This window comes from Burkholderia sp. 22PA0106 (assembly GCF_047497155.1).
Lineage (GTDB): Bacteria > Pseudomonadota > Gammaproteobacteria > Burkholderiales > Burkholderiaceae > Burkholderia.
Genome location: NZ_CP163163.1, coordinates 3933696 through 3991366 on the forward strand (window position 1 = coordinate 3933696; position 57671 = coordinate 3991366).

General features: G+C 66.0%; 50 protein-coding genes and 1 pseudogene (2 of these 51 cut by a window edge). 40 read left to right on the top strand and 11 right to left on the bottom strand.

Features of this window, described 5'->3' with window-relative positions; all coding sequences use genetic code 11:
* The 5 genes from AB4850_RS32575 to AB4850_RS32595 form a co-directional block, all read left to right on the top strand.
* Nucleotides 1-419: the 3' end of a YbdK family carboxylate-amine ligase gene (locus tag AB4850_RS32575; protein WP_414443505.1), read on the top strand. The gene continues 697 nt to the left of window position 1, outside the view; only the last 419 of its 1116 coding nucleotides appear in the window; the start codon falls outside the window, past its left edge; its stop codon occupies nucleotides 417-419.
* A gap of 514 nt (nucleotides 420-933) precedes the next feature.
* Entirely contained in the window at nucleotides 934-1575 is a 642-nt protein-coding gene (locus tag AB4850_RS32580) for a MarR family winged helix-turn-helix transcriptional regulator (RefSeq protein WP_414445681.1), read from the top strand.
* A gap of 40 nt (nucleotides 1576-1615) precedes the next feature.
* The gene (locus tag AB4850_RS32585; protein WP_414443506.1) at nucleotides 1616-2326 is read left to right on the top strand and encodes a glutamine amidotransferase; all 711 of its coding nucleotides are present in this window, start codon (nucleotides 1616-1618) and stop codon (nucleotides 2324-2326) included.
* A gap of 192 nt (nucleotides 2327-2518) precedes the next feature.
* Nucleotides 2519-3631, top strand: a complete 1113-nt coding sequence (locus AB4850_RS32590) for an NADH:flavin oxidoreductase/NADH oxidase (RefSeq protein WP_414443507.1) — start codon at nucleotides 2519-2521, stop codon at nucleotides 3629-3631.
* A gap of 269 nt (nucleotides 3632-3900) precedes the next feature.
* Nucleotides 3901-4461: an SET domain-containing protein gene (locus AB4850_RS32595; RefSeq protein ID WP_414443508.1), complete on the top strand. Its 561-nt coding sequence runs from the start codon at nucleotides 3901-3903 to the stop codon at nucleotides 4459-4461.
* A gap of 81 nt (nucleotides 4462-4542) precedes the next feature.
* On the opposite strand, the gene AB4850_RS32600 is transcribed toward AB4850_RS32595, so the two are convergent.
* Together AB4850_RS32600 and AB4850_RS32605 are read right to left on the bottom strand one after the other, a co-directional pair.
* Nucleotides 4543-6108: a sensor histidine kinase gene (locus AB4850_RS32600; protein WP_414443509.1), complete on the bottom strand. Its 1566-nt coding sequence runs from the start codon at nucleotides 6106-6108 to the stop codon at nucleotides 4543-4545.
* Nucleotides 6109-6220: 112 nt separating this feature from the next.
* Nucleotides 6221-6913 (bottom strand): response regulator, encoded by a 693-nt coding sequence (locus AB4850_RS32605; protein WP_414443510.1) that lies wholly within the window; start codon nucleotides 6911-6913, stop codon nucleotides 6221-6223.
* A gap of 107 nt (nucleotides 6914-7020) precedes the next feature.
* Here AB4850_RS32605 and AB4850_RS32610 point away from each other — a divergent pair, with 107 nt between their 5' ends.
* Nucleotides 7021-7251: a DUF3717 domain-containing protein gene (locus tag AB4850_RS32610; RefSeq protein WP_414443511.1), complete on the top strand. Its 231-nt coding sequence runs from the start codon at nucleotides 7021-7023 to the stop codon at nucleotides 7249-7251.
* Between the two features lie 232 nt (nucleotides 7252-7483).
* Here AB4850_RS32610 and AB4850_RS32615 read toward each other — a convergent pair whose 3' ends face one another.
* A complete protein-coding gene (locus AB4850_RS32615) occupies nucleotides 7484-7849 on the bottom strand; it encodes a 4a-hydroxytetrahydrobiopterin dehydratase (RefSeq protein ID WP_414443512.1) in 366 nt (121 codons plus the stop codon).
* 37 nt (nucleotides 7850-7886) lie between these two features.
* Entirely contained in the window at nucleotides 7887-8798 is a 912-nt protein-coding gene (gene phhA, locus AB4850_RS32620) for a phenylalanine 4-monooxygenase (protein ID WP_414443513.1), read from the bottom strand.
* 139 nt (nucleotides 8799-8937) lie between these two features.
* Between phhA and AB4850_RS32625 the strand changes: the two genes are divergently transcribed.
* Complete coding sequence (locus AB4850_RS32625; RefSeq protein ID WP_414443514.1) at nucleotides 8938-9429, top strand: Lrp/AsnC family transcriptional regulator; 492 nt, start codon at nucleotides 8938-8940, stop codon at nucleotides 9427-9429.
* Nucleotides 9430-9512: 83 nt separating this feature from the next.
* Here the strand turns inward: AB4850_RS32625 and AB4850_RS32630 are convergent, their stop codons facing one another.
* Nucleotides 9513-10043, bottom strand: a complete 531-nt coding sequence (locus AB4850_RS32630; RefSeq protein WP_414443515.1) for a class IV adenylate cyclase — start codon at nucleotides 10041-10043, stop codon at nucleotides 9513-9515.
* A 228-nt stretch (nucleotides 10044-10271) separates the two neighbouring features.
* Complete coding sequence (locus AB4850_RS32635) at nucleotides 10272-11171, bottom strand: LysR family transcriptional regulator (RefSeq protein WP_414443516.1); 900 nt, start codon at nucleotides 11169-11171, stop codon at nucleotides 10272-10274.
* Nucleotides 11172-11306: 135 nt separating this feature from the next.
* On the opposite strand from AB4850_RS32635, the gene AB4850_RS32640 reads away from it, so the two are divergent.
* From AB4850_RS32640 to AB4850_RS32765, 26 genes and pseudogenes are all read left to right on the top strand, one after another.
* Nucleotides 11307-12998: a GMC family oxidoreductase gene (locus AB4850_RS32640; RefSeq protein WP_414443517.1), complete on the top strand. Its 1692-nt coding sequence runs from the start codon at nucleotides 11307-11309 to the stop codon at nucleotides 12996-12998.
* A 311-nt stretch (nucleotides 12999-13309) separates the two neighbouring features.
* Entirely contained in the window at nucleotides 13310-14089 is a 780-nt protein-coding gene (locus AB4850_RS32645) for an ABC transporter ATP-binding protein (protein WP_414443518.1), read from the top strand.
* A gap of 38 nt (nucleotides 14090-14127) precedes the next feature.
* Nucleotides 14128-14889, top strand: coding sequence for an ABC transporter ATP-binding protein (locus AB4850_RS32650; RefSeq protein ID WP_414445682.1), 762 nt, complete (start codon nucleotides 14128-14130; stop codon nucleotides 14887-14889).
* A gap of 86 nt (nucleotides 14890-14975) precedes the next feature.
* Nucleotides 14976-16178: an ABC transporter substrate-binding protein gene (locus tag AB4850_RS32655; protein ID WP_414443519.1), complete on the top strand. Its 1203-nt coding sequence runs from the start codon at nucleotides 14976-14978 to the stop codon at nucleotides 16176-16178.
* Nucleotides 16179-16278: 100 nt separating this feature from the next.
* Nucleotides 16279-17163: a branched-chain amino acid ABC transporter permease gene (locus tag AB4850_RS32660; RefSeq protein WP_414443520.1), complete on the top strand. Its 885-nt coding sequence runs from the start codon at nucleotides 16279-16281 to the stop codon at nucleotides 17161-17163.
* Nucleotides 17163-18137: a branched-chain amino acid ABC transporter permease gene (locus tag AB4850_RS32665; RefSeq protein ID WP_414443521.1), complete on the top strand. Its 975-nt coding sequence runs from the start codon at nucleotides 17163-17165 to the stop codon at nucleotides 18135-18137. The genes AB4850_RS32660 and AB4850_RS32665 overlap by 1 nt, the downstream gene beginning before the upstream one ends.
* Nucleotides 18138-19015: 878 nt before the next feature.
* Entirely contained in the window at nucleotides 19016-20173 is a 1158-nt protein-coding gene (locus AB4850_RS32670; RefSeq protein WP_414443522.1) for an ABC transporter substrate-binding protein, read from the top strand.
* Nucleotides 20174-20299: 126 nt separating this feature from the next.
* Nucleotides 20300-21355 carry a branched-chain amino acid ABC transporter permease gene (locus tag AB4850_RS32675; RefSeq protein WP_414443523.1) on the top strand — a complete coding sequence of 352 codons (1056 nt, stop codon included), beginning with the start codon at nucleotides 20300-20302 and terminating at the stop codon, nucleotides 21353-21355.
* Nucleotides 21356-21359: 4 nt separating this feature from the next.
* A complete protein-coding gene (locus AB4850_RS32680) occupies nucleotides 21360-23159 on the top strand; it encodes an ABC transporter permease subunit (protein WP_414443524.1) in 1800 nt (599 codons plus the stop codon).
* Nucleotides 23160-23172: 13 nt separating this feature from the next.
* Nucleotides 23173-23337: pseudogene (locus AB4850_RS32685) on the top strand (hypothetical protein); the annotation flags it as partial.
* Nucleotides 23334-24083, top strand: a complete 750-nt coding sequence (locus tag AB4850_RS32690; protein WP_414443525.1) for an ABC transporter ATP-binding protein — start codon at nucleotides 23334-23336, stop codon at nucleotides 24081-24083. The pseudogene AB4850_RS32685 and the gene AB4850_RS32690, both read left to right, overlap by 4 nt.
* Nucleotides 24084-24243: 160 nt before the next feature.
* Nucleotides 24244-26214 (top strand): tRNA uridine-5-carboxymethylaminomethyl(34) synthesis enzyme MnmG, encoded by a 1971-nt coding sequence (gene mnmG, locus AB4850_RS32695; protein WP_414443526.1) that lies wholly within the window; start codon nucleotides 24244-24246, stop codon nucleotides 26212-26214.
* Nucleotides 26211-26900 carry a 16S rRNA (guanine(527)-N(7))-methyltransferase RsmG gene (gene rsmG, locus AB4850_RS32700; protein ID WP_414443527.1) on the top strand — a complete coding sequence of 230 codons (690 nt, stop codon included), beginning with the start codon at nucleotides 26211-26213 and terminating at the stop codon, nucleotides 26898-26900. Before mnmG ends, rsmG begins: the two co-directional genes overlap by 4 nt.
* Nucleotides 26901-26956: 56 nt before the next feature.
* A complete protein-coding gene (locus tag AB4850_RS32705) occupies nucleotides 26957-27727 on the top strand; it encodes a ParA family protein (protein ID WP_414443528.1) in 771 nt (256 codons plus the stop codon).
* 38 nt (nucleotides 27728-27765) lie between these two features.
* Nucleotides 27766-28653 (top strand): ParB/RepB/Spo0J family partition protein, encoded by an 888-nt coding sequence (locus AB4850_RS32710; protein WP_414443529.1) that lies wholly within the window; start codon nucleotides 27766-27768, stop codon nucleotides 28651-28653.
* 7 nt (nucleotides 28654-28660) lie between these two features.
* The gene (locus AB4850_RS32715; RefSeq protein ID WP_414443530.1) at nucleotides 28661-29791 is read left to right on the top strand and encodes an SLC13 family permease; all 1131 of its coding nucleotides are present in this window, start codon (nucleotides 28661-28663) and stop codon (nucleotides 29789-29791) included.
* A gap of 254 nt (nucleotides 29792-30045) precedes the next feature.
* Nucleotides 30046-30573: an ATP synthase subunit I gene (locus tag AB4850_RS32720; RefSeq protein ID WP_414443531.1), complete on the top strand. Its 528-nt coding sequence runs from the start codon at nucleotides 30046-30048 to the stop codon at nucleotides 30571-30573.
* A 152-nt stretch (nucleotides 30574-30725) separates the two neighbouring features.
* Nucleotides 30726-31577 carry a F0F1 ATP synthase subunit A gene (gene atpB / locus AB4850_RS32725; protein WP_414443532.1) on the top strand — a complete coding sequence of 284 codons (852 nt, stop codon included), beginning with the start codon at nucleotides 30726-30728 and terminating at the stop codon, nucleotides 31575-31577.
* Nucleotides 31578-31653: 76 nt separating this feature from the next.
* Nucleotides 31654-31923 carry a F0F1 ATP synthase subunit C gene (gene atpE / locus AB4850_RS32730; protein WP_013696170.1) on the top strand — a complete coding sequence of 90 codons (270 nt, stop codon included), beginning with the start codon at nucleotides 31654-31656 and terminating at the stop codon, nucleotides 31921-31923.
* Between the two features lie 130 nt (nucleotides 31924-32053).
* A complete protein-coding gene (locus AB4850_RS32735; protein ID WP_414443533.1) occupies nucleotides 32054-32524 on the top strand; it encodes a F0F1 ATP synthase subunit B in 471 nt (156 codons plus the stop codon).
* Between the two features lie 2 nt (nucleotides 32525-32526).
* A complete protein-coding gene (locus tag AB4850_RS32740; protein ID WP_414443534.1) occupies nucleotides 32527-33066 on the top strand; it encodes a F0F1 ATP synthase subunit delta in 540 nt (179 codons plus the stop codon).
* 44 nt (nucleotides 33067-33110) lie between these two features.
* Nucleotides 33111-34652, top strand: coding sequence for a F0F1 ATP synthase subunit alpha (gene atpA / locus AB4850_RS32745; RefSeq protein ID WP_414443535.1), 1542 nt, complete (start codon nucleotides 33111-33113; stop codon nucleotides 34650-34652).
* A 72-nt stretch (nucleotides 34653-34724) separates the two neighbouring features.
* Nucleotides 34725-35603 (top strand): F0F1 ATP synthase subunit gamma, encoded by an 879-nt coding sequence (gene atpG / locus AB4850_RS32750; protein ID WP_414443536.1) that lies wholly within the window; start codon nucleotides 34725-34727, stop codon nucleotides 35601-35603.
* A 72-nt stretch (nucleotides 35604-35675) separates the two neighbouring features.
* On the top strand, nucleotides 35676-37070 hold the full coding sequence (gene atpD / locus AB4850_RS32755; RefSeq protein WP_414443537.1) for a F0F1 ATP synthase subunit beta: 1395 nt from the start codon (nucleotides 35676-35678) through the stop codon (nucleotides 37068-37070).
* Between the two features lie 107 nt (nucleotides 37071-37177).
* A complete protein-coding gene (locus AB4850_RS32760; RefSeq protein WP_206125680.1) occupies nucleotides 37178-37603 on the top strand; it encodes a F0F1 ATP synthase subunit epsilon in 426 nt (141 codons plus the stop codon).
* 163 nt (nucleotides 37604-37766) lie between these two features.
* Nucleotides 37767-39590, top strand: a complete 1824-nt coding sequence (locus AB4850_RS32765) for an AMP-binding protein (RefSeq protein WP_414443538.1) — start codon at nucleotides 37767-37769, stop codon at nucleotides 39588-39590.
* A gap of 257 nt (nucleotides 39591-39847) precedes the next feature.
* Here AB4850_RS32765 and AB4850_RS32770 read toward each other — a convergent pair whose 3' ends face one another.
* A complete protein-coding gene (locus AB4850_RS32770; protein WP_414443539.1) occupies nucleotides 39848-40084 on the bottom strand; it encodes a hypothetical protein in 237 nt (78 codons plus the stop codon).
* 235 nt (nucleotides 40085-40319) lie between these two features.
* Nucleotides 40320-41192 carry a transporter substrate-binding domain-containing protein gene (locus AB4850_RS32775; protein WP_414443540.1) on the bottom strand — a complete coding sequence of 291 codons (873 nt, stop codon included), beginning with the start codon at nucleotides 41190-41192 and terminating at the stop codon, nucleotides 40320-40322.
* A 147-nt stretch (nucleotides 41193-41339) separates the two neighbouring features.
* On the opposite strand from AB4850_RS32775, the gene hemE reads away from it, so the two are divergent.
* The 4 genes from hemE to AB4850_RS32795 all read left to right on the top strand — a co-directional run bounded on the left by hemE (nucleotide 41340) and on the right by AB4850_RS32795 (nucleotide 50859).
* Complete coding sequence (gene hemE / locus AB4850_RS32780) at nucleotides 41340-42434, top strand: uroporphyrinogen decarboxylase (protein ID WP_414443541.1); 1095 nt, start codon at nucleotides 41340-41342, stop codon at nucleotides 42432-42434.
* 490 nt (nucleotides 42435-42924) lie between these two features.
* A complete protein-coding gene (locus AB4850_RS32785; protein ID WP_414443542.1) occupies nucleotides 42925-45177 on the top strand; it encodes a primosomal protein N' in 2253 nt (750 codons plus the stop codon).
* A gap of 536 nt (nucleotides 45178-45713) precedes the next feature.
* A complete protein-coding gene (putA, locus tag AB4850_RS32790) occupies nucleotides 45714-49634 on the top strand; it encodes a trifunctional transcriptional regulator/proline dehydrogenase/L-glutamate gamma-semialdehyde dehydrogenase (protein ID WP_414443543.1) in 3921 nt (1306 codons plus the stop codon).
* A gap of 85 nt (nucleotides 49635-49719) precedes the next feature.
* On the top strand, nucleotides 49720-50859 hold the full coding sequence (locus AB4850_RS32795; RefSeq protein WP_414443544.1) for a branched-chain amino acid ABC transporter substrate-binding protein: 1140 nt from the start codon (nucleotides 49720-49722) through the stop codon (nucleotides 50857-50859).
* 175 nt (nucleotides 50860-51034) lie between these two features.
* Here the strand turns inward: AB4850_RS32795 and AB4850_RS32800 are convergent, their stop codons facing one another.
* A complete protein-coding gene (locus tag AB4850_RS32800; protein WP_414443545.1) occupies nucleotides 51035-51646 on the bottom strand; it encodes a helix-turn-helix transcriptional regulator in 612 nt (203 codons plus the stop codon).
* An 84-nt stretch (nucleotides 51647-51730) separates the two neighbouring features.
* On the bottom strand, nucleotides 51731-52162 hold the full coding sequence (gene cadR, locus AB4850_RS32805) for a Cd(II)/Pb(II)-responsive transcriptional regulator (RefSeq protein ID WP_414443546.1): 432 nt from the start codon (nucleotides 52160-52162) through the stop codon (nucleotides 51731-51733).
* Nucleotides 52163-52243: 81 nt separating this feature from the next.
* Here cadR and AB4850_RS32810 point away from each other — a divergent pair, with 81 nt between their 5' ends.
* Nucleotides 52244-54802, top strand: coding sequence for a heavy metal translocating P-type ATPase (locus AB4850_RS32810; RefSeq protein ID WP_414443547.1), 2559 nt, complete (start codon nucleotides 52244-52246; stop codon nucleotides 54800-54802).
* A gap of 54 nt (nucleotides 54803-54856) precedes the next feature.
* On the opposite strand, the gene AB4850_RS32815 is transcribed toward AB4850_RS32810, so the two are convergent.
* The gene (locus AB4850_RS32815) at nucleotides 54857-55336 is read right to left on the bottom strand and encodes an AraC family transcriptional regulator (RefSeq protein WP_414443548.1); all 480 of its coding nucleotides are present in this window, start codon (nucleotides 55334-55336) and stop codon (nucleotides 54857-54859) included.
* Between the two features lie 255 nt (nucleotides 55337-55591).
* Between AB4850_RS32815 and eat the strand changes: the two genes are divergently transcribed.
* Both eat and AB4850_RS32825 read left to right on the top strand, forming a co-directional pair.
* The gene (gene eat, locus AB4850_RS32820) at nucleotides 55592-56980 is read left to right on the top strand and encodes an ethanolamine permease (protein ID WP_414443549.1); all 1389 of its coding nucleotides are present in this window, start codon (nucleotides 55592-55594) and stop codon (nucleotides 56978-56980) included.
* Nucleotides 56981-57038: 58 nt separating this feature from the next.
* Nucleotides 57039-57671, top strand: the 5' end (the start) of a protein-coding gene (locus AB4850_RS32825; RefSeq protein WP_414443550.1) for an ethanolamine ammonia-lyase subunit EutB. The gene runs 765 nt beyond the window's last position; 633 of the gene's 1398 nt are visible here — the first part of the coding sequence; the start codon lies at nucleotides 57039-57041; its stop codon lies off the right edge, out of view.

Here is a 57671-nt window from a genome sequence, read left to right on the forward strand (position 1 = left end):
TCGGCACGATCGAGGTTCGCGTGATGGATACGCCGCTGTCGGTCGATCGCGCCGCGGCGATCGCCTGCTACATCCAGACGCTGGCGCGCTATCTGTTGCTCGACAAGCCGCTGAAGCTGTCCGAAGACGATTACCTGGTCTACACGTTCAACCGGTTCGAGGCCTGCCGCTTCGGTCTGGACGGCACCTGCGTGAACCCGCAAACGGGCGAGCGCCGCACCATCGCCGAAGACATCCTCGATACGCTCGACCGTCTCGCACCGCATGCCGCCGCGCTCGGCTCGCGTGCCGCGCTTGACGAAATCGGCGCGCAGGCGAAGGCGCGTGTAAATGACGCATCGTGGTTGCGCACCGTGTTCAAGCAGGAAAAGTCGCTGAACGAGACAGTTCGTCAGCAATGTTTGCGCTGGCGCGAGTGAAAAAGACTATTTCCGCCGCTGGTATCTGCGGCAGAAAGTCCGACCGGCTTTCGGGCCGGTCGAACAAATATAGTAGTCTGAAGCAATTCTTATCGGGCGCTTGTGGATAACCGGCGCTTTCCCAGCAAACTCAAGGCTCTGCGCGTTTCGCGCACGATCGCGTCTTCCCCGCCGGCACACCGTTGTTTGTCGATTGAAAGCAGTCGCCCGACGTGCACATGAGAGTCGTTCTTGATGGCACAGCGAAACGCTTCGGTTATCCAGGTTTTATCCACAGACTTATTTGGATAACTTAGCTGTGCGATTTTCTGCTCTCGCATAGAATGTCGGCTTTGCGAACGACAGTGCCGGATAGCATCGCGTTCGCAGGCCGGTTCATGGCGTATCAGTCATGGTGAACGGGCATCGGTGCGCCGTTCCGGACACTGCATCTCGATTCTCGATGGCAGGCTGGACACGGATCTCCCCACAAAGGCCGTCGGTTCGAACCGAGGCCGGCAACAGCGAAAAGACTATGAGCGAAGGTGTTTACGGGAACGAGGCAGCGGGTCGTGTGACCCACAGCCTGTTGCGATTGAGTACGGCCATGCGAAGCGAAGCATGGAACTGGGCGGAAGGCGCGGGTCTGACGCCGACGCAAGGTGAAATCCTGGTGCTGTTGCTGCAGCGCAAGGGCCCGATGCGTCTCGGCGAGATCGCCCGGGAAACCCAGTTGACCGCGGCTACCACCAGCGATGCGGTCAGCACGCTCGAAACCAAGGGTCTCGTGGAAAAGCGCCGTGCGCTCGACGATGGCCGCGCACTCGCCGTTCGCCTCAGCGCTCGTGGCCGCACTTCGGCCAAGAAGGCGCTGCAATGGCCCGATTTCCTGTCGAAGGCCGTGGGCGTGCTCGGCGGCGAAGAGCAAGGCGCGCTGTACCGCGCGCTGCTGAAGGTCATGCGTGAGCTGCAGGTGGCCGGCCAGGCGCCGCAACACCGCATGTGCGTGACCTGCAAGCATTTCCAGCCGGGTAAAACCGGCCGCAAGGCATCGTACCGTTGCTCGCTGCTCGACCTGACGATGGCCGACAGCGATCTGCGCCTCGACTGCACCGTGCATGAAGAAGCGGACGCACTGACGCAGAAGAAAACCTGGAAGATATTCGCGCAGCTGTAAAAAGGCGCCGCGCGTGGAGCGCCAGACGGAGCCCGGTTTGATGAATGCAGAAGTCGTGGCGATCCGCCACGTCCACTTCGAGGATCTCGGCAGCTTCGAGCGCGTGCTCGGCGAACGCGGCCGGCGTGTCCGTTATGTCGATGTCGGCACGTCGCGCGTCGAGGTGCTCGACGCCTGCGAGCCGTCGTTGCTCGTGGTGCTCGGCGGGCCGATCAGCGCCTACGACGACGATCTCTATCCGACCACCGCGCCGCTCGTCGAACTGATCCGCCGGCGCATCGAGGCGGGGTTGCCGACGCTCGGCATCTGTCTCGGCGCGCAACTGATCGCGCGTGCGCTCGGCGCGCGGGTCTATCCAGGCAAGGTGAAGGAAATCGGCTGGGCGCCGCTCACGTTGACGGCGGCCGGCGAAGCGTCGCCGCTGCGGCATCTGTCCGGCGAACACACCTCGATGCTGCACTGGCACGGCGATACGTTCGATCTGCCGCCCGGCGCGATCCATTTGGCGGCCACACCCGACTGCGCGCATCAGGCGTTCTCGTGGGGGCAGCATGTCCTCGCGCTGCAATGCCACCCGGAAATATCGACCGAAACCTTCGAGGCCTGGCTGATCGGCCATGCCAGCGAAATCGGCTCGGCGTCCGGCGTCGATGCCCGGCAGTTGCGTGCGGCCACGGCGCTGCACGGCCCCGTGCTCATGCCGGCCGCTGCGCTCATGTTCTCGGAATGGCTCGGCGCGGTCGGGCTCTGATCGACGATCGTCGGCATCCCTCACGAAACGGCACGCCAACGCGTGCCGTTTTGCTTCAAGGGGCCGCTGGCGGCGTCGTCGGCCGTTCGACAGGGGAAGGCCTCGGTTGCCCCCCCGGAGCGGCGTCAGCAGCCTTGTGCGCTGCGTGCTAACCTCGTTCGCTTCCGTCCCCCCGTTGCGAGCCAGCCTGCGATGAGCGTCCTGTTTTCTCCCTTTACCCTGCGCGGCATCACATTGCCGAATCGCATCGTCGTCTCGCCGATGTGCCAGTACTCGGCCGAACGCGGTGAGCCGACCGCCTGGCACACGATTCACCTTGGCAGTCTCGCGCTGTCGGGCGCATCGATGCTGTGCACCGAAGTGGTGGCCGTCGAACCGGATGGCCGCATCACGCCGGGCGATCTCGGCTTGTGGGACGACGCCACCGAGGCCGCCTACGTGCCGCTGCTGGCCGCCATTCGGCAGCATTCGCCGATCCGCGTCACGATGCAGATCGGCCACGCGGGCCGCAAGGCATCGAGCCAGGCGCCCTGGGAAGGCGGCCAGTTGATCGAGGTGGCCGACGGCGGCTGGTTGCCGCATGCGCCCTCGGCGGTGCCGCACAAGGAAGGCGAAACGCCGCCGCTCGCGCTCGACGCGGCTGCGCTGAATCGCGTGCGCCGCGCGTTCGAGGCCACCGCCAAGCGTGCCGCGCGGCTCGGCATCGACGCGCTCGAAGTGCACGCCGCGCACGGCTATCTGTTGCATCAGTTCCTGTCGCCGCTGGCCAACCGGCGCGACGACGAATACGGCGGCTCGCTCGAAAACCGCATGCGCTTCCCGCTGGAGATCTTCGACATCGTGCGCGCCGCGTTTCCGGCCGATCGGCCGGTGGGCGTGCGCGTATCGGCCACCGATTGGGTGGACGGCGGCTGGACGCTCGACGAAACCATCGAATTCGCGAAGGCGCTGAAGGCGCGCGGGTGCGACTGGATCGACGTGTCGTCGGGCGGTGTGTCGCCGCTGCAGAAGATCCCGCTGTCGCAGGGCTATCAGGTGCCGTTCGCGCGCGCCGTGCGTCATGCGGCCGACCTGCCGGCGTTCGCGGTCGGCCTGATCACCGAAGCGGCGCAGGCCGAGAAGATCGTGGCCGACGGCGACGCCGACTTCGTCGCGCTGGCTCGCGCGATGCTCTACGACCCGCGCTGGCCGTGGCATGCGGCCGCTGAACTCGGCGCGACCGTGACGGCTCCGCCGCAGTATTGGCGCTCGCAGCCGCGCGAGCAGAAGGCGTTGTTCGGCGACGTGGCGTTCGGCCAGCGCTGAAGCCTGCCGCAATCCCCCATCGTCCCGCGCAACGCGGGCCGGATCGACGCGACAAGCTGCCTGTTGTCGTGTCGATTCGCGCCGATCCATGCCGTTCGCGCATGATCGGTTGAACGAAGCAAGCCCGAACGTGTAGCATGCGGTTGGCCCGTCGCGGGCGCGTCGCTTCGACGCCTCCGCGCGCGCGACGCAGATCGCGCGCCGCATGCGGACGGCGGCCGGCTTGCCGCCGCCTTCGCGTCATCCATCGTCTTCACAAGGATTCATCGATGAGTTCACGCAGGATCGTCGTGCGCCGTTCCGGCGTTCACGGCAAGGGCGTATTCGCGGCCGCGCCGATCAAGACGGGCGAGCGCGTGGTCGAATACAAAGGCGAGCGGATCTCCTGGAAGGAGGCGCTGCGCCGTCATCCGCACGACCCGAGCGATCCGAATCACACGTTCTACTTCGCGCTGGAAGGCGGCGACGTGATCGACGGCAAGGTCGACGGCAACAGCGCGCGCTGGATCAACCACTCTTGCGCGCCGAACTGCGAAGCCGAGGAAACCGCCGGCCGCGTGCATATCCGCGCGCTGCGCGACCTCGAAGCCGGCGAGGAGCTGTTCTACGATTACGGCCTCGTGATCGACGAGAAGCTGACCAAGGAACTGAAGCGCGAGTACGCGTGCCATTGCGGCGCGAGCACCTGCCGCGGCACGCTGCTGGCGGTCAACGACGAATCGGACAAGAAGAAAAAGAAGAAGTCGAAGAAGGCCAAGGCCGAGAAGGAAGCGAAGGCCGAGAAGACCGAAAAGGCCGAGCGCAAGGAGAAGGGCGCGAAGAAGAAGTAAGCGTCCGGGCGGCTGACAGTCAGACAATCCATGACGGCGCGCGATGCGCCGTCATGCGTTTTGCGGGCCGATTTTCAGCGTTCAGCCGTGTTGCGCTGGCGAATCGGTGGCCTTGGCCGTCGCCTCCGGCTTGCTCGCCAGCGGAATCCGCACGATGAAGCGCGAGCCGCCTTCCGGCGCATCGGCATACAGCACATCGCCGTCATGCATCGCGATGATGTCGTAGACGATCGCGAGGCCGAGGCCCGCGCCCGTCTCCACGCCGTTGCCGCTCTGCGCATCGCCACGGAAGAAGCGCTTGAACAGGTCTGCCTGCTGGCCTTGCGGCACGCCCGAGCCGTTGTCCTCCACCACGATCTCGCCCGCGATGCGCCCGTTCGGCAGCGTGACCTGCGCGGCGTTCACGGTGATCCGCGCGCCGTCGGGGCGTGTCAGCGGCACGTACTTCAGGGCGTTGTCGAGCAGGTTCGCAATCACCTCGCGCAGCAGCACCGGGTTGCCGCGCACCATCAGCGGCTCCACGTTGGCCAGATCGAATTCGTCGGGCGGCAGGTCGTCGGCGTCCGCGTCGTCGCCGTGAATCGATTGGCAGTCCGGAGAAGATGCGGAGGCGGTGTCGTCGCAGGTCTGGAAGCCGAGGTCGACGTGCGCGGCGAGCGCGCGGGGCACCCATTCGGCGCCCGTCTCGAACGCCAGCGCGGCCAGATCCACCTCGACGAAACGGGCCGCCTGTTCGCCAGGCTCGGCGCGCGCCAGCGACAGCAACTGATTCGACAGCCGCACCGCGCGATCGGCTGCCGCGCGCAGTTCGTGCACGGCGGCCAGCGTCTGCTGCGGATCGCGCGCAATGGCGGCCTGCTCGGCATGCAGCTTCACGGCCGTCAGCGGCGTTCGCAACTGGTGCGCGGCGTCGGCGATGAACTTGCGCTGCGCATCGAGCGCCGTCTTCAGGCGGCCCAGCAGCGCGTTCATGGCGCTCGTCAGCGGGCGGATTTCGAGCGGTACGTCGGTTTCGTCGACCGGTTCGAGCGAGGTGTGAGTCTGCCGGTTCAGCGAATCGGCCAGATGCGTGAGCGGCCCCAACTGCTGATTCACGACGCGCCAGACGATCCCCCAGCCGGCCAGCAGCAGCAACAGCAACGGCATCATGATCGCCACGAGGAATTCGGCGGCAATCTGGTAGCGGTGCCGCACCGGCTGCGCGACCTCGACGATCATCGGATTGCCGTTGTCGGTCTGCTCGACACGCACCTGGGCGACGCGCACGGCCTGGCCTTCGTAATCGGCCTCGAACACGTAGGCGTAATGCATGCGGCGCACGCTGGTGCCTTGCAGCGGCAGGCGCGGATCGCCGGCCAGTTCGTGCTCGCCGTCGCTGATGCGGTAGATCAGTTGCTCGGCCGGATCGGAGAACATCGCCTGCGCGAGCGGCGGCACGGTAAACGGCGCGTCCGGCCCGGCGATCTGGATCTGTTTGGAGATGGCGGTGGCCAGATCGGCCAGCGAGCGGTCGATCACATGCTGCGTGTATTGCCAGGCGAGCCAATAGGCGATCAGGCCGCTCATCAGCGCCAGCATCGACAGCGGGGCGGCGAGGCGGCGCAGCAGCGAGCGGCGCAGGCTGGAAGCGGCCGGGTCAGTGGACATCGCGTCGGTCAACCATCAAAAAGAAGCGCCCGGCGACAGGGCCGGGCGTGGTGTTCGCAAGCGTGCCGGCAGGAACGCGGCGGGCATGCCGCCTGCGCTCCCGGGGCGGGCGTCAGACGCTCGCCGGCTGGCGGATTTCCTGCAGCAGGTAGCCGAAGCCGCGCACCGTGACGATTTCCACACGGCACTGTTCGAGCTTCTTGCGCACGCGGTGCACATAGACTTCGATCGCGGTGTCGCCGAGATCGCCGCCGAAGTGCGTCAGGTGATCCTGCAACTGGGCCTTGCTGACCACGCGGCCGTGGCGCAGCAGCAGCATTTCGAGCACGGCGAATTCGCGCGGCGACAGTTCGAGCGGCTTGTCGTCGTTGAAGATGCGGCGATCGACGCCCGACAGGCGCACGCCGCCGAGCGAGACTTCCGGACGCGGCATGTCGCTGTGCGGGCCGCTGCGGCGCATCACGGCGCGGATGCGCGCCTCGAGTTCGGCCGGCTCGAACGGCTTGAGCATGTAGTCGTCGGCGCCCGAATTCAGGCCCTGCACGCGATCGTTCAGCTCGTCGCGGGCGGTGAGGATGATCACCGGCGTGTGGCGATTGGTCTGACGGAAGCGCGACAGCAGCGTCATGCCGTCGATACCGGGCAAGCCCAGATCGAGGATCACCAGCTCATGGCGATTCTGGGCGAGTGCCTGCTCGGCGAAAATGCCGTCGTGAACCATGTCGACCGTGAAGCCGGATTGTTCGAGACTGCTCTGGATGCCGCGTGCGATGGGGCGGTCGTCTTCGATGAGGAGGAGTCGCATGAGATTCGCTCAAGTACAATGGGTTGGCTGGGACAGCACGACGCCGTTTCCAACAGCATGTCGCGTGGCCGACGACAGCAAGGCGGCTAGCGAACGAAATTCCAACTATGTCCGACATCTCGATCTACGAACTCGAAGCCGCGATCAATTTCTGGCGCGCCCGTTCGCCGTCCAGCGGCGACGAACTCAGATTGTGCGAAGAAGCGAGCGCGCTTTCCAGGCCGTATGCGTTGCTGATTGTACAGCGGCAAGGCGCACTGAAACTGGAAGGTTTGGACCCCATCGCACGTCGTGCCTGGGAGTCTTACACGCGCCTCACGAACGGCCTGGAAAACTGACAGCCGGCACCGCTTCGCGCAATCTTTCTGAATCAAGAAACGCGCGTCCACGCTTCGGCGTTGACGCGCGTTCTGTTTTTGCACCTTGCCACGCGCCGGTTCGTATGAAGGATGCGGAACGTCGGGACCGTATCAGTATGACGCTCGCGTGGCGGCTCGTGCAGTTTGTCTTGGGGATGTCAGGTGCCTGTCGGCAAGGTGTCGGGTTGGGTGCGAAGGTTCGGTCCCCTGATCAACCGAGCTGAGCCTCGCTGCCGGCCTGATCGATGAAGTGCGCGAGCGCGATGTCGCGTTCGGTCAGGCCGTCGGCATCGTGGGTGGAGAGCGTGATGTCGACGCGGTTGTACACATTGAACCACTCGGGATGGTGATCCATTTCCTGCGCCTTGATCGCGACGCGCGTCATGAAGCCGAACGCCGCGTTGAAATCGGCGAAACGCAGGCTGCGCTGGATCGCGTCGCGCCCGGGGATGGACGACCAATGGGGCAGCGTGGCGAGTTGCGTCTTGCGTTCTTCCGATGTGAGCTTGTGAATCATGGGATGGCCTCGTTTGCGGATGGGGCGCGCCTGCCAGGGGCGGCGCGCCGATCCGGTCATTCTTCCATATTTGCGCGATGCCCGATTTGATCGGGCTTCAGGCCGCGACGCGATCGCTCGTATCGGCATGCTCGGCCCAGCCTTCGCCGGTGCCGCGATGGAACACGTGGTCGCCATCGAGCACCGCGCCGGCCGGGTGTTCGCTCAACTCGGCCAGGCGGCGGGCCAGCGCGCGCGCATCGACCTTGGCCAGCGCGAACAGTTGCTCGAAATCGTCGATCACGAAGTAGGTCTTCTGGAACGTGTCGATGCGATAGGCGGTGCGCATCACGCGATCGAGGTCGAAGCCGATCCGGTTCGGCGTATCGCTTTCGAGGCTGTAGACCGATTCGCCGCGGCTCGACACGATGCCCGCTCCGTAGATCTGCAAGGTGTCCGGGTCCTGCCGGCTGCGGATCAGGCCGAATTCCACGGTGTACCAGTAGAGCCGGCCGAGCAGCGCCAGCGCGGCCGGATCGTCGGCCACGGCCAGCGCGGCCTGGCCATAGGCGTGCATGTAGTCGGCGAACACCGGATCGATCAGCAGCGGCACGTGGCCGAACAGATCGTGGAAGCAATCCGGTTCTTCAAGGTAGTCGAGCTGGTCGGGGCGGCGCATCCACCAGGTCACGGGAAAGCGGCGATTCGCAAGGTGTGCGAAGAATACGTCGCTGGGCACCAGGCCCGGCACCGCGACGATTTCCCAGCCGGTGGCCGGTTTCAATTGGCGGTTCACGTCCTCGAACGACGGCACGCGATCGGCCGGCAGCGTCAGGCGCTTCATGCCGGCCACGAACGCGTCGGCCGCGCGGCCTTCGAGCAGGGCGGTCTGACGTGCGTAAAGCGTTGCCCACACCGCGTGATCCACCCGGCTGTAGCGCTCGAATGGCTGATCGATCGTGAAATCGGCGCGGGTTTCGAGACCCGCGTCGAACTGCTCCTGCAGCTTCGCGGTGACGACGGTGGACATGGCTGGCTCTCTGTTCAAGCGGTGACGATGAATGCCAGTGTAGAGCGGACAACGCGCGGGATGGGCGCAATCTCGACGTGAAATCGCGAGTTAATGCGATAATCGTGCATCTAAATCGGAATTCGTGCGGAGAATTTTCATGTTGGAACTCGATCACTTCGATCTGGCGCTGCTCGACGTGTTGCAGCGCTTTGGCCGTGCCACCCACCAGCAGCTCGGCGAGCAGGTGCCGCTGTCGCCATCGCAGATCGGCCGCCGCCTGCAGCGGCTCGAATCGGCCGGCGTGATCGACGGCTATCGCGTGGTGCTGCGCCCCGAGCGGCTCGGGCTGGGCGTGACCGCGTTCACGAGCCTGAAGCTCAAGCATCACGGCGATTCGATCATCGAGCAGTTCCAGCAGGAGATCGACCTGCTGGCCGAGGTGCTCGAATGCCACGCGGTGGTGGGCGATGCGGATTATCTGCTGCGGATCGTGGCGCCGGACCTGAACGCGCTGTCGTCGTTCGTCATGAAGAAGCTGATGCGCGTGCCGGGCGTGGACAGCGTGCGCTCGAACATCGTGCTGACCACCTTCAAGCGCAACGGGCCGCTGCCGCTGTCGCACCTGGAGCCGGGCGCGGCGCCCGCCTGAGCGGGGCGCGCCGGATCGTGACACCGGGCGGGGGCGGCCCCACCCGGTCATTGCCTTGCTGCGTTATTGCCTTGTTGCCGGGTTCAGGCGGCCGCCGCCTCCGGCGCGTTCAGCAGGTCCACATAGGCCACCGCCACCAACGCCTCGGCCGGCACGCCGAGCTTGGCGAACATCTCGTGCGCCTCGGCCTCGCCGCCGGCTTCCTCGTCATCCTCGGCCAGCAGCACTTCCAGTTCGATGAAATCGCCCAGCCCGTCGACGCGATCCAGATGGATGCGCGTGCGGCCGACCAGATAGACGTGACGTTCCTTGCTGACGATGCCGCGCGTGGTCAGTGCGGTGGCCAGCAGCGCGTGCATCGCTTCGGGGTTGGTGACCGGGCTGCGCGTGTAGTACGACACCTTCGGGCCGTCGCGGTCGTCGCGTTGGTAGAAGATCAGTTCGGGCGGGGTGTTGTCGTCGAAGCGGCGCAGCTTGAGCCGGCCGCGCGGCACGTCGTAGAAGAAATCCTGTTGACGGTAGAACAGCGGGGCGTCGGTGGCGAGCGATGCCGCCTTGTCGCGCAGGGCGTCAAAGTCGCTGACGCGGGCCTTGATCTCGATGTTGCGTGCCATGCAGTTCTCCTCGGTCTTGGCGATCGAATCGCCTGGGTGGGTGATGAATCTAACAAAAACTCCGGGTCCGTGGCGTGACGCCTGACGAACGGCAGGGCAAACGCGCGCCGCGAAAGGTGAGGAAAAATCCGGAGTGGTGAGGAATTTTTGTTTTTTATCCTCACCGTTTAAAGGTGAGGAAATTGTTGATAACGCGCAGGCGGAACCCCGCCCGGCGGGGCTTCGACGCTATCCGGCCCATTGTTGCTCGACCAGCCGCAGCGCCGCGGCGATCACCGGTTCCTCGCGCCGATCGGCCAAAGTCATGAAGGTCAGCTCGGTCGGCACGCTGACCGGCTCGACGATCACCAGCGCATGGGCATGCGCCTCGCGCAGCGCGATCGAATCGCGCACCAGCGACAGCCCCACGCCCGATTTCACGAGATCGAGCATCGACGGTTCCTGATCCACTTCCGCCACCTTCACCGGTTGCACGCCGGCCTCGGCGAAGCGGCGCGACAGCAGCCGGTGATGGGCCGAGGAGGGCGGCGTCCAGATCCACGGCAGCGCGGCCAGCGCGCGCCAGTCGCGGGCGCGCTGCACGCGCTCCTTCCAGCCGGCCGGCGCCATCACGCGGTACTGGTAGCGGGTCAGCGTCAGCGTGTGGAACAGCACGCCGTCGAGCGGATCGTCGTCGTCGGGGCGGCCGATCGAATAGCCGACATCGAGCTCGCGCGCCCGCACGGCCTCGCGCACCCAGCCCGACATGCCGTGGCGCAGCTCGGTTTCGATCTGCGGATAGGTTTCGACGAGTTGTCGCAGAAAACCGCCCAAACGCAGGAATTCGGGATCGAGCACGGTGCCGATCCGCAGCCGGCCGCGCACTTCCTGGCGCAGCGCGCTGGCCGCGCGTTGCACGTCGTGGGCGGCCGACAGCGCGCGCTCCGCGTGCGGCAGCAGCGCCTGGCCATCGCGTGTCAGCACCAGGCCGCGCGAGGTGCGCGTGAACAGCACCACGCCAAGCGTTAGCTGCAGATGCTTGATCTGCAGGCTGACGGCGGGCTGCGTCAGGCACAGGCGGGCGGCGGCGCGCGTCAGGTTGCCTTCGCGGGCCACCGTGGCGAACGCACGGAGCAGGATCAGATCCATCGAGCGATATTAGCGCGGCTTATAAAGCTGTTCAGCATAACTCATTGGATTCGGATCGCGGCGCGCGGGTACGCTTCGATGCATTCGCTGCCGGCAAGCCGCACGTGCAGCGCCAAAAACGAAAGGAGACAGATCGTGACATCCCCCCGCACGCTCGAAGGTGAATTCGATTACGTGATCGTCGGCGCGGGCACGGCAGGCTGCGTGCTGGCGAACCGCCTCAGTGAGGATTCCGACGTGTCGGTGCTGCTGCTCGAAGCCGGCGGCAAGGACGACTATCACTGGATCCATATCCCCGTCGGCTATCTCTACTGCATCGGCAACCCGCGCACCGATTGGCTCTACAAGACACAACCGGAAGCCGGCCTCAACGGCCGCGCGCTGTCGTATCCGCGCGGGCGCGTGCTGGGCGGGTCGTCGTCGATCAACGGCATGATCTACATGCGCGGCCAGCGCGAGGATTACGACGATTGGGCACGCCTGACGGGCGACGCGGGCTGGGCCTGGGATGCGGTGCTGCCGGTGTTCCGGCGCAGCGAGGATCACCACGGCGGCGCGAGCGACGCGCACGGCGCGGGCGGCTTGTGGCGCGTCGAGAAGCAGCGGCTGCGCTGGGAGATCCTCGAAGCGTTCTCGCAGGCCGCGCAGCAAACCGGCGTGCCGGCCACTGAGGATTTCAACCGAGGCGACAACACCGGCGTCGGCTACTTCGAGGTGAACCAGAAACGCGGCGTGCGCTGGAACGCGTCGAAGGCGTTCCTGCGGCCCGCGCTGTCGCGCCCGAACCTCACCATCATCACCGGCGCGCAGGCCGAGCGGCTGGTGTTCGAGGGCGCGCGATGCCGTGGCGTGGCGTATCGCGGCGGCGGCCAGGCGTTCGTGGCGCACGCGCGCGCCGAGGTGATCGTGGCCTCGGGCGCGGTCAATTCGCCGGCGCTGCTGGAGTTGTCCGGCATCGGCGACGCGCAGCGCCTGCGCACGCTCGGCATCGAGGTGCAATGCGATCTGCCCGGCGTCGGCGAAAATCTGCAGGACCACTTACAGTTGCGCAGCGCGTTTCGCGTGTCGGGCGTGCGCACGCTCAATACCTTGTCGGCGCATTGGTGGGGCAAGCTCGCGATCGGTGCCGAATACCTGTTGCGGCAAAGCGGGCCGATGGCGATGGCACCGTCGCAGCTCGGCGTGTTCACGCGTTCCGATCCGTCGATGGCGCGCGCCGATCTCGAATATCACGTGCAGCCGCTGTCGCTCGACCGTTTCGGCGAGCCGCTGCACCGCTACGACGCGTTCACCGCATCGGTCTGCAACCTGCGGCCGAGCTCGCGCGGCAGCATCCATATCGCGTCGTCCGACCCGTTCGCGGCGCCTAACATCGCACCGAACTACCTGTCGACCGAGGAAGACCGGCGCGTGGCCGCCAACGCGCTGCGCCTGACGCGCCGCATCGCGGCCGCGCCGGCGCTGTCGCGCTACCGGCCCGAGGAAATCCTGCCGGGCACGCGCTATCAAACCGAGGCCGAACTTGCCGAGGCGGCCGGCGCGGTGGGCACCACGATCTTTCATCCGGTGGGCACCTGCCGGATGGGCCGCGCCGACGATCCGCAGGCCGTGGTCGACAGCCGCCTGCGCGTGCGTGGCGTGGCGGGGTTGCGCGTCGTCGATGCGTCGGTCATGCCGTTGATCACGTCGGGCAACACCAATTCGCCGACGCTGATGATTGCCGAACGCGCGAGCGAGATGATTCGCGCGGACCGGCGTGGCGGGGCCGCTGTCGAGAACGTGATCGCGCCGACGGGGGCTATCGCGTCGTCGGTCGCTGCCGTCTGATTGACGCGAACGCCGAACGCGCCCGCGATAGCCCACCACAATCCGTCCCGCAATCGAGGTTTCCGGCAATGCCGCGGCGCGCCATCGCAACCGGCGCGCCCGCGCATAACGCGATCTCTCAGTGCAAATCCCGATGAATGCACTGCACCAACGGCGCGACAATGCTGCGCAGCAGGCATGCGTGCCGACGCACGCGCGTCGATGCCGGATGCCGGCGCCTGGCTCGGGGGCAGGCCGCATCGACGTGCGGCGGCGCAGTGGCTCGTGCGAGATTTTTGCGGTGTTTCGCGTCATATCGGACGGAAGCGGACATGATTCTCGGCGACACGATTCTCGAGACGCGCGGGCTGACCAAGGAATTCCGCGGCTTCACCGCGGTCGGCGGCGTCAACCTGCGGGTGCGGCGCGGCTCGATCCACGCGTTGATCGGCCCGAACGGCGCGGGCAAGACCACCTGCTTCAATCTCCTCACCAAATTCCTGAAGCCCACCGCCGGGCAGATCGTCTATAACGGCCTCGACATCACGCGCGAGCGGCCGTCGCAAATCGCGCGGCGCGGCATCATCCGCTCGTTCCAGATCTCGGCGGTATTCCCGCATCTGACTGCCTTGCAGAACGTGCGCGTCGGCCTGCAGCGCACGCTTGGCAGCGAGTTCCATTTCTGGCGCAGCGCGCGGTCGCTGCGCCGGCTCGACGATCGAGCGATGGATCTGCTGACCCAGGTCGGCCTGACCGATTTCGCGCATGTGCGCACCGTCGAGCTGGCCTACGGCCGCAAGCGCGCGCTGGAGATCGCCACCACGCTTGCCATGGAGCCCGAACTGATGCTGCTCGACGAGCCGACCCAGGGCATGGGCCACGAGGACGTCGATCGCGTCACCGCACTGATCAAGAAAGTATCGGCCGGGCGCACGATCCTGATGGTCGAGCACAACATGAACGTGATCGCCGGCATCTCCGACACCATCACCGTCCTGCAACGCGGCGAGGTGCTGGCCGAAGGTGCGTACGCCGAAGTATCGAAGAATCCGCTGGTGATCGAGGCCTACATGGGCAGCGCCGACGCGGCGCTGACGGGGGCGCACGGATGAGCGCGGGCGAACGGCGGGAACCGGCGCTGGCCGGCTCGATGCACGGCGCGGCCGCGGCCTTCGATGCGTCGATGAAGGTGGTCGACGCGCAGGCGGTGCCGGCGCTGGCGATCCACGATCTCGAAGCGTGGTACGGCGAATCGCACATCCTGCACGGCGTGGAGATGACGGTCGGGCGCGGCGAGGTGGTCACGCTGCTGGGCCGCAACGGCGCGGGCCGCTCCACCACGCTGCGCGCCATCATGGGCCTGACGGGCCGGCGGCGCGGTTCGATCCGGATCGCGGGCCGCGAAACCATCGCGCTGCCCACGCACCGCATTGCGCACGGCGGGGTGGGCTATTGCCCGGAGGAGCGCGGCATCTTTTCCAGCCTGTCGTGCGAGGAGAACCTGCTGCTGCCGCCGGCGGTCGGGCCGCGCGAGAACGCGATGTCGCTCGACGAGATCTACGCGCTGTTTCCGAACCTGGCGACGCGCCGGCACAGCCAGGGCACGCGCCTGTCGGGCGGCGAGCAGCAGATGCTGGCGGTGGCGCGCATCCTGCGCACCGGTGCGAACCTGCTGCTGCTCGACGAGATTGCCGAGGGCCTCGCGCCCGTGATCGTGCAGACGCTCGCGCGCATGATCGTCGCGCTGAAGGCGCGCGGCTACACGATCGTGATGGTCGAACAGAACTTCCGCTTTGCCGCGCCGCTCGCCGACCGCTTCTACGTGATGGAGCATGGCCGCATCGTCGAGCATTTCGAGGCGGCGCAACTCGAAGGCAAGATGCCCGTGCTGCACGCGCTGCTCGGCGTCTGACGTGCCGGGCGCACCGTTGCCGCCACGCGCGGCGGCGGTCGCGCTCTACAACCACAACCACAAATGCATCACACCAGGAGACGTCAATGAAACTGAGGACCCTCGCGCGCGCGTGTCTCGTCACCGCGTTCGCCGCCGCGGCCGCTTCCGGCCCGGCGCACGCGGCCGATGCGGTGAAGATCGGCTTCATCACCGATTTGTCCGGGCTGTATGCCGATATCGACGGGCAGGGCGGCCTCGAAGCGATCCGCATGGCGATCGCGGATTTCGGCGGCAAGGTGAACGGCAAGCCGATCGAGCTGGTGTATGCGGATCACCAGAACAAGGCCGACATCGCCGCCTCGAAGGCGCGCGAGTGGATGGACCGCGACGGCCTCGACCTGCTGGTGGGCGGCACGAATTCGGCCACGGCGCTGTCGATGAACCAGGTCGCGGCCGAGAAGAAGCGCGTGTACATCAACATCGGCGCCGGCGCCGACACGCTGACCAACGAGCAGTGCACGCCGTACACGGTGCATTACGCCTACGACACGATGGCGCTCGCCAAGGGCACCGGCTCGGCCGTCACGAAGCAGGGCGGCAAGACCTGGTTCTTCCTGACCGCCGATTACGCGTTCGGCAAGGCGCTGGAAAAGAACACCTCGGACGTGGTCAAGGCCAACGGCGGGCAGGTACTCGGCGCGGTGCGCCATCCGTTGTCGGCGTCGGATTTCTCGTCATTCCTGTTGCAGGCGCAGGCCTCGAAGGCGCAGATCCTCGGCCTGGCCAACGCGGGCGGCGACACCGTCAACGCGATCAAGGCCGCCAAGGAGTTCGGCATCACCAAGAGCATGAAGATCGCCGCGCTGCTGGTGTTCATCGACGACATCCACAGCCTGGGCCTCGACACCACGCAGGGCCTGGTGTTGACCGACAGCTGGTACTGGAACCGCGACGACGCCTCGCGCAAGTGGGCGCAGCGCTATTTCGCGAAGACCAAGAAGATGCCGTCGAGCCTGCAGGCCGCCGATTATTCCTCGGTGACGAACTACCTGAAGGCCGTGCAGGCGGTGGGTTCGACCGACGCCGACAAGATCATGGCGCAACTGAAGAAGACCAAGATCGACGACTTCTACGCGAAGGGCTACGTGCGCCAGGACGGCAGCATGATCCACGACATGTACCTGATGGAAGTGAAGAAGCCGTCGGAATCGAAGGAACCTTGGGACTACTACAAGATCCTCGCGACGATCCCGGGCGATCAGGCCTACGGCACCAAGCAGGAATCGCGCTGCGCGTTGTGGAAGTAAGCCGGCTCGTTCGCAGCGTCCGGTGATGCGCGTGCGCCGCCGGCCACCACGGTGAGCCGGCGGCGCATGTGTTGCGCACCCCTAACAGACGGCAGATTCGATGAACATCTTTGGCATTCCGTTGTCGGCGATGCTGAGCCAGTTGCTGCTCGGCCTCGTCAACGGCTCGTTCTACGCGATCCTGAGCCTGGGGCTCGCGGTGATCTTCGGGCTGCTCAACGTGATCAATTTCGCGCACGGCGCGCTGTTCATGCTGGGCGCGATGCTCGCGTGGATGGGGCTCAACTATTTCGGGCTGCCGTACTGGGCGATGCTGGCGATCGCGCCGCTGGTGGTCGGCTTGTTCGGCATCCTGATCGAAAAGACCATGCTGCGCTGGCTCTACCGGCTCGATCATCTGTACGGCCTGCTGCTGACGTTCGGCCTGACGCTGGTGATCGAGGGCGTGTTCCGTTCGATCTACGGCGCGTCGGGCCAGCCGTACGACGTGCCGGCGCTGCTGAGCGGCGCGACCGATCTCGGCTTCATGTACCTGCCGAACTACCGCGCCTGGGTGGTGGTGGCCTCGCTGACGGTGTGCCTCGTCACCTGGTTCGTGATCGAGAAGACGCGCCTGGGCGCGTACCTGCGCGCCGGCACCGAGAACCCGAAGCTGGTCGAGGCGTTCGGGGTGAACGTGCCGCGCATGATCACGCTCACCTACGGCTTCGGCGTGGCGCTGGCCGCGTTTGCCGGCGTGCTGGCCGCGCCGGTGATCCAGGTCTCGCCGCTGATGGGGCAATCGATGATCATCACCGTGTTCGCGGTGGTGGTGATCGGCGGGATGGGCTCGATCCTCGGCTCGATCGTCACCGGCCTGCTGCTCGGCGTGATCGAGGGTTTCACGCGCGTGTTCTATCCCGAGGCATCGGCCACCGTGGTGTTCGTGATCATGGCGCTGGTGCTGCTGGTTCGCCCGGCGGGCCTGTTCGGCAAGGAAAGATGATGCAGAGAAAAGTGCTCTACGGCCTGCTGCTGATCGGCCTCGCGTGCGCGCCGTTCATCGGCGCCTATCCGCTGTTCGTCATGAAGGTGATGTGCTTCGCGCTGTTCGCGGCCGCCTTCAACCTGCTGATCGGCTATACCGGCCTGCTGTCGTTCGGCCATGCGATGTTCCTCGCCACGGCCGGTTACCTGACCGGCTACACGATCCAGACGCTCGGCTTCACGCCCGAGTTGGGCGTGGCGGCCGGCACCGCGGCGGCCACGCTGGTGGGGCTGGTGGTGGGCCTGTTCGCGATTCGCCGGCAGGGCATCTATTTCGCGATGATCACGCTGGCGTTCGCGCAGATGATCTACTTCGTCTACCTGCAGGCGCCGTTCACGCACGGCGAGGACGGCCTGCAGGGCGTGGCGCGCGGCCGGCTGTTCGGCCTGCTCGATCTGTCGCAGGACCTGACGCTCTACTACGTGGTGCTGGTGGTGGTGGCGTTCGCGGCGATGGGCATCGTGCGGATCGTCCATTCGCCGTTCGGCCAGGTGCTGGTGGCGATCAAGGAGAACGAGCCGCGCGCGATCTCGCTCGGCTACGACACCGATCGCTTCAAGCTGCTGGCGTTCGTGCTGTCGGCGGCGCTGGCCGGGCTGGCCGGCGCGCTGAAGGTGGTGGTGCTCGGCTTCGAGACGCTCGGCGACGCGTACTGGACCATGTCCGGCCTCGTGATCCTGATGACGCTGGTGGGCGGCATGGGCACGCTGTTCGGCCCGTTGCTCGGCGCGGCGCTGATCGTCGCGCTGGAGGAGCGGCTCGGCGATATCGGCAGTTGGCTCGCCTCGGTTACCGGCGTGGACTGGTTCCGCTCACTTGGCGAATCGACCTCGATCGTCACCGGGTTGATCTTCATCGCCTGCGTGCTGGCGTTTCGGCGCGGCATCGTCGGCGAGATCGTGGCGCGCGTAAAGCCGCTCCGGACGTCGTGATGCGCAGCGTCAAAGCGGCGGCCGGCGCGCGGTGCGTGCTGCGTGAAACGGCCGCGAACGCCCGTCAAATGGACGCCTCGTTGCCGGGAATTGTGCCCAATTTCCGTGCGGCGATGCACCATAGGGGTAAATGCTAGGTTGCTCGTAATTCCACGCTTGTTTAATCTTCGTTCCTGTTCTGCTGCACCGCGAACCCGATTTTGCAGGTGGAGAACGAGGAGACAATCGAGGCACTCAGTGCCCGGCCCCAAAGCGCTGTTGGACGGAATCCAACAGCGCTTTTTCATTTGGCGCGGCGGTTTGCGCATCCGGTTTTCCGGCATTGCTTCCTGTTTCGTTCCCCTTCCGTTTTTTCTTCGTTTCCCTGAATTTCCCCCGTTTTCGCTCGTTCTCCGGTTTCGGCTTCTTGCCGTTTACCCGGTTTGTCGCGCGCGCGTGGCGGCCGCTACACTCGCTTTCGCCAAGCATTCGATTGGATAAAGCGTGGGGTTTCCGGTGTGTCTGCGCATCGCTCCGGATTCGTCGTGGGCGTGATCTGGCGGGGTGCCTCGGCGGATGACGGAGGCGGGTTGGCACGGGCTTGCCGGGCCGCCGATGGGAAGATCTTCGGCGCGTGTCGCGAGGGCCGTGGCGAGGCTCTGGAGCGGTTGCTACGTGATCCATGTGCGATCGCTGGTTGCCGCGTCGAACGTTTTGCAGAGCCGGCCGGCATCGTGACAGCGGCAATCGATCGAACAGGGCGCGTGCTTCGTAACGCGCCTTTTTATTGCCCGCGCGATGGGCCGTCGCACCGAACGATGGCTGTCGATTGCGCCGAGAGCAGGGCGACGGCCGGCACGATGATTTCGACCAGAACGAACAACGCGGGGAGACAAGGCATGACGATCAAGCGATGGACGCTGACGCTGCTGGCGGCGGGCCTGGCATGCGGCGTGACGGCTGCGGTGGCGCAGGTGACGGTGGGCGTATCGGTGTCGGCCACGGGGCCGGGTGCGTCGCTCGGCATCCCCGAGAAGAACACGGTCGCGCTGCTGCCGAAAACAATCGGCGGGCAGGCGATCCGCTACATCGTGCTCGACGACGCATCGGATTCGAGCCGCGCCGTGCAGAACACCCGCAAGCTGATCGACGAGGATCACGTCGATGCGATCGTCGGTTCGACGATCACGCCGAACTCGCTGGCCATGATCGATGTCGCCGCGCAGGGCCGCACCCCGATGATCTCGCTGGCCGCCAGCGCGCAGATCATCGCGCCGATGGATGCGAAGCGCGCGTGGGTGTTCAAGACGCCGCAGAACGACCGGCTGATGGCCGACGCGATCGCGGGCTACATGGCCAAGCACGGCGTGAAGACGGTCGGCTTTATCGGCTTCGCCGATGCCTACGGCGACGGCTGGTCGACCGTGTTCACGGCGGCGGCCGCCGCGAACGGCATCCGCGTTGTCGCCAACGAGCGCTACAACCGTCCGGACACCTCGGTCACCGGGCAGGTGCTGAAGCTGCTCGCCACGCGGCCCGATGCGGTGCTGATCGCCGGGGCCGGCACGCCGGCCGCGCTGCCTGCCAGGACGCTCAAGGAGCGCGGCTACGCGGGCAAGGTCTATCAGACGCACGGCGTGGCCAACAACGATTTCCTGCGCGTCTGCGGCAAGGATTGCGATGGCGAACTGCTGCCGGCCGGCCCGGTGCTGGTTGCCGACCAGTTGCCCGATTCGAACGCCGTGAAGACACCCGCGCTGGCCTACAAGGCGGCCTATGAGGCTGCGTATGGTGCTGGCTCGCTATCGACCTTCGGCGGCCATATGTGGGACGCCGGGCTGATGTTGCAGCGGGCGATTCCCGACGCGTTGAAGGCCGGCAAGCCGGGCACGCCGGCATTCCGTGAAGCGCTGCGCACGGCGCTCGAAAACCTCCGCAACCTGCCTGCGTCGCACGGCGTGTTCAACACCACGCCGGCCGATCACAACGGCTTCGATGCCCGCGCCCGCGTGATGGTGCAGATCGTCGACGGCAAGTGGAAGCTCCAGGCCGATTGATCGCTGCCGCAATGTTTCATGTGAAACATTGCGGTGTGCGCTTTGCCTGGCGGGCGACTCCTGTATTCGCTTCCATGTTTGCTGCCGTTTCTATCGCCGATTTCCGACCCAACCGGATTCGATCGCATGGATCTTTCGATAGCGCTGATTCTCGCGCAGGACGGCATCACGACCGGTGCGATCTACGCGTTGCTCGCGCTGGCGCTGGTTCTGGTGTTTTCCGTGACGCGCGTGATCTTCATCCCGCAGGGCGAGTTCGTGGCCTTTGGCGCGCTGACGCTGGCCGCGTTGCAGACACAGAAGGTGCCGGCGACCTGCTGGCTGCTCGTCGTGCTCGGCGTCGCCTGCTTCGTGCTCGACGTGGCCGCGTTGATCCGGCATCGCGAACGCCGCCATGCGCTCGGCCGCACGTTGACGACGCTGGCCGGGCGTTGCGTACTGATGCCGGTCGCCGTGTTCGCCGTGGCGCATGCAACGGCCGCAGCGGCGTTGCCGATGCTGGCCCAGATCGCGTTGACGCTGGCGATCGTCGTGCCGATGGGGCCGTTCGTCTATCGGCTCGCCTATCAGCCGATCGCGGAGGCGAGCACGCTGGTGCTGCTGATCGTGTCGGTTGCGGTGCATTTCGCGATGGTGGGGCTGGGCCTCGTGATGTTCGGCGCGGAAGGTTCGCGCACGGCGGCGTTCTCCGATGCGCAGCTCGCATTCGGCACGCAGACGATCTCGGTGCAGAGCGTGGTGGTGATCGTCACGGCGCTTGCGATGATCGCCGCGCTGGCCCTGTACTTCGGCCGCACGATTGCGGGCAAGGCGCTGCGCGCGACCTCGGTGAACCGGCTCGGCGCGCAATTGGTCGGGATCGGCACGATCCAGGCGGGGCGGCTCGCGTTCACGTTGTCGTCGGCGCTCGGCGTGCTGTCCGGGATTCTGGTCGGGCCGCTGACGACGGTCTATTACGACTCGGGCTTCCTGATCGGGCTCAAGGGCTTCGTTGGCGCGATCATCGGCGGGCTGGTCAGCTACCCGCTCGCGGCGGCCGGCGCGGTGCTGGTGGGCCTGCTCGAATCGTATTCGTCGTTCTGGGCCAGTGCGTACAAGGAGGTGATCGTGTTCACGTTGATCATTCCGGTGCTGCTCTGGCGCAGCCTGACGTCGCCGCAGGGCGAGGACGAGGAGGGCTGACGCGATGAAGACGCTGCTTCGCCATCGCCTGTTCGTGGCGTTCGTGCTGGTGCTGTTCGCGTTGCCGGTGCTGCCCGGGGCGCTACGGATTCCCGAGTTCTGGATCACGCTGCTGAACACCATCGGCCTCGACGCGATCGTCGCGATCGGCCTCGTGTTGCTGACCGGCATCGGCGGCATGACGAGCTTCGGGCAGGCCGCGTTCGTCGGCATCGGTGCGTATGCCACGGCCTATCTGAGCACCGCCTGTGGCCTCTCGCCGTGGCTCGGTTTGGCAGCCGGCGTGGTGCTGACGGCGCTCGTCGCACTGGTGCTCGGCGCCGTGACGATGCGGCTGTCGGGCCATTTCCTGCCGCTCGGCACGATCGCCTGGGGCCTCGCGCTGTTCTACCTGTTCGGCAATCTGGCGTGGCTCGGCAAGTACGACGGCATCAACGGCATCCCGGCGCTGCACGTGCCGGGCCTCACGTTCGACACGGGCCGCAGCCTCTATTACCTGATCTGGCTCGTGGTGCTGGCGGCCGTCGTGTCGGTGCGCAATCTGCTGGACAGCCGGCCAGGCCGGGCGATCCGTGCGCTGCGCGGCGGTGCCGTGATGGCCGAGGCGATGGGCGTGAATACCGCCTGGATGCGCGTGACGATCTTCGTCTACGCGGCCGTGCTGGCGGCCGTGTCGGGCTTCCTCTACGCGCACTTGCAGCGCTCCGTGAATCCGACCCCGTTCGGGCTGAACCATGGCATCGAGTTCCTGTTCATGGCCGTGGTGGGCGGTGCGGCGCATGTCTGGGGCGCGTTGCTCGGCGCGGCCATCCTCACCGTGCTTCAGGACTGGCTGCAATCGTTGCTGCCCAGGCTGCTCGGCCAGGACGGCAACTTCGAGATCATCGTGTTCGGCGTGCTGATGGTGGTGCTGTTGCAGACGGCGCGCGACGGCGCATGGCCGTTTCTCGTGCGGCGCTTGGGCGGTTGGCTGCCGTCGCGCGGCCGGCAGGCGAGAGCGCTGGAATCGGCCGAACCATTGCCGCGTCGCGCAAGGCCTGCGCTCGGCGAATCGCTGCTCGAAGTGGCGCGGGTACGCAAGACGTTCGGCGGCCTGGTCGCCGTCAATGACATCAGTTTCGAGGTCAAAGCGGGACAGATCGTTGGCCTGATCGGCCCGAACGGCGCGGGAAAATCCACGACGTTCAATCTGGTCACGGGCGTCTCACACGCCACGGGCGGCACGATTCGCTTCCGTGGCGAGCGGATCGATTCGATGGTTTCACGTGAAATCGTGCGGCGCGGGATCGGCCGCACCTTCCAGCATGTGAAGCTGCTGCCCGGCATGACTGTGCTGGAGAACGTCGCGATCGGCGCACACCTGCGTGGCACGGCCGGCGTCTGGCGCAGCATCGCGCGGCTCAACGCGCATGAGGAAGCACGCCTGCTGGCCGAGGCGGCTACGCAATTGCGGCGCGTCGGGCTCGGCGCGCAGATGGACGAGGAGGCGGGCAGCCTGGCGCTGGGGCAGCAGCGGATCGTCGAAATTGCTCGCGCGCTGTGCTGCGATCCAACGCTGCTGTTGCTCGACGAGCCGGCTGCCGGGCTGCGTTATCAGGAGAAACAGCAGTTGGACGAACTGCTGCGCCGGTTGCGCGACGAGGGCATCAGCGTGCTGCTGGTCGAGCACGACATGGATTTCGTGATGAATCTGGCCGATCGGCTCGTCGTCATGGAGTTCGGCACGCGCATCGCGGAAGGGGGGCCCGACGAGGTTCGGCGCGATCCGGTGGTGCTCGAAGCGTATCTCGGCGGGGTGGAGTGATGGCGACGGCGACGAGGGCATCAGCGTGCTGCTGGTGGAGCACGACATGGATTTCGTGATGAATCTGGCCGATCGGCTCGTCGTCATGGAGTTCGGCACGCGCATCGCGGAAGGGGGGCCCGACGAGGTCCGACGTGATCCGGCGGTGCTCGAAGCGTATCTCGGCGGGGTGGAATGATGGCGACGGCGATCCTTGAAGTCGACGGCCTATCGGTGCGGTACGGCAAGGTCGAGGCGCTGCACGGCGCGTCGATTCGCGTCGCGGCGGGGCAAATCGTCAGCGTGATTGGCCCGAACGGGGCAGGGAAGTCGACGCTGCTGAACGCGATCATGGGCGCGTTGCCGGCGACCGGGCGGGCGAGCGGTGCGGTGCGTTATTGCGGCGATGCGGTGGATACATTGCCCGTCGAGCAGCGCGTCGCGCGCGGCATGTGTCTGGTGCCTGAAAAGCGCGAGCTGTTCGGCTCGATGACGGTTGAGGACAACCTCGTACTGGGCGCATATCGCCGCAAGCAGGCGAGCGAGGCGCGTTATCTCGATCAACTTGACTCCGTGTTCGCGCTGTTCCCGCGCCTGAAGGAGCGACGCAGGCAGGCGGCCGGCACGCTATCCGGCGGCGAACGGCAGATGCTTGCGCTGGGCCGCGCGCTGATGGGCAAGCCCGATCTGTTGATGCTCGACGAGCCGAGCCTTGGCTTGGCGCCGTTGATCGTCAAGGAGATCTTCCACATCGTCAGCGCACTGCGCGGCACCGGTGTCGCCATTCTTCTGATCGAGCAAAACGCACGGGCGGCGCTGCAGATTTCCGATCACGGTTATGTGCTCGAAACCGGCGAATTCGTGCTCGACGGGCCGGCTTCCGACCTGGCGCAGAATCCCCGCGTCATCGACAGCTATCTCGGGTTGCCCCGAAAACCTGGTTGATCGGTGGCCGACCTGTTGGAAAAATGCGGCGTGTTTCACGTGAAACACAGCGATTTTTGAGCCTCGTCCGTTCGGACGATATTCGGGCCAAAAGCGAACCCGCTATAATCCGCCCCATACTTCTCTCTAGGTTCGCGATCGTTCTGACGCGAAATCCGCAATGCTTTATCCCACTGAATTTGACGTGATCGTCGTTGGCGGCGGTCATGCTGGTACGGAAGCCGCTTTGGCGTCCGCGCGTATGGGCGTGAAAACGCTGCTGCTGACGCACAACATCGAGACGCTCGGACAGATGAGCTGTAACCCGTCGATTGGCGGGATCGGCAAGGGCCATCTGGTCAAGGAAGTCGATGCGCTCGGCGGCGCCATGGCCATCGCCACGGATGAATCCGGCATCCAGTTCCGAATCCTGAATTCCTCGAAAGGCCCGGCCGTGCGTGCCACGCGTGCACAGGCCGACCGTCTGCTCTACAAGCAGGCGATCCGCAGCCGACTCGAAAACCAGCCGAACCTCTGGCTGTTCCAGCAAGCCGTTGACGATTTGATCGTCGAGGGCGAACGCGTGGTGGGCGCCGTGACGCAGATCGGCATCCGCTTCCGCGCGCGCGCCGTGGTGTTGACGGCGGGCACGTTCCTGGACGGCAAGATCCACGTCGGCCTGAACAACCACACCGGTGGGCGGGCAGGGGACCCGGCGGCGGTCACGCTGTCGTCGCGCCTCAAGGAACTGAAGCTGCCGCAAGGCCGCCTCAAGACCGGAACGCCGCCGCGTATCGACGGCCGCTCGATCGACTTCTCGAAGCTCGAAGAGCAACCCGGCGATCTCGATCCGGTGCCGGTGTTCTCGTTCCTCGGCCGTGCCGAGATGCATCCGCGCCAGATGCCATGCTGGGTCACGCATACCAACGAGCGCACGCACGACATCATCCGCAGTGGCCTCGACCGCTCGCCGATGTACACAGGCGTGATCGCCGGCGTCGGCCCGCGCTATTGCCCGTCGATCGAAGACAAGATCCACCGTTTCGCCTCGAAGGATTCGCACCAGATCTTCCTGGAACCGGAAGGGCTGACCACCAACGAGTTCTACCCGAACGGGATCTCCACCAGCCTGCCGTTCGACGTGCAGCTCGACCTCGTGCACTCGATGCGCGGGTTGGAGCACGCGCATATCCTGCGCCCCGGTTACGCGATCGAGTACGACTACTTCGACCCGCGCGGCCTGAAGGCGTCGCTGGAAACCAAGGTCATTGAAGGGCTGTTCTTTGCGGGCCAGATCAACGGCACGACCGGCTATGAGGAAGCGGCTGCGCAAGGTTTGCTGGCCGGCATCAATGCTGGCCGTTATGCACAGGACAAGGACGCGTGGTGCCCGCGTCGCGATCAGGCTTACCTCGGCGTGCTGGTCGATGATCTGGTCACGCAAGGTGTATCCGAGCCGTACCGGATGTTCACGAGCCGCGCCGAATATCGCCTGAGCCTGCGTGAAGACAACGCCGACATGCGCCTGACCGAAATGGGCCGTGAGCTGGGCGTTATCGACGACGCGCGCTGGGATGCGTTCTGCCGAAAGCGCGATGCTGTTTCACGTGAAACAGAACGCCTGCGCAAGACCTGGGTGACGCCGAAGACGTTGCCGGCCGACGAAGCGGAAGCGCTGCTCGGCAAGGCCATCGATCACGAATACAGTCTGGCCGAATTGCTGCGCCGCCCGGGTATCAGCTATGCCGGTGTGTGCGGGCTGCGCGGTGGTGAATGCGGGCCGACCGAGGCACTGGCCGACGATCCGGTGCTGCTCGCCCAGATCGAGGAGCAGATCGAGATCGGCATCAAGTACCAGGGCTATATCGAGCGTCAGGCCGGCGAGATCGAGCGCAACGGCGCGCACGAGAACACGCGCCTGCCGGAAGGCATCGATTACGCGGAAGTGCGCGGCCTGTCGTTCGAAGCACGCCAGAAGCTGGAGCAGCATCGCCCCGAAACGGTTGGCCAGGCATCGCGGATCTCCGGCATTACGCCGGCTGCGATCTCGCTGTTGATGGTGCATCTGAAGCGCGGCCTCGGCCGTCGCGGTACGGCAGCCGGCTCGACTCCCGGCGAAGCAGGGGGCAACAACGTCCCGACGCAGCAATGACGGGGCGTAACCCGATGGCGGGGGGCTCCCGCGATACGCTTCATGCGCTGCTGACCGAAGGGCTTGCTTCACTCGATGTCGCGCTCGACGAGGCGCAGGTGACGAAGCTGCTCGACTATGTCGCACTGCTCGGCAAGTGGAACGCGGTCTACAACCTGACCGCGATCCGCGACCCGCGGCAGATGATGATTCAACACATCCTCGATTCGCTGTCGATCGTGCCGCATCTGCGCGACCTGAAGGCGACTACGGCGCTCGACGTCGGTTCGGGCGGTGGCCTGCCCGGCATCGTGCTGGCTATCGTGTTCCCGCACTGGCAGGTCACGCTTAACGATATCGTCCACAAGAAGTCCGCATTCCAGACGCAGGCCAAGGCCGAGCTGAAGCTCGCGAACCTTTCGGTGGTCACCGGCCGCGTCGAGACGCTGCGCCCCGGCCATGAAGTGCCGGGTCAATTCGACGTGATCGTGTCCCGCGCGTTTGCCGATCTGTCGGATTTCGTCGTGCTCGCGCGGCACCTGGTGGCGCCGGGCGGGGCGATCTGGGCCATGAAGGGCGTCCAGCCGGACGATGAAATGGCTCGCCTGCCTGAAGGCGCGCAAGTCCGCCAGATTTTCCGGCTCGCGGTGCCGGCGCTCGATGCCGAGCGACATCTGATCGAAGTCGGCGTTGCCGAAGCACATTGAATGATGAAGGGTGCGCTACGCCGCATCCGATGTTTTGATTGAGGGACAAACCAACGATGGCAAAAATCTTCTGTGTGGCCAACCAGAAGGGTGGGGTCGGCAAGACGACCACGACGGTCAATCTCGCCGCGAGCCTCGCAGCCCAGCAACAGCGTGTCCTGCTTATCGACCTGGACCCGCAGGGCAATGCCACCATGGGTAGCGGTATCGACAAGGCGACGTGCGAATCGACCGTCTATGAAGTGCTAGTCGATGGTGTGTCGATCGAGCAGGCGCGCGTGCGCCCCGAGTCGCTCGACTACGACGTGCTGCCGGCCAACCGCGAACTGGCCGGTGCGGAAATCGAGCTGGTCGGCGTCGAGAACCGCGAACGTCAACTGAAGGCCGCGATCGAGAAGATCGAGGATCAATACGATTTCGTGCTGATCGATTGTCCGCCGGCGTTGTCGCTGTTGACGCTGAATGGCCTGTGCGCGGCGCACGGCGTGGTGATCCCGATGCAGTGCGAATACTTCGCGCTCGAAGGCCTGTCCGATCTGGTCAACACCATCAAGCAGATCCACGCGAACCTGAATCGCGAGCTGAAGGTGATCGGCTTGCTGCGCGTGATGTTCGACCCGCGCATCACGTTGCAGCAGCAGGTGTCGGACCAGTTGAAGGCGCACTTCGGCGACAAGGTGTTCGATACGGTGATCCCGCGCAACGTGCGCCTCGCCGAGGCGCCCAGCTACGGGCTGCCGGGCGTGGTGTTCGATCGCGCATCGCGTGGCGCGCAGGCGTATCTGCAATTCGGCGCCGAGATGATCGAACGAGTGCAGGCGCTTTGACGCGTCGTTCCAGCGGACTATCGAACGAGGGAAAGTCGATGAATGCGGTAGCAAAGAAGAAAGGTCTGGGACGCGGGCTCGAAGCCCTGCTCGGCGGCAGCGCCGACATCACCGAAGCCGTGAAGATCGAGGGGGCGCCCAATACGCTTCCGCTCGACAAATTGCAGGCCGGCAAATACCAGCCGCGCACGCGGATGGACGAGGGCGCGCTGCAGGAGCTGGCGTCGAGCATTCGCGCGCAGGGCGTGATGCAGCCGATCCTGGTGCGTCCGGTCGGCGTCGATCGCTTCGAGATCATCGCGGGCGAGCGGCGTTTCCGCGCCTCGCGTCTGGCCGGCCTGAAGGAAGTGCCGGTGCTGATCAAGGATGTGAGCGACCAGGCTGCGGCGGCCATGGCGTTGATCGAGAACATTCAGCGCGAGGATCTGAATCCGCTCGAAGAGGCGCACGGCATCCAGCGCCTGCTCGACGAATTCGACTTCACGCACGAGCAGGCCGCCGAATCGGTGGGCCGCTCGCGCAGCGCCGTGTCGAACCTGCTGCGCCTGCTGAACCTGGCCACGCCGGTGCAGACCATGCTGCTGGCCGGCGATCTCGACATGGGCCATGCGCGCGCGTTGCTGGCCGTCGATGCCGCCACGCAGATCACGCTGGCGCATCAGGTCGTCAACCGCCGCCTGTCGGTGCGCGAAACCGAGAAACTCGTGGCGCACACCACCAAGGAAGCGCCGACGCTGAAGGCCAAGTCGAAGGAAGATGGCGGCCGCGATACGCGCCGGCTCGAGGAGGAGCTGTCCGACATGCTCGCCTCGAACGTCAAGATCAAGCTGGGTCGCCGTGGCCGCGGGCAATTGACGATCGACTTCGGCGATCTCGACGCGCTCGAAGGCATCCTCCTGCGCCTGCGCGGCAATATCGCTGCCTGAGGTGCCGATGAATCAGGTGAGCGGGGCGGCCCCGCGCAAATGGCTCGCGTTCGTCGCGAGCGAGCCGGTGCTGTCCATCCTCGTCGTCGCACTGGTGATCCTGCAGATCGCGCGGCCGCAGCCGCTGGCGGCGCTTGCCGGCCTGGTCGACTGGCAGACGGTCGCGACGCTTGCCGGCCTGTTGATGGTGACCAAGGCGCTCGAACTGTCGGGCTTCCTGATGTGGCTCGCGCATCGGATCGTGCATCGCGTGCGCACCGAGCGTTCGCTCGCGATCCTGCTGATCGTGTTCGCTGCCGTGCTTGCCACCTGGCTGACCAACGACGTGGCGCTATTCGTCGCCGTGCCGCTGGTGGTGTCGCTGCAGCGGCTCACAGCGCTGCCGATCAAGCGTCTCGTGATCTGTCTGGCGATCGCCGTGAACGCCGGCTCGATCGCGACGCCGCTCGGCAACCCGCAGAACCTGTTTCTCTGGCAGCGCAGTGGTGCGTCATTTGGTCGCTTCGTGATCGAGCTGGCACCGCTCGCGTTGATTACGATGGCCATGCTGCTGGTGCTGGCCGCGTGCCTGTTCCGCGCCAAACCGCTCGATTTTTCGGGCGACAGCGAGCCGAATCCGGTGCGCCGGCCGCTCGCGCTGACGGCCGCGGTGCTGTTCGCGGCGTTCGTGGTGGCCGCCGATTTGCACTTCGCGGTGCCCGGCGTGATCGCGGTGGCGCTGGTACTGGCCGCGACTCGGCGCGACGCCGTGCTGCGGATCGACTGGCTGCTGCTGCTGATTTTCGTGCTGATGTTCGTGGTGCTGCGCGGCGCGGCGGCGCTGCCGGCCGTACACGGCGCGGTCGCGCAACTCGGGCTCGATGCCCCGCTGCGCCTTTATACAGCGGGCGCCGTGCTGTCGCAGGGCATCAGCAACGTGCCGGCCGCGATCCTGCTTTCGGAGTTCGGCGGCGACTGGCGCGCGCTCGCGTTCGGCGTCAGCGTGGGGGGGTTTGGCTTCGCGATCGGCTCGCTCGCCAACCTGATCGCGGTGCGGCTCGCGAAAACGCCCGGCATCTGGGGGCCGTTTCATCTGGTCTGCGTGCCGTTCGGTTTGATCGCGTACGCGCTTGGCGCGTTGTGGCTGCATCTCGTCTGAGATAAGCCGCGGCCGATCCGGGCGCCGACATTGCGCTGAAAGCTGGCTACGGGCTTTTTCTTTCAACTGTTGTCAGACGTCAGAAAATGACGCGATTTTCCGTGCGTCGCATGTCGTTTTCATCGTGTTTTTGTCGCGTCCAAAACCTTGAATCGCGTGCGGCTATCGCTTACAATCGCCGGGATTTGTTAGCACGGTAGCCCTGAAAGCTTGTGGAAAGCTGAAGGCTTACAGCGATTTTGCGGAAGATGGCGATGGCGAGTCAGGCGCCGAACAACAGGCACGACGAACATCCCCACGCGCAGCATGTCGCTGCCGGGCAGCAGCACGGCGTCCCACGGGCAGACGAGTGGGATGTCGAGCAGCAAGATAACACTATCGTTCCGCTCACACGGGCCGAGGCGCAAGCGCTGTTCGGTCCGGATGTGAGTCGGCCATCGCGTGTCACCCCGTTTCGGGTGGTGATCGCGCAAATGGTCTTGTCCCTGGTTGCAACGCTGGCGTGGTGGCTGTTTTCAAAGTCGCCGGGTGCTGCTGCGCAATCGGCATTGCTGGGCGGAGCGATTGGCTGGGTACCGAGTGCGGTGTTCGCAGCGAGACTGCGGTTCGGCGGCGCGAACACGGTGATGGGCTGGATGTTCGGCGAGGCGCTGAAGCTGGGGTTGACGATCGCGATGTTCACCGCGGTGGCGGTCCGGTTTCCGGACGTGCACTGGGTGCCGCTTCTCGTCACCTACCTCGTTGCGCTGAAGACATACTGGCTCGCGCTCGCCTGGCGGTAAGGCATTTTGCGGCAAACCGGAACACACGTTGCGATGCAGCATAAGCAAGTATCGCAGGTCTGACCGGAAGTTGCGCTCTCGTGTTCCCGCAATAAATCTTTGCGGTAATACGTAAAACAACGATTTTCGACAATTTGGGTGCATTAACGACTATGGCAGCTAGCGAAGGCACGCACGCTCTGGATCCGTCCGAGTACATTGCGCACCACTTGCAGAACTTCTCCACCGCGCATCAGACGTCGATCGTCGATTTCCACGTATGGAATCTCGACACGCTGTTCTGGTCGATCGTGTGTGGCCTCGTGACCATCCTCGTGTTGCGTCTCGCAGCACGCAAGGCAACGCCGGGCGTACCGGGCCGTTTCCAGTGCCTGATCGAAATGGTCGTCGAAATGGTCGAAGACCAATCGAAGGCCGTGGTTCGCGGCAACCGCACGTTCATCGCGCCGCTCGCGCTGACGGTGTTCGTCTGGGTGCTGCTGATGAACTCCCTCGACTTCCTGCCGGTCGACCTGCCGGGCCGCGTGATCAACTTGCTCGGCCTGTCCGGCGTGATCTCCTATCACCGCATCGTCCCGACCGCCGACCTGAACGGCACCCTCGGCATCGCGCTGGGCGTGTTCGTCCTGATGATCTACTACAGCATCAAGATCAAGGGCGTCGGCGGTTTTGCCCACGAGCTGGTGTCGGCACCGTTCGGCGCGCATTGGGCGCTGTGGATCCCCAACCTCGCGTTGAACATCGTCGAATACATCGCCAAGACCGTTTCGCTCGGCATGCGGCTGTTCGGCAACATGTACGCAGGTGAGCTGGTGTTCCTGCTGATCGCGCTGCTGGGCAGTATCTGGAGCTTCGGCGGCGATGCAACGGTTCTTGGTTTCGTCGGCCATGTGATCGCGGGCAGCGTCTGGGCAATCTTCCACATCCTGATTGTTCTGTTGCAGGCATTCATCTTCATGATGCTGACGCTGGTGTATCTCGGCCAGGCGCACGAAACGCACTGAGTGCGTGACGGGCAGGCAGTTTCGTTTTTCGGTTTTTTAAATCTCTAGTTCCAAGTCTTTTCAAATAGGAGTGATCATGCAAGCTTTCATCGCCAACATTCAGGGTCTGACCGCAATCGGTATCGGCATCATCATCGGCCTGGGTGCCGTCGGCGCCTGTATCGGTATCGGCCTGATGGGCGGCAAGTACATCGAAGCCTGCGCACGTCAGCCGGAACTGATCAACCCGCTGCAAACGAAGATGTTCCTGCTGGCCGGCCTGATCGACGCTGCATTCCTGATCGGTGTTGGTGTGGCAATGCTGTTCGCATTCGCGAACCCGCTCCTGTCGAAGCTCGCAGGTTAAGGTTCACCGGAAATTTTGCGCTCGCACATAGCGGGCGCAGGGCGGAACGGAGATCCCGGGCGCTGATCGGATGCAACTCGATGAGCGCCTCACCGTTTCATTTTCCCGGATAGCAGACTAAGGAAACACCGTGAATCTCAACGCAACCCTGTTTGCGCAAATGGTCGTGTTCCTGATCCTCGCGTGGTTCACGATGAAGTTCGTGTGGCCGCCGCTGATCAACGCACTCGACGAACGCGCGAAGAAGATCGCCGACGGCCTGGCCGCCGCGGAAAAGGGCAAGGCGGAACTCGAAGCGGCACACAAGGCCGCGGACCAGGAACTCGCGCAGGCTCGCACCGACGGCCAGCAGCGAATCGCCGACGCTGAAAAGCGCGCGCTCGCCGTTGCCGAAGAAATCAAGACGAATGCGCAGGCGGAAGCCGCTCGCATCGTTGCCCAGGCGAAAGCCGACGCCGCACAGCAAATCGTGAAGGCTCGTGAACTGCTGCGCGCGGATGTCGCGACGCTGGCGGTCAAGGGCGCCGAACAGATCCTGAAGCGCGAAGTCGATCAGGCGGCCCACGCCGAACTGCTGACTCAACTGAAAGCCGAGCTCTGATCATGGCCGAATTTGCAACCATTGCCCGCCCTTACGCAGAAGCGCTGTTTCGCGTGGCCGAGGCTGGTGACGTCGCCGCCTGGTCCACGCTCGCAGGAGAGCTGGCCCAGGTTGCGCAACTGCCCGAAGTGCTGTCTGTCGCGTCGAACCCGAAGGTCGGGCGCGCACAGGTCGCCGAATTGCTGCTCGCCGCGGTGAAGTCGCCGCTCGCCGGCAGCGCGGAAGCGAAGAACTTCGTGCGGATGCTGGTCGACAATCATCGCATCGTGCTGCTGCCTGAAATCGCGGAGCAATTCGACGCACTGAAGAACGCGCGTGACGGCGCGGCGGACGTGACCATCGTCAGCGCGTTCCCGCTCGAAGGCGCGCAGCTCGCCGAGCTGGTCGCAAGCCTCGAACGGAAGTTCGGTCGCACGCTGAAAGCCACGGTTGAAATCGACGCGTCGCTGATCGGCGGTGTGCGCGTGACGGTGGGTGACGAAGTGCTCGATACCTCGGTCCGCGCGCGGCTCGCGAGCATGCAAGCCGCATTGACCGCTTGAGCGCCGCAGCCGGCACGCAACAGAATTGAACATCAGGAGCGAATATGCAACTCAATCCCTCTGAGATCAGCGAGCTGATCAAGAGCCGGATCCAGGGCCTGGAAGCGAACGTCGACGTTCGCAATCAAGGCACCGTGATCTCCGTGACGGACGGCATCGTGCGCATCCACGGCCTGTCGGACGTGATGCAAGGCGAAATGCTCGAATTTCCGGGCAACACGTTCGGCCTCGCGCTGAACCTCGAGCGCGACTCGGTCGGCGCCGTGATTCTGGGCGACTACGGCCACATCAGCGAAGGCAACATCGTCAAGACGACGGGTCGCATCCTGGAAGTGCCGGTCGGTCCGGAACTCATCGGCCGCGTGGTCGATGCGCTCGGCAACCCGATCGACGGCAAGGGCCCCGTCAACGCCAAGGCGACCGACGCGATCGAAAAGATCGCCCCGGGCGTGATCTGGCGTCACGGCGTGTCGCAGCCGGTGCAAACCGGCATCAAGTCGATCGACGCGATGGTGCCGATCGGCCGCGGCCAGCGTGAGCTGATCATCGGCGACCGCCAGACGGGCAAGACCGCCGTCGCGATCGACACGATCATCAACCAGAAGGGCAAGGATCTCGTCTGTATCTACGTCGCGATCGGCCAGAAGGCCTCGTCGATCATGAACGTGGTGCGCAAGCTCGAAGAAACGGGCGCGATGGAGTACACGATCGTCGTGTCGGCATCGGCTTCGGATTCGGCTGCCATGCAGTACCTCGCACCGTACGCCGGTTGCACGATGGGCGAATACTTCCGCGATCGCGGTCAAGACGCCCTGATCATCTATGACGATCTGACCAAGCAAGCCTGGGCCTATCGCCAGATCTCGCTGCTGCTGCGCCGCCCGCCGGGCCGCGAAGCGTACCCCGGCGACGTGTTCTATCTCCACTCGCGTCTGCTCGAGCGTGCGGCTCGCGTCTCGGAAGAGTACGTCGAGAAGTTCACGAACGGCGAAGTGAAGGGCAAGACGGGTTCGCTGACGGCGCTGCCGATCATCGAAACGCAGGCAGGCGACGTCACGGCATTCGTGCCGACCAACGTGATCTCGATCACGGACGGCCAGATCTTCCTGGAAACCGACCTCTTCAATGCAGGCATCCGTCCGGCAATCAACGCCGGTATCTCGGTGTCGCGAGTCGGTGGCGCTGCGCAAACGAACGTCGTGAAGAAGCTGTCGGGCGGTATCCGTACCGACCTCGCACAGTATCGTGAGCTGGCTGCGTTCGCGCAGTTCGCCTCGGACCTCGACGCCGCCACGCGCAAGCAGCTCGAACGCGGCCGCCGCGTGACGGAACTGCTCAAGCAGCCGCAATACCAGCCGCTGCAGGTCTGGGAACTGTCCGTCGCGCTGTTCTCGGCAAACAACGGCTACCTCGACGACGTCGAAGTGAAGGACGTGCTTGCCTTCGAAAAGGGCCTGCGCGAATACCTGAAGGCCAGCCACGCCGACCTGATCAAGCGTATCGAAGACAACAAGGCTTTGTCGAAGGAAGATGACGGCGCGCTGCACGAAGCGCTGAAGTCCTTCAAGAAGTCGGGTGCCTATTGATCCGCGAGGGACACCTCGAAGCGGTGCGACGCGCGTAAGCGCTGACGCCCCGCTTCGGTCAAGGAGCAAGCAATGGCTGGAATGAAGGAAATTCGCGGCAAGATCAAGAGCGTGCAAAACACGCGCAAGATCACCAAGGCGATGGAAATGGTCGCGGCATCCAAGATGCGCCGCGCGCAGGAACGCATGCGCGCTGCCCGTCCGTACGCCGACAAGGTCCGCGCGATTGCTGCTCACATGAGCCGCGCGAACCCGGAATACCGCCACCCGTTCATGGTGGCGAACGACGATGCCAAGACGGCCGGTGTGATCCTCGTCACGACCGACAAGGGTCTGTGCGGTGGCCTGAACACGAACGTGCTGCGCGCGACGGTCAGCAAGCTGAAGGAACTCGAGAAGCAAGGCCAGAAGTTCGAAGCCACGGCCATCGGCAGCAAGGGCCTCGGCTTCCTGAACCGCTTCGGCGGCAAGGTGGTCTCGCAGGTCGTCCATCTGGGCGACACGCCGCACCTCGACGCGCTGATCGGCGCGGTGAAGGTGCAGCTCGATGCGTACTCGGAAGGCAAGCTGTCGGCCGTGTACATCGCCTACACGCGTTTCATCAACACGATGAAGCAGGAGTCGGTGATCGAGCAACTGCTGCCGCTGGCGGCCGAGCACTTCGAGAACGGCGAAGACGGCACGCCGTCGACCTCGTGGGATTACATCTACGAGCCGGATGCGCAGGCCGTGGTGGACGAGTTGCTGGTGCGTTACGTCGAGGCGCTCGTGTATCAGGCCGTGGCGGAAAACATGGCGTCCGAGCAATCGGCGCGAATGGTCGCGATGAAGGCTGCGTCCGACAATGCGAAGACCGTGATCAGCGAGCTTCAGCTGTCGTACAACAAGAGCCGTCAGGCAGCGATCACGAAGGAACTGTCTGAGATCGTCGGCGGTGCCGCCGCTGTTTAAGCGAGTCAGCGACTGTCGCCTCGAAACTGCGCCCTTGCGCGAGTAAAGAATCAGGTATTGAAAGGAAAAGCGATGAGTACTACTGCTTTGGTAGAAGGCAAGATCGTACAGTGCATCGGCGCCGTTATCGACGTGGAATTCCCGCGCGACCGCATGCCGAAGATCTACGACGCACTCATTCTGGAAGGTTCGGAACTGACGCTCGAAGTCCAGCAACAGCTGGGTGACGGCATCGTTCGTACCATCTGTCTGGGCGCATCCGACGGCCTGCGCCGCGGCGTGCTGGTGAAGAACACCGGCCTGCCGATCTCGGTGCCGGTCGGCAAGCCGACCCTCGGCCGCATCATGGACGTCCTCGGCCGTCCGATCGATGAAGCCGGCCCGATCGTGAGCGAACACACGCGCTCGATCCACCAGAAGGCACCGGCGTTCGACGAACTGTCGCCGTCGACCGAACTGCTCGAAACCGGCATCAAGGTCATCGACCTGGTGTGCCCGTTCGCAAAGGGCGGCAAGGTGGGCCTGTTCGGTGGTGCCGGCGTGGGCAAGACCGTCAACATGATGGAGCTCATCAACAACATCGCGAAGGAACACGGCGGTTACTCCGTGTTCGCGGGCGTGGGCGAGCGTACCCGTGAAGGGAACGACTTCTACCACGAAATGAAGGACTCCAACGTTCTCGACAAGGTCGCGCTGGTCTACGGCCAGATGAACGAGCCGCCGGGCAACCGTCTGCGCGTCGCGCTGACCGGCCTGACGATGGCCGAGCACTTCCGTGACGAAGGCCTCGACGTGCTGTTCTTCGTCGACAACATCTACCGTTTCACGCTGGCCGGTACCGAAGTGTCGGCACTGCTCGGCCGTATGCCGTCGGCCGTGGGCTATCAGCCGACGCTGGCAGAAGAAATGGGCAAGCTGCAGGAACGCATCACGTCGACCAAGACGGGTTCGATCACGTCCGTTCAGGCCGTGTACGTCCCTGCGGACGACTTGACCGACCCGTCGCCGGCCACCACCTTCGGCCACTTGGACGCTACCGTCGTGCTGTCGCGTGACATCGCCTCGCTGGGTATCTACCCGGCAGTCGATCCGCTCGACTCGACCTCGCGCCAGATCGACCCGAACGTGATCGGCGAAGAGCACTACACGATCACGCGTCGCGTTCAGATGACGCTGCAGCGCTACAAGGAACTGCGCGACATCATCGCGATTCTGGGCATGGACGAACTGTCGCCGGACGACAAGCAAACGGTCGCCCGCGCACGGAAGATCCAGCGTTTCCTGTCGCAGCCGTTCCACGTCGCCGAAGTGTTCACGGGTGCGCCGGGCAAGTACGTGCCGCTGAAGGAAACGATCCGCGGTTTCAAGATGATCGTCGACGGCGAGTGCGACCACCTGCCGGAACAGGCGTTCTACATGGTCGGCACGATCGACGAAGCCTTCGAAAAGGCCAAGAAGATCCAGTAAGGGTTCGATGAGCTGCGGCGGCGCAAGCCTGCCGCGGTTCGTTTTACCTGCCGAGCATGGGATGGAGGCCGGCGCGCCAGCGCCGGTTTTCATCGACAGGAGTCCATATGGCAACCATCAAAGTAGACGTCGTCAGCGCGGAAGAGCAGATCTTCTCGGGTCAGGCGAAGTTCGTCGCGCTGCCGGGCGAATCGGGTGAGCTGGGCATTCTGCCGGGCCACACGCCGCTCATCACCCGGATTCGTCCGGGTGCGGTGCGCATCGAATCGGAAAGCGGCGCGGACGAGTTCGTGTTCGTCGCCGGCGGCATCCTCGAGGTGCAGCCGGGTGCCGTGACCGTGCTCGCCGACACCGCGATCCGCGGCAAGGATCTCGACAGCGCGAAGGCGGAAGAAGCCAAGCGCCGTGCAGAGGAAACGCTGCAGAACGCGAAGTCGGACATCGACCTCGCCAAGGCCCAGTCGGAACTCGCGACGGCCATGGCGCAGCTCGAAGCGATCCAGCGTCTCGCGAAGATCCGCAGCAAGAACTGACACGCCGGCGCCTTGCGCGCAGGCAGGAAGAAGCAGCCTTCGGGCTGCTTTTTTTTGTCCGGCGCCCGTGCATCGCCGCTGATGGCCAGGCGCGCTAACCCCGATGTCAGCCGACTGTCAGGCAGGGCAGAATGGTTCGATCAAGGCTTGGTCGGAGACAGCGATGGCGGAGAATCAAGGCGATCGGGGCGATGACGGCGCAGCAGACGACGTCAACAACGCAGGCAGCCTGAACGGCGGCGATCGTTCGGATGAGGCAGGCGAGGGCGGCAAGGCCCGTGAAAACGGCATCGCCCCACGCGACGGCCTGTCCCACGTCCGTGGCGCAACCACGCCCGCGTTGAGCCACGCCACCGTCGGCCGCTTCCTGGCCGACACCATCGCGCGCTTTCCCGACCGTCCGGCCGTGGTGTTTCGCGAGCAGGGCGTGCGCTGGAGCTGGCGCGAATTCGGCGACGAGGTCGATGCGCTGGCCGCTGCGCTGATCGAGCTGGGCATCGCGCCGGGCGAGCGCGTTGGCATCTGGGCGCCGAACCGCGCCGAATGGCTGCTGACTCAGTTCGCCACGGCCCGCATCGGCGCGATCCTCGTCAACATCAATCCGGCCTACCGGCTCGCCGAACTCGATTACGCGCTGAACCAGGTCGGCTGCAAATTGCTGATCGCGGCCGAATCGTTCAAGACCTCGCACTACACGCTGATGCTGCGCTCGCTCGCCCCCGAGCTCGACACGCACGCGCCTGGCATGCTGCGCGCCGAACGCGTGCCGGCACTGCGCACGGTGGTGTCGATGAGCGAGGCGGCGCCGGCCGGCATGCTGCGCTTCGCGGATCTGATCGCACACGGCCGCACCTTGCGCGAGCACGCCGGGCTCGACGTGCTGGGCGCGGGTTTCGCCGATACCGATCCGATCAACATCCAGTTCACCAGCGGCACCACCGGCAGCCCGAAGGGCGCAACGCTGACGCACCGGAACATCGTCAACAACGCCCGCTCGATCGCCAGCGTGATGCGGCTGACCGAGCAGGACGCACTCTGCATCCCGGTGCCGCTCTATCACTGTTTCGGCATGGTGCTGGCGGTGCTGGCCTGCGTGTCGGTTGGCGCGAAGATGGTGTTCCCCGGCGCGGCGTTCGATCCGCTCGCCACGCTCGACGCCGTGCAGGCGGAACGCTGCACCGCGCTGCACGGCGTGCCGACCATGTTCATCGCCGAACTCGATCACCCCGAATTCGGCCGCTTCGACCTGCGCTCGTTGCGCACCGGCATCATGGCCGGCTCGCCGTGCCCGATCGAGACGATGAAGCGCGTGGTGGCCGAGATGCACATGGCCGAGGTCACGATCGCCTACGGCATGACGGAAACCAGCCCCGTGTCGTTCCAGAGCACCACCACCGATTCGCTCGAGAAGCGCACCACCACGGTCGGCCGGATCCAGCCGCATCTGGAGGCGAAGATCGTCGATGCGAGCGGTGCCACCGTGCCGGTCGGCGAAACGGGGGAGCTGTGCACGCGCGGCTATTCGGTGATGGCCGGCTACTGGGGCGACGAGGCACGCACGCGCGAGGTGATCGTGGACGGCTGGATGCACACGGGCGACCTCGCGACGCTCGACGCGGCGGGCTTCTGCAACATCGTCGGGCGGCTCAAGGACATGTTGATCCGCGGCGGCGAGAACATCTACCCGCGCGAGATCGAGGAATTCCTGTTCCGCCATCCGAAGGTGCAGAGCGCGCAAGTGTTCGGCGTGCCGGACGCGAAATACGGCGAGGCAGTGTGCGCGTGGATCGTGCTGCGCGCTGGCGCCACGATGGACGAAGCGGAACTGCGTGCCTATTGCGACGGCCAGATCGCGCACTACAAGGTGCCGCGCTACGTGCGCTTCGTGGACGCTTTGCCGATGACCGTGACGGGGAAGGTGCAGAAGTTCGTGATGCGCGAGGCGATGATCGACGAACTGGGGCTGACGCAGCAGAAGACGGCGTAAAAACTGGCGCTTGCGTTTGCTATGGACGAAAAAAAGCGGGCTCATAAGCCCGCTAAAAACCACACGCTACGGGGTTAGCGCGAGGAGACCAAAGGTGGAAGCAATCGGCATGTGCCGATCACGATTCCAACAAGGATGCCCCTAAGAAGGGATTCGGTATGAAACCGACGATCTATTCATTGTGCTTTGTATCCGCTCACACGCTGCACAAGAAGGACCACATCCGTGTTGAAACCGTGAGAACCATTGTGGGCGAATTAGAGGGCCTGCGCGGTAACAAAGTGTATCCGGTTGTAACGCCCGCCAGATAAGGCGATGCGGGATTTTTTACTCCGCCGGAAGTCTAAAAGCAGGGTCATTTTTACCGCCTTTTCCGCTGATCTTTTTGCGTAATTATTTTGTTTTTCCATCAGGTTCCGAATAGTCGTTCCCGCACTGAACAAATTTGTAATTTGATGGGTAAGGATAATCTCTCGTTTTTCGACGGGAAACAATCCTGCCGATCGGCCAATGTGTCGCCGTGGTGCGCAATCGCGCGGGCCTGGGCGGACACATTCCGCGCGGTGGCAGGGTCGGGCCGGTGCCGGCGAACGCTGCAAGGCAGCGGCAAATCTTGCCGCCGAGGCGAGGCAGCCGGCCCGAGCCGTTGCGAGGTGACTGCCGCTCCCGTGGTTACTTTCCCCGTGGGTCGTAAGGAACCGAAACAGAGCGCGGCGGCGGCTCGCGCGCTTACTTCAGCCAAGTGTCCGTCACGGCCTGGAATTCGCCGGTTTCGTGGGCGAGGTGCAACCATTGGTCGACGTACTGCTGAAACACCACGTCGCCGCGCGGCACCATGTACGCCTTCTCGCCGAACTGGAACGGCTGGTCCGGGTGCACCGAGCACAGGCCGGGGTTGAGCTTTTGCTGGAGCAGGGTTTCGGACGCATCGGTCACCATCACGTCGGCGTGGCCGTCGAGGATCTGGCGGAAGATCGTCACGTTGTCGGGATAGACGGTCAATTGCGCGTGCGTCAGGTACTGGCGCGCGAAGCGCTCGTTGGTGCCGCCTGGGTTCACGATCACGCGCGTCGACGGCCGGTCGATCTGCTCGACGCGTTGGAAGCGCACGGCGTCGGCGCAGCGCACGATCGGCGTCTTGCCGTCCTTGACGGTGGGCTGGGTGAAAAAGGCGCGGCGCTGGCGGTCGAGCGTGGTGGAGATGCCGCCCACCGCGATGTCGCAGTGCGCGACGAAATCGTCGGTCAGCGTGCGCCAGCTCGTCTTGACGAACGTGGTCTTCACGCCGAGCGAGCGCGCAAGCGATTCGGCCAGCTCGATATCGATGCCTTCGAAGCGGCCGTCGGGGCGGTAATACGTATAGGGCCGATAGTCGCCCGTGGTGCAAACCCGCAGCGTGCCGCGCGCGAGCACCGTGTCGAGCCGTGAGGCCGGGGCCGGGGCGGCAACAATCGGGGCCGTCGCGTCGGGGGCGGCATCGGTCGCCGCATGGGCCGCGCCGCCGGCGAGCGTGGCCCATGCGGCCAGCGCCAAGGCGGCCAGACGCGTTGAAGCGGGAACGGAAGCAAGGCGGCGCGGGCGCGCACGGCGGGCGGCAATCATCGATCTGTCTCCGGAATCGGCGAGGGGCGGCGTGCGGTGCGAGCTGTGCGCGCCGGATGTCGTATGGGGCACGATGATAACGGCGCGCCGCCTCCGGCGGGCGGCTCCGGTAGAATGCCCGTTTGCCCCCGCTTGGTCGCTCATACCGTGGCTCATAACCTGCTCAACGATACCTTCCTGCGCGCGCTGCGGCGCCAGCCGACCGACTACACGCCGATCTGGCTGATGCGCCAGGCCGGCCGTTACCTGCCCGAGTACAACGCCACGCGCGCGCGTGCCGGCAGCTTCCTCGGCCTCGCGAAGAACCCGGAATACGCGACCGAGGTGACGCTGCAGCCGCTCGAGCGCTTTCCGCTCGACGCCGCGATCCTGTTCTCCGACATCCTGACGATCCCCGACGCGATGGGCCTCGGCCTCGAATTCCTGGCCGGCGAAGGGCCGAAATTCGCGCACCCGGTGCGCACCGAGGCCGATGTCGCCAAGCTCGCCGTGCCCGACATCGGCGCGACGCTGGGCTACGTGACCGACGCCGTGCGCGAGATCCGCCGCGCGCTGACCGATGCGCAGGGCCGTCAGCGCGTGCCGCTGATCGGCTTCTCGGGCAGCCCGTGGACGCTCGCCTGTTACATGGTGGAAGGCGGCGGCTCGGACGATTTCCGCACCGTGAAATCGATGGCCTACGCGCGGCCCGACCTGATCAAGCAGATCCTCGACGTCAACGTCGACGCGGTGGCCGCCTACCTGAACGCGCAGATCGAAGCGGGCGCGCAGGCCGTGATGATCTTCGACACCTGGGGCGGCGCGCTGGCCGATGGCGCTTACCAGCGCCTGTCGCTCGACCCGATCCGCCGCGTGGTGGCCAAGCTCAAGCGCAGCCACGACGGTGAGCAGGTCCCGGTGATCACCTTCACCAAGGGCGGCGGCCTGTGGCTCGAAGAGATCGCGGCCAGCGGCGTGGATGCGGTCGGCCTCGACTGGACGGTCAATCTCGGCCGCGCACGCGAGCGCGTGAACGGCGCGGTGGCGCTGCAAGGCAACCTCGATCCGACCATCCTGTTCGCGCCGCCGGCCACGATCCGCATGGAAGCCCGCGCGGTGCTCGACAGCTACGGCAACCACCCGGGCCACATCTTCAATCTGGGCCACGGCATTTCGCAATTCACGCCGCCCGAAAGCGTCGCGGAACTGGTGGACGAAGTGCATCGCCATAGCCGCACGCTGCGCGCCGGCTCGCTCGGCTGAACGCCGGGAAGGCACCGGCAGACCCTGCCGGCGCCGCTTCAATCAGGGTTCGATCAGCCGCTTGCGATGCTGCGTTGCAGCGCGCGGCGGCCGTGGCCGCCAGCGTAATCGGGGCGCAGGTGCCCGCCAAGCGGCACTTTCCGGCTTGTCAAGACTTGACTTATGCACATTTTGCTCGTTGCGGCGCGGTAGAGCGCCTCGTCCACAAAATGCCCATGCTATTGCGTTGAAAATCGGATAGCAGCCTTGCTGGGCAAGGCTCCGCGACAGGCGGTCCGATGTCTCGAAAAGCAGCGTCCGGCACGCGGGGAAGCCAGTTTGGGACAGTCAAGATCGAGTTCTCAACAAAGTTATCCACAGGGCGAGTCGGCTTCCGCTGATTCCTAATCAGAATCCGAAACTTAGCGCCGAAAGTGATGTTTTACTTTAACTTCGCTCCGCCGGCCGTGAGCCGGCCGTCGATCGCGCCGCCAGGCACGCCGGGCGGCCGATGAGCGGCGATCTCTACGTGCGCGTCGCGCTCGACCATCCGCTGCAGACGCTGTTCGACTACCGCTATCGCGGCGCGGTGCCGCCGCAGGTCGGCATGCTGGTGCAGGTGCCGTTCGGAAAGCGGCTGGCCGTGGGGCTTGTCTGCGAAGTCACTACTCACTCTGAGGTGCCCGCGAACCGCCTGCGCGAGGTGGTCGAGCTGTGCTCGGAACTGCCGCCGCTGGGTGACGCGTGGCTCGATCTGGTCGCGTTCGCGGCCGATTACTACCAGCGCGGGCGCGGCGAGGTTGCGCTGCCGGCGCTGCCGCAGGCGCTGCGCGATGCCTCGCGCTGGGGCCGCCTGCTCGCTCCCGAAATCCGTTACCGCCTGCTGCCGGCCGGCCGCGAAGCGCTGCCCGACGCCCTGCCCGCGCGCGCCGCCGCGCTGCGCCGGCTCGCGCAGGCGCTGCTCGACGAAGCCTCGCTGACGCTGCCCGAGCTGCGCGCGCTGCACCCGAAGGCGCAGGCCACGCTCGACGCCTGGTGCGAATCGGGCTGGGCCGCCTGCGATGAAATTTCGGTGGCCGACGCCGGTGGACAAGCGGTGGATAACCGGGTGTCCGCGCCTGTGCCCCCGGCGCTGAACCCCGAGCAGACCGACGCGCTCGATGCGATCCGTGCCGCGCGCGGTTTCGCGCCGTTCCTGCTGCATGGCGTGACCGGCAGCGGCAAGACCGAGGTGTATCTGCATGCGCTCGCCGCGCTGCTCGACCAGCGGCCCGGCGCGCAGGCGCTGGTGATGGTCCCCGAAATCAACCTGACGCCGCAGTTCGAGGCGGCGTTTCGCGCGCGCTTCGCGGCCGTGCTGCCGCCCGACGCAATCGTCACGCTGCACAGCGGGCTGGCCGAGGGCGAGCGCGCGCGGCACTGGCTCGCCGCCCACACCGGCCGCGCGCGCATCGTGCTCGGCACGCGGCTCGCGGTGCTGGCCTCGCTGCCCGCGCTCGCGATGATCGTGGTGGACGAGGAGCACGAGCCGGCCTACAAGCAGCAGGAAGGCCTGCGCTATTCGGCGCGCGACCTTGCCGTCTGGCGTGCCAAGCGGCTCGACATCCCGGTGGTGCTCGGCTCGGCCACGCCGTCGCTGGAAAGCTGGTGGCAGGCCGAACAGGGCCGCTACACGCGGCTCACGCTGTCGCGCCGCGCGGTGGCCGACGCCGTGCTGCCCACCGTCAAGCTGATCGATCTCCAAGAGGAGCGGCGGCGCGGGCGCGCCTCGATCGGCGGGCTGTCCGGGCCGCTGGTCGCGGCGCTCAAGGGCCGCCTCGAACGCGGCGAGCAGAGCCTGATCTTCCTGAACCGCCGCGGCTACGCGCCCGCATTGGCCTGCGACGCCTGCGGCTGGGTGGCCGGCTGCCCGCGCTGCAGCGCCTACGTGGTGCTGCACAAGCCTGAACGCGCCCTGCGCTGCCACCATTGCGGCTGGGAATCGCGCATTCCGCATGCGTGCCCCGAGTGCGGCAACGTCGACGTCGCGCCGCTCGGCCGCGGCACGCAGCGCATCGAGGAGACGCTGATCGAGGCGGTGCCCGGTGCGCGAATCCTGCGCATCGATGCCGACAGCACGCGCCGCAAGGGCAGCGCCCAGGCGCTGTTCTCCGAGGTGCACGCGGGCGAGATCGATATCCTGGTCGGCACGCAGATGATCGCGAAGGGCCACGATTTCCGGCGCGTCTCGCTGGTCGGCGTGCTCAATGCCGATACGGCGCTGTTCTCGGCCGACTTCCGCGCCACCGAGCGGATGTTCGCGCAACTGATGCAGGTCAGCGGCCGAGCCGGCCGCGCCGGGCTGCCCGGCGAGGTGCTGATCCAGTCGCGCTACCCGCGCCACGCGCTCTATCACGCGCTGTCGCGCCACGATTACGTGGGCTTCGCGAGCGCCACGCTGGCCGAGCGCCGCGACGCGCACCTGCCGCCGTTCGTCTACCAGGCGTTGCTGCGCGCCGAGGGCCGTACCATCGACGCCGCGCTGGCGTTCCTGCAGGCCGCCGCCGCCGAATTGGCGACGCTGCCGGGCGCCGAGCGCGTGACGGCCTACGACGCGGTGCCGATGACGATCGTCAAGGTGTTCAACGTGCACCGTGCGCAACTGCTGGTCGAAAGCGCCTCGCGCGCGGTGTTGCAACACGTGCTGGCGGCGTGGCAACCGCGCTTGCGCGAATTGAAGGGCGTGTTGCGATGGAGTGTCGAGGTCGACCCGCTCGACATCTGACCGAACCACGCCGCCGCACCGAAATCGTGGCGTGTCGGTGCGACGGCGCACTCGATTCGGCACACCGGCGTAAGAAAACGATGCCACCCGACATGCCTCGAAGTGGTGCAACCGCCGCGTCGGCTGGCCGGTTTCCCATTGCACTCGCGCGCCGGAACGGTTGCGCATGTCATCGTCACGGCGTTGTCCAATCTCTCATTCATCTTCCACACTGCCTTGTCGCAGAAGGCCCGCCGCCTGATTGGCGATAGCCGGCACTCACATCGCCCCACGCACGCAAGCCGTCGCAAGCGAGTTTCACCATTCCGGTGCATACCCGATTGCGCGGGTGGCACTTTTGTGGACTAAGGGAAAGTACTGATCCGGCGAATGCTTGGCGACAGCCGGTTGCAATGCTCTAATGCATTGATTCAAAAGAATTTTGTAAAGGTGCAACCGGATCGTCGAATCGGTTGCACCTTTTTATTGTGTGGCATAGGATTCCGCGAGTCTCATATTCACGCGACCGCCGGCTCCGGCCTGGCACAGAAGGAATCATGGCAAGCACCACCCTAGGCGTCAAAGTCGACGATCTGCTCCGTTCGCGTCTCAAGGACGCGGCCGCGCGGCTGGAGCGCACTCCCCACTGGCTGATCAAGCAGGCGATCTTCGCGTACCTGGAAAAGATCGAGCACGGCCATCTGCCGGCCGAACTGTCGGGCCGCAGCGGCTTCGCCGAGCTGGCCGATGGTCAGGAGCAAGACGACGGCGCCCCGCATCCGTTCCTCGAATTCGCGCAGAGTGTGCAGCCGCAATCGGTGCTGCGCGCCGCAATCACGGCGGCTTACCGCCGTCCGGAGCCGGAGTGCGTGCCGTTCCTGCTCGGCCAGGCGCGCTTGCCCGCCAATCTCGCGTCCGACGTGCAATCGATGGCGACCACGCTGGTCGAGGCGCTGCGCACCAAGAGCTCGGGCGGCGGCGTCGAGGGGCTGATTCACGAATTCTCGCTGTCGAGCCAGGAAGGCGTCGCGCTGATGTGCCTGGCTGAAGCGCTGCTGCGCATTCCCGACCGCGCCACGCGCGACGCGCTGATCCGCGACAAGATCAGCAAGGGCGATTGGCGCTCGCACATGGGCCAGGCGCCGTCGCTGTTCGTGAACGCGGCCACCTGGGGCCTGATGATCACCGGCAAGCTGGTCACCACCAACAGCGAGACGGGCCTGTCGTCGGCGCTCACGCGCCTGATCGGCCGCGGCGGCGAGCCGCTGATCCGCAAGGGCGTGGACATGGCGATGCGCCTGATGGGCGAGCAGTTCGTCACCGGCGAAACCATTTCCGAGGCGCTGGCCAACAGCCGCAAGTACGAAGCGCGCGGCTTCCGCTACTCGTACGACATGCTCGGCGAGGCGGCCACCACGGAAGAAGATGCGCAGCGCTACTACGCATCCTACGAACAGGCGATCCACGCAATCGGCAAGGCCGCCGGCAGCCGCGGCATCTACGAAGGCCCGGGCATCTCGATCAAGCTTTCGGCGCTGCACCCGCGCTACTCGCGCGCGCAGCAGGACCGCACGATGAGCGAACTGCTGCCGCGCGTGCGCGCGCTGGCGCTGCTCGCGCGCCGCTACGACATCGGCCTGAACATCGATGCCGAGGAAGCCGACCGCCTCGAAATCTCGCTCGACCTGCTCGAAGCGCTGTGCTTCGATCCGGAGCTGGCCGGCTGGAACGGCATCGGCTTCGTGGTGCAGGCGTACCAGAAGCGCTGCCCGTTCGTGATCGACTATCTGATCGACCTCGCGCGCCGCAGCCGTCACCGTTTGATGATCCGTCTCGTGAAGGGCGCGTATTGGGATTCGGAAATCAAGCGTGCACAGGTGGACGGCCTCGAAGGCTATCCGGTCTACACGCGCAAGATCTACACCGACGTGTCGTACGTCGCCTGCGCGAAGAAGCTGCTCGGCGCGCCCGATGCGGTGTATCCGCAGTTCGCCACGCACAACGCGCACACGCTGTCGGCCATCTATCACCTGGCCGGCCAGAACTACTACCCGGGCCAGTACGAGTTCCAGTGCCTGCACGGCATGGGCGAGCCGCTGTACGAGGAAGTCACGGGCCGCGACAAGCTGAACCGTCCGTGCCGCGTGTACGCCCCGGTCGGCACGCATGAAACGCTGCTCGCCTACCTCGTGCGCCGCCTGCTCGAAAACGGCGCGAACACCTCGTTCGTGAACCGCATCGCCGACAAGGCCGTGCCGGTCAAGGAACTGGTGGCCGACCCGGTCGACGAAGCCGCGAAGATCGTCCCGCTCGGCGCGCCGCACGCGAAGATCCCGCTGCCGCAAGGCCTGTACGGCGACTCGCGCGCCAATTCGATGGGCCTCGATCTGTCGAACGAGCATCGTCTGGCGTCGCTGTCGTCGGCGCTGCTGACCAGCGCGCATCACCCGTGGCGCGCCGCGCCGATGCTGGCCGACGAGGCGCTGTCCGACGCCCCGGCGCGCGACGTGCGCAACCCGTCCGATCAGCGCGACGTGGTGGGCACCGTCAGCGAGGCGACCCCGGAACACGTGAGCGCCGCGCTCGCGCATGCCGTGTCGGCCGCGCCGATCTGGCAGGCCACGCCGGTCGAAGCGCGTGCCGATTGCCTGGCGCGCGCCGCCGATCTGCTCGAAGCGCAGATGCATACGCTGATGGGCCTGGTGATCCGCGAGGCGGGCAAATCGCTGCCGAACGCGGTGGCGGAAATTCGCGAGGCGATCGACTTCCTGCGCTATTACTCGGCGCAGATCCGCGACGAATTCTCGAACGACACGCACCGCCCGCTCGGGCCGGTGGTGTGCATCAGCCCGTGGAATTTCCCGTTGGCGATCTTCATGGGCCAGGTGGCCGCGGCGCTGGCCGCCGGCAACACGGTGCTGGCCAAGCCCGCCGAGCAGACCCCGCTGATCGCGGCGCAGGCCGTGCGCCTGCTGCGCGAGGCCGGCGTGCCGGCCGGCGCGGTGCAACTGCTGCCGGGCGACGGCGAGACGGTGGGCGCGGCGCTGGTGTCGGACTCGCGCACGCGCGCCGTGATGTTTACCGGCTCGACCGAAGTCGCGCGCCTGATCAACAAGGTGCTGGCCGCGCGCCTCGACCCGGACGGCAAGCCGATCCCGCTGATCGCCGAAACCGGCGGCCAGAACGCGATGATCGTCGACTCGTCGGCGCTCGCGGAACAGGTGGTGGCCGACGTGATGAACTCGGCGTTCGATTCGGCCGGCCAGCGTTGCTCGGCGCTGCGCGTGCTCTGCCTGCAGGACGACGTGGCCGATCGCACGCTCACCATGCTCAAGGGCGCGATGCACGAGCTGACGCTGGGCAACCCCGATCGCCTGTCGACCGATGTCGGCCCGGTGATCGATGCCGAGGCGAAGCAAACGATCGACACCCACGTCGCCGCGATGAAGGAAAAGGGCCATGCGGTCACGCAGTTGCCGATGCCGGCCGGCTGCGCGCAGGGCACCTTCGTGCCGCCGACGCTGATCGAGATCGGCAGCATCGACGAACTGAAGCGCGAAGTGTTCGGCCCGGTGCTGCACGTGGTGCGCTACCGCCGCAGCGCGCTCGACAAGCTGCTCGACCAGGTGCGTTCGACCGGCTACGGCCTGACGCTCGGCATCCACACGCGCATCGACGAAACCATCGCGCACGTGATCGGCCGCGCGCATGTGGGCAACATCTACGTGAACCGCAACGTGGTGGGCGCCGTGGTGGGCGTGCAGCCGTTCGGCGGCGAAGGCCTGTCGGGCACCGGCCCGAAGGCCGGCGGCGCGCTCTATCTGCAACGTCTGCTGGCCACGCGCCCGGCCGGCCTGCCGAAGGCGCTGGAATCGTCGCTGATCGTCGATGCGCCGGTGGCGGGCGAGTCGGGTGATAATCCGTCGTCGGCGCTGACCGCGCTGCGCGACTGGCTGATCGAACAACGCGAGCCGGCGCTCGCCGCACGCTGCGAAGGCTACCTGTCGCGCGTGCTGGCGGGTGCCACGGCGGTGTTGCCGGGGCCGACGGGCGAGCGCAACACCTACACGCTCGGCCCGCGCGGCACGGTGTTGTGCATCGCGGCAACGGCGAAGGGCGCGCGTGCGCAGTTCGCTTCGGTGCTCGCCACCGGCAACCGCGCGCTGTTCGCGGGTGCGGCCGGCGAAGCGTTGGCCGCGGCGCTGCCCGCTTCGTTGAAGTCGTATGCGGCGGTGCGCAAGCAGGCCGACGCGGCGTTCGATGCGGTGCTGTTCGAAGGCGACAGCGACGAGTTGCTGGCGCTGGTGAAGGAAGTCTCGCAACGTCCCGGCCCGATCGTATCGGTGCAGGGCGTGGCGGCCGGCGCGTTCGAGAACGGCGACGAAGATTACGCGTTGGAGCGGCTGCTGACGGAGCGCTCGGTGAGCGTGAACACGGCGGCAGCCGGCGGCAACGCCAATCTGATGACGATCGGCTGAGCGATCCCGGCTGGTTGGCATGACGAAACGGAAGCGGCAAGGCAAACCCGAAGCCGCTCCATCTACCCTGGTATTAGGAGAAGCTATGCAACACACGATGAAAAAAGTGGCAGGCGCAACGCTGGTTGCGGTCATGTCGCTGGCGGGGACCGCATACGCGGAGGACGTGAAGATCGGTTTTGCAGGCCCGATGACGGGTGCGCAGGCGCACTACGGCAAGGACATGCAAAACGGCATCGTGCTCGCGATCGAGGATTTCAACGCGACCAAGCCGGTTATCGGCGGCAAGCCGGTGACGTTCGTGCTCGACTCGCAAGACGACCAGGCTGACCCGCGCACCGGCACGACGGTCGCGCAGAAGCTCGTCGACGACGGCATCAAGGGCATGCTCGGCCACTTCAATTCGGGTACCACGATCCCCGCTTCGCGCATCTACGCGAACGCCGGCATCCCCGAAATCGCGATGGCGACGGCGCCCGAATACACCACGCAGGGCTACAAGACCACGTTCCGGATGATGACGTCCGACACGCAGCAGGGCTCGGTGGCCGGCGCGTTCGCGGTCAAGGATCTGGGCATGAAGCGGATCGCGATCGTCGACGACCGCACCGCCTACGGCCAAGGCCTGGCCGACCAGTTCGAGAAGGCCGCCAAGGCAGCCGGCGCGACCATCGTCGATCGTGAATTCACGAACGACAAGGCCGTCGACTTCAAGGCGATCCTGACCAAGCTGAAGGCCGCCAAGCCGGATATGGTCTATTACGGCGGCGCCGATTCGCAAGGCGCACCGATGGTCAAGCAGATGAAGTCGCTGGGCCTCGCCTCCCCGCTGATGAGCGGCGAAATGGTCCACACGCCGACCTTCCTGAAGATCGCCGCCGACGCGTCGGACGGCACGATCGCCTCGCTGGCCGGTCTGCCGCTGAACGACATGCCGGGCGGCAAGGCCTACGCCGAGAAGTACAAGAAGCGTTTCGGCGAAGACGTGCAGACCTACTCGCCGTACGCCTACGACGGCGCGATGGCGATGTTCAACGCGATGAAGAAGGCGAACTCGACCGATCCGGCCAAGTACCTGCCGGTGCTCGCGCAGACGGATATGGCCGGCGTGACCTCGACGCACATCGCGTACGACTCGAAGGGCGACCTGAAGAACGGCGGCATCACGATGTACAAGGTCGTGAAGGGCGAATGGGTGCCGCTCAAGAGCATCGGCGGCAAGTAATGCGCACGGCCTGAGCGGGGTGCGCCCCGCGCGGGCTGGATGACTCACGGGACCGGCCGGCGGCACGTTTCAGGACGTGCCGCCGGCCGGTCTTGTTTTGGGGCGGCGTTCATCGTGCTTCCCTGCCCCGCTTCGGGTTTCATTGGTTTCGCTTCGATCCGGCTTCAATCCGGCTTCAATCCGAATCGCTGGCCGCCAGCCGCTCGGCCACCTTCTTGAGCCAGGCCTCGCTCCAGGTCAGCGCGCCGGCCTTCAGATGCGCCACCACGCTGCGCACCCAGGCGAGTTCGGTTTCGACGTTCGCCTGCAGCAGTTCGCTTTCCAGCAGGAACAGCCGCGGGATCTGCAGCGCGAGCGCCGCGTTGCGCGCCGCGTCGAGCCGTTCGAGTTCCGCCTCCAGCGCCGTGATGCGCGCTTCGAGCTGGCGGCGCGCGTCGTCCACCGACAGCAGCGGCAGCACCGACAGCGCCACCGGAAACGCCGGATATTCGCGGGCCGGCTGCGCCAGTTGTTCGCGCAGCCAGCCGCGCGCCGTGTTGCGGCCGGCCTCGGTCACGGCATAGACGGTGCGCTCGGGGAACATGCCGTCGCGCTCGGTTTCGTGAACCACCACGAGGCGTTCGCGCAGCAGGCGATCGAGCGTTTGATAGAGGCTGTTGCGCTGGCGGACGTTGATCACGTCGTCCTTGCCGCGCAGTTTGATGAGCTGCTGGATGCGGTATACGTGCATCGGCGCTTCGGTCAGCATGGCCAGTACGGCGAGCGCGAGGGGGGAGAATTTAGGCATGGGAGCCAGTCAAATCAATCATCAAACAATGACTGGTCATTTTATGGCTAGTCATTGTTTGATGCAATGAAACCCGGGTGGCAATCAGCCGACGTGGGTGCGCTTTGCGCCCGCCTCCGGCGTCTCCATGGTCGCGAGGCCGTGCACGATGCCGCAATCCTCGACCGTGTGCTCGCCCTGGCATTGCTCGCGCAATTCGCTCAGTTGAGCCTTCAACTGCTGCAGTTCGACGAGCCGCGCGTTGACGTGGCCGATGTGGTCGTCGAGCAGCGTGTTGATCGAATCGCAGCGGTCGGCCGGGTCGTCGGTCAGGCGCAGCAGCGTGCGGATTTCGTCGTGCGTCATGTCGAGTGCGCGGCAATTGCGGATGAACCGCAGGCGCTCCACGTGCAGCTCGGTATAGCGCCGGTAGTTCGCGTCGGTGCGCTCGGTGTCCGGCATCAGCCCCTCTTTTTCGTAGAAGCGGATGGTCTCCGGCGTGCAGCGTGCGGCTTTGGCAAGTTCGCCGATCTTCATCAGATTCTCCTGTCGGAAACGGTTGACCCTGAAGTGGCTTCAGGGTGTTAACTCTACACCTCATGCAATCAGGAGAACGCCATGGCCGAATCAAACCGCACTCACGACGCGCACCGCGCCGACGACGCACCGTCGCCAGCCGGCTGCTGCGCGCACGATCACGGCCACGATGATGCGGGTGCGCGCGATGACGCGAAGCCGCAACTGGCGATCCGCTGGGTGAAGAAGGACGACGCGCCGGTACAGGCGCGGGGGCTTGGCCACGATCATGGGCACGCGCACGGCGATCATGCGCATGGTGAGCAGGGCCATGACCACGCTGCGGAGGGTCACGACCAATGCGGCCATGCGCACGTCGGCGGAGGCGACGATAGCCGCCACGATCACGGCGCACATGCCCATTCGCACGACCACGGCTCGCACGACCACGCCGCACACGATCACCCCTCGGCCGCGTCCTGCTGCGCCCCCGCCGCGCCGATCCTCGCCGCCTTGCCCGGTACGCAACGCCTGGCCGACGGCACCGAACGCTCGGCGTTCCGGATCATGCAGATGGATTGCCCGACCGAGGAAACGCTGATTCGCAAGAAGCTCGGCGGCATGGCCTCGGTCACGACGCTCGATTTCAACCTGATGCAGCGGCTGCTGACCGTCGTGCACGCGCCCGGCGCGGCCGAATCGGTGGCCGCGGCGATCCGCTCGCTCGGCATGACGCCCGAACTGGCCGGCGGTGGTGCTTCGGCGGCCGGCGCATCCGGCGCGCCGCTGGCCGATGCGCCGAAGCCGGTCTGGCCGCTGGTGGCCGCCGGGGTGGCCGCGCTCGCCTCCGAAGCCGTGACCTGGGCCGGCCTGCCCGGCTGGCTGGCCGCGCTGCTCGCGGTGGCGTCGGTGGCCGTGTGCGGCCTCACCACCTACCGCAAGGGCTGGATCGCGATCCGCAACGGCAACCTCAACATCAACGCGCTGATGAGCATCGCCGTGACGGGCGCGATGCTGATCGGCCAGTGGCCCGAAGCCGCGATGGTGATGGTGCTGTTCACGATCGCCGAACTGATCGAGGCCAAGTCGCTCGATCGTGCCCGTAACGCCATCTCGGGCCTGATGCGGCTCGCCCCCGACACCGCCACGGTGCGGCAGCCCGACGGCAGTTGGGCGCCGGTCGCGGCGGCCACGGTGGCGCTCGGCGCGATCGTGCGGGTGCGCCCCGGCGAGCGGATCGGCCTCGACGGCGAACTGGTGGACGGCCGCTCGACGGTCAACCAGGCGCCGATCACGGGCGAAAGCCTGCCGGTCGAAAAGGCGCCCGGCGACGCCGTGTTCGCCGGCACCATCAACGAGGCTGGTTCGTTCGACTATCGCGTGAGCGCCGTGGCCTCGAACACCACGCTCGCGCGCATCATCCACGCCGTCGAGGAGGCGCAAGGCGCGAAGGCGCCGACGCAGCGCTTCGTCGACCGCTTCGCACGCGTCTACACGCCGATCGTGTTCGCGATCGCGCTGGCCGTGGCGGTGATTCCGCCGCTGCTGGCCGGCGGCGCGTGGCACGACTGGCTCTATCGCGCGCTGGTGCTGCTGGTGATCGCCTGCCCGTGCGCGCTGGTGATCTCCACGCCGGTCACCATCGTCTCCGGGCTGGCCGCCGCCGCGCGGCGCGGCATCCTGGTCAAGGGCGGCGTGTATCTGGAAGAAGGCCGCAAGCTCGGCTGGCTCGCGCTCGACAAGACCGGCACGATCACGCACGGCAAGCCCGCCCGCACCGATCTCGAGGCGCTGGCCGACGATCTCGCGCCGGCCCGCCTCGCATTCCTGGCCGCGAGCCTCGCGAACCGCTCCGATCACCCGGTGTCGCAGGCCATCGCGCGCGCCTCGGCCGATGCGGCGCCATTCGCCGAGGTCGACGGCTTCGAGGCGCTGCCGGGCCGCGGCGTGCGCGGCGCGATCGACGGCGCGTCGTACTGGCTCGGCAATCAGCGGCTGGCCACCGAACTCGGACGCGCCTCGGCCGCGCTCGACGCACGCGTCGCCGCGCTCGAATCGCAGGGCAAGACGGTGGTGATGCTGATCGACGCGGCGCGCGTGCTCGGCCTGTTCGCGGTGGCCGACACGGTCAAGGACAGCAGCCGCGAGGCGATCGCGCAACTGCATGCGCTCGGCATCCGCACCGCGATGCTGACGGGCGACAACGCCTACACGGCGGCGGCGATCGCGCGCGAGGTGGGCATCGACGATGCGCGCGGCAACCAGTTGCCCGAGGACAAGCTCGCGGCGGTGGTGGAACTGGGGCGGCAAGGGCGCGCGGTCGGGATGGTCGGCGACGGCATCAACGACGCACCGGCGCTGGCGCGCGCCGACATCGGCTTCGCGATGGGCGCGATGGGTACCGACACCGCCATCGAGACGGCCGACGTCGCGCTGATGGACGACGACCTGCGCAAGATCCCCGAGTTCGTGCGGCTCTCGCGCGCCACGCACCGCGTGCTGGTGCAGAACATCGGCTTCGCGCTGGCGGTCAAGGCGGTGTTTTTCGGCCTGACCATCGCCGGGCTCGGCACGATGTGGATGGCGGTGTTCGCCGACGCGGGCGCGAGCCTGATCGTGGTCGGCAACGGCTTGCGGCTGCTGCGCGCCTCGCGCGGCTAGGCGGTCATTTCGTTATCCGCAGCAAATGGGCCGTTGCGGGCCGTTGCCCGTCATTCAACGCAGCGGCAGGTGGATGGCGGTCAGCAGTTGTTCGGGCGGCGTGGTGCGCGGATCGTTCAGATAGGCCTCGAACGAGGGCGCATCGGCCGGCACGTGGCCCGATGACGGCAGCCATTCGCCGTACAGCCAGGCGTAGGCGTTGCCGAGCGTGTCGTACGGCCCTTCGTGGATCAGCACGGCGCAGGTGCCGCCCGCGATCGTCAGGTGTTCGAACGGTTCGGGCAGCGCGATGGCCGCCGTGTCCGGGCCGAGCGCGTAGCACGCGTGCGAGCGAAGCTGCGCGGCAGGCACCACGGCCGGATCGTCGTAAAAGATGCCGAGGCAGCAAGCGTCGGGGCCGAACAGGCCTTGCACATCGATCCAGCCTGCCAGCCGCGCGAACGCGGTGTGCATCTCGCTGTAAGGCCCGCGATGTTCGGCGGCCACCACCTCGATCGGGTCAAGCTCGCGGATCTCGATCTGACGCGTGCTCATGAACAGGTCTCCTGAATAGGGTCGATGCACACGGGCCGGTGGCAACGCGAACGCCCAGGCAATCGCGAACCGGTGCGCGGCGCCGCTCATCGTACGAAACCGTTGCCGTCCGCGCAATATCTCCGCTGCCCGCCCTCGCCTGCCCCCACCTTTGCCGATTTTCGATAACACGTCGATTTATGACTCTCTAGCATCGGTTCTCCCACACCCGTTCCGGCGCGCCGCGTTCGACGGGCCGCACCCGAGGAGAACGCGATGCATGCAGAGTCGAACGGCCATTCCGGGCCGGCGCTGAAACAGACCCTCGGCACCTGGCAGCTATGGGGGATCGCGGTGGGCCTGGTGATCTCGGGCGAATATTTCGGCTGGAGCTACGGCTGGGCCAGCGCCGGCACGCTCGGCTTCGTGGTCACCGCGCTGTTCATCGCGGCGATGTACACCACCTTCATTTTCAGCTTCACCGAACTGACCACCTCGATTCCGCACGCGGGCGGCCCGTTCGCCTACGCGCGCCGCGCGTTCGGGCCGGTGGGCGGCTATCTGGCCGGCATCGCCACGCTGGTGGAGTTCGTGTTCGCGCCGCCGGCCATCGCGCTGGCGATCGGCGCCTATCTGCACGTGCAGTTCCCGTCGCTGGAGCCGAAGCACGCGGCGATGGGCGCCTACCTCGTATTCATGGCGCTCAACATCGTGGGCGTGCAGATTGCTGCCACGTTCGAGCTGATCGTCACGGTGCTGGCGATCTTCGAGCTGCTGGTGTTCATGGGCGTGGTGTCGCCGGGCTTCTCGTGGGCGAACTTCACGCACGCGGGCTGGAGCGGCGCCGATCACTTCTCGCTCGGCTCGTTCAACGGCATGTTCGCGGCGATTCCGTTCGCGATCTGGTTCTTCCTCGCGATCGAAGGCGTGGCGATGGCCGCCGAGGAAGCCAAGAACCCGAAGCGCTCGATCCCGATCGCCTACGTGGCCGGTATCCTGACCCTCGTGGTGCTGGCGATCGGCGTGATGGTGTTCGCCGGCGGCGCGGGCGACTGGAGCAAGCTCGCCAACATCAACGATCCGCTGCCGCAGGCGATGAAATACATCGTCGGCGAGCACAGCGGCTGGATGCACATGCTGGTGTGGCTCGGCCTGTTCGGGCTGGTGGCGTCGTTCCACGGCATCATCCTCGGTTATTCGCGCCAGATCTTCGCGCTGGCCCGCGAAGGCTATCTGCCCGAGTGGCTGGCCAAGGTGCATCCGCGCTTTCGCACGCCGTATCGCGCGATCATCGCGGGCGGCGTGATCGGCATCGCGGCGATCTACAGCGATGAGCTGATCCAGTTCGGCGGCCAGACGCTGACGGCGAACATCGTGACGATGTCGGTGTTCGGCGCTATCGTCATGTACATCGTCAGCATGGCGGCGCTGTTCAAGCTGCGCCGCTCGCAGCCCACCATGGCGCGGCCGTTCCGCGCGCCGCTGTACCCGCTGTTCCCGGCGTTCGCGCTGGTCGCCGCGCTGATCTGCCTCGGCACGATGCTCTATTTCAACGCGCTGGTGGCGGGTGTGTTCGTGGCGATCGTCGCGCTCGGCTTCGTCTACTTCCTGGCGACGCGCGCACAACGCGCCGCCGCGCCCGCCGAGGCGCTGCTCGAGGAATGAGGCGGCGCGCGGCCCGGATTGCCGCGCCGCGCGCCGCTCGACCTCAGGAGATTCACAGATGGCCTACACGGAGACTATCGGTTCGCAGACCTACCGGTTCGCGGACCTCAAGACCTTGCTTGCCAAGGCAAGCCCCTTGCGCTCGGGCGACCAGCTTGCCGGTGTCGCGGCGGCCAGCGAGGAAGAGCGCGTGGCCGCCAGGATGACGTTGGCGGCGGTGCCGCTCAAGGCGTTCCTGAACGAGGCGCTGATCCCGTACGAGCGCGACGAGGTCACGCGCTTGATCGTCGACGATCACGACGCCGCGGCGTTCGCCGAGATTTCGCATCTGACGGTGGGCGACTTCCGCAACTGGCTGCTGTCGCCGGCGGCCGATGGCGCGGCGCTGGAACGCGTCGCACCGGGCATCACGCCCGAAATGGCGGCGGCCGTCTCGAAGCTGATGCGCAACCAGGACCTGATCGCGGCGGCCCGCAAGCGCCGCGTGGTCACGCGCTTTCGCAACACGGTGGGCCTGCCGGGGCGCATGTCGGTGCGGCTGCAGCCGAACCATCCGACCGACGACGCGCGCGGCATCGCCGCCTCGATGCTCGACGGCCTGATGTACGGCTCGGGCGACGCAATGATCGGCATCAATCCGGCCACCGACAGCCTCGCCGCGATCACCCGCCTGCTGAACATGATCGACGCG

Bases quoted from the DNA above. Each gene is read 5' to 3' on its own strand.
- AB4850_RS32710 (WP_414443529.1), top strand. From the start codon at position 27,766: ATGAATGCGGTAGCAAAGAAGAAAGGTCTGGGACGCGGGCTCGAAGCC.
- phhA (WP_414443513.1), bottom strand. From the start codon at position 8,798: ATGTCCACCGTCGTCACCGCGAAGCTGCAGGAGCAGTTCGACGCGGGT.
- AB4850_RS32670 (WP_414443522.1), top strand. From the start codon at position 19,016: ATGACGATCAAGCGATGGACGCTGACGCTGCTGGCGGCGGGCCTGGCA.
- AB4850_RS32660 (WP_414443520.1), top strand. From the start codon at position 16,279: ATGAACATCTTTGGCATTCCGTTGTCGGCGATGCTGAGCCAGTTGCTG.
- AB4850_RS32655 (WP_414443519.1), top strand. From the start codon at position 14,976: ATGAAACTGAGGACCCTCGCGCGCGCGTGTCTCGTCACCGCGTTCGCC.
- putA (WP_414443543.1), top strand. From the start codon at position 45,714: ATGGCAAGCACCACCCTAGGCGTCAAAGTCGACGATCTGCTCCGTTCG.
- AB4850_RS32615 (WP_414443512.1), bottom strand. From the start codon at position 7,849: ATGACCGGATCGGCGCGCCGCCCCTGGCAGGCGCGCCCCATCCGCAAA.
- AB4850_RS32635 (WP_414443516.1), bottom strand. From the start codon at position 11,171: ATGGATCTGATCCTGCTCCGTGCGTTCGCCACGGTGGCCCGCGAAGGC.
- AB4850_RS32690 (WP_414443525.1), top strand. From the start codon at position 23,334: ATGATGGCGACGGCGATCCTTGAAGTCGACGGCCTATCGGTGCGGTAC.
- AB4850_RS32715 (WP_414443530.1), top strand. From the start codon at position 28,661: ATGAATCAGGTGAGCGGGGCGGCCCCGCGCAAATGGCTCGCGTTCGTC.
- AB4850_RS32720 (WP_414443531.1), top strand. From the start codon at position 30,046: ATGGCGAGTCAGGCGCCGAACAACAGGCACGACGAACATCCCCACGCG.
- atpA (WP_414443535.1), top strand. From the start codon at position 33,111: ATGCAACTCAATCCCTCTGAGATCAGCGAGCTGATCAAGAGCCGGATC.
- AB4850_RS32580 (WP_414445681.1), top strand. From the start codon at position 934: ATGAGCGAAGGTGTTTACGGGAACGAGGCAGCGGGTCGTGTGACCCAC.
- atpB (WP_414443532.1), top strand. From the start codon at position 30,726: ATGGCAGCTAGCGAAGGCACGCACGCTCTGGATCCGTCCGAGTACATT.
- AB4850_RS32680 (WP_414443524.1), top strand. From the start codon at position 21,360: ATGAAGACGCTGCTTCGCCATCGCCTGTTCGTGGCGTTCGTGCTGGTG.
- atpD (WP_414443537.1), top strand. From the start codon at position 35,676: ATGAGTACTACTGCTTTGGTAGAAGGCAAGATCGTACAGTGCATCGGC.
- AB4850_RS32765 (WP_414443538.1), top strand. From the start codon at position 37,767: ATGGCGGAGAATCAAGGCGATCGGGGCGATGACGGCGCAGCAGACGAC.
- AB4850_RS32675 (WP_414443523.1), top strand. From the start codon at position 20,300: ATGGATCTTTCGATAGCGCTGATTCTCGCGCAGGACGGCATCACGACC.
- AB4850_RS32630 (WP_414443515.1), bottom strand. From the start codon at position 10,043: ATGGCACGCAACATCGAGATCAAGGCCCGCGTCAGCGACTTTGACGCC.
- AB4850_RS32645 (WP_414443518.1), top strand. From the start codon at position 13,310: ATGATTCTCGGCGACACGATTCTCGAGACGCGCGGGCTGACCAAGGAA.
- eat (WP_414443549.1), top strand. From the start codon at position 55,592: ATGCATGCAGAGTCGAACGGCCATTCCGGGCCGGCGCTGAAACAGACC.
- AB4850_RS32795 (WP_414443544.1), top strand. From the start codon at position 49,720: ATGCAACACACGATGAAAAAAGTGGCAGGCGCAACGCTGGTTGCGGTC.
- AB4850_RS32625 (WP_414443514.1), top strand. From the start codon at position 8,938: ATGTTGGAACTCGATCACTTCGATCTGGCGCTGCTCGACGTGTTGCAG.
- cadR (WP_414443546.1), bottom strand. From the start codon at position 52,162: ATGAAGATCGGCGAACTTGCCAAAGCCGCACGCTGCACGCCGGAGACC.
- atpE (WP_013696170.1), top strand. From the start codon at position 31,654: ATGCAAGCTTTCATCGCCAACATTCAGGGTCTGACCGCAATCGGTATC.
- AB4850_RS32585 (WP_414443506.1), top strand. From the start codon at position 1,616: ATGAATGCAGAAGTCGTGGCGATCCGCCACGTCCACTTCGAGGATCTC.
- AB4850_RS32760 (WP_206125680.1), top strand. From the start codon at position 37,178: ATGGCAACCATCAAAGTAGACGTCGTCAGCGCGGAAGAGCAGATCTTC.
- AB4850_RS32800 (WP_414443545.1), bottom strand. From the start codon at position 51,646: ATGCCTAAATTCTCCCCCCTCGCGCTCGCCGTACTGGCCATGCTGACC.
- AB4850_RS32590 (WP_414443507.1), top strand. From the start codon at position 2,519: ATGAGCGTCCTGTTTTCTCCCTTTACCCTGCGCGGCATCACATTGCCG.
- AB4850_RS32600 (WP_414443509.1), bottom strand. From the start codon at position 6,108: ATGTCCACTGACCCGGCCGCTTCCAGCCTGCGCCGCTCGCTGCTGCGC.
- AB4850_RS32740 (WP_414443534.1), top strand. From the start codon at position 32,527: ATGGCCGAATTTGCAACCATTGCCCGCCCTTACGCAGAAGCGCTGTTT.
- rsmG (WP_414443527.1), top strand. From the start codon at position 26,211: ATGACGGGGCGTAACCCGATGGCGGGGGGCTCCCGCGATACGCTTCAT.
- AB4850_RS32665 (WP_414443521.1), top strand. From the start codon at position 17,163: ATGCAGAGAAAAGTGCTCTACGGCCTGCTGCTGATCGGCCTCGCGTGC.
- AB4850_RS32785 (WP_414443542.1), top strand. From the start codon at position 42,925: ATGAGCGGCGATCTCTACGTGCGCGTCGCGCTCGACCATCCGCTGCAG.
- AB4850_RS32810 (WP_414443547.1), top strand. From the start codon at position 52,244: ATGGCCGAATCAAACCGCACTCACGACGCGCACCGCGCCGACGACGCA.
- AB4850_RS32610 (WP_414443511.1), top strand. From the start codon at position 7,021: ATGTCCGACATCTCGATCTACGAACTCGAAGCCGCGATCAATTTCTGG.
- atpG (WP_414443536.1), top strand. From the start codon at position 34,725: ATGGCTGGAATGAAGGAAATTCGCGGCAAGATCAAGAGCGTGCAAAAC.
- AB4850_RS32815 (WP_414443548.1), bottom strand. From the start codon at position 55,336: ATGAGCACGCGTCAGATCGAGATCCGCGAGCTTGACCCGATCGAGGTG.
- AB4850_RS32595 (WP_414443508.1), top strand. From the start codon at position 3,901: ATGAGTTCACGCAGGATCGTCGTGCGCCGTTCCGGCGTTCACGGCAAG.
- AB4850_RS32705 (WP_414443528.1), top strand. From the start codon at position 26,957: ATGGCAAAAATCTTCTGTGTGGCCAACCAGAAGGGTGGGGTCGGCAAG.
- AB4850_RS32775 (WP_414443540.1), bottom strand. From the start codon at position 41,192: ATGATTGCCGCCCGCCGTGCGCGCCCGCGCCGCCTTGCTTCCGTTCCC.
- AB4850_RS32650 (WP_414445682.1), top strand. From the start codon at position 14,128: ATGCACGGCGCGGCCGCGGCCTTCGATGCGTCGATGAAGGTGGTCGAC.
- mnmG (WP_414443526.1), top strand. From the start codon at position 24,244: ATGCTTTATCCCACTGAATTTGACGTGATCGTCGTTGGCGGCGGTCAT.
- AB4850_RS32605 (WP_414443510.1), bottom strand. From the start codon at position 6,913: ATGCGACTCCTCCTCATCGAAGACGACCGCCCCATCGCACGCGGCATC.